The organism is Streptomyces polygonati, from assembly GCF_042650325.1.
In the GTDB taxonomy this organism is placed as follows: domain Bacteria; phylum Actinomycetota; class Actinomycetes; order Streptomycetales; family Streptomycetaceae; genus Actinacidiphila; species Actinacidiphila polygonati.
Genome location: NZ_JBHSBB010000034.1, coordinates 57,099 through 100,726 on the forward strand (window position 1 = coordinate 57,099; position 43,628 = coordinate 100,726).

Below are 43,628 nucleotides of genomic sequence, written 5' to 3' on the forward strand. Positions count from 1 at the left end.
GCACCGCAGAGCGTCACCGACGACGCGACCGTGCTCATGCGGGAGCTGACCTCGCGCGACACCGTGCACACCCGGACCAACCGGGGCGCCCGGGTATCGCTGTTCGCGCCATTGCGGCGGCTGCGCAGATCACTGTTCGGCAACCGCGGCTGACCCGACTCCCGGCCCGCGCGAGGTAGTCACCGGTTCTCTCCCTGGACCCGGCTCATCATCCGGACCGTCACGACGGCCACACCGTCCGGCTCGGCGCTGCTCAGTGCGGCGTCTCGGTGTGCGCCCGTCGAGGCCGCCTCTCCCCGGCGGCCGACCCGGTCCGCACTCTCCACGGCTCTCCCCGGCCGCGCTCACAGCAGGGCGAACTGCCCGTCCGGGCCCTCCTCGTGATGGGCCAGTACGGAAGCCGGCCGGCGCCGCGCCGCAGGCACCGGCAGAATTCCGGCTGCCCGCAGCTCGGCCGCCGCACCGGCCGAGCGGCCGCGATCGGCCGCCGCCTGTCCGGCCAACCGCACGGCGAAAGCCGCCAGTTCGGCGCGGAGGGCGGCCAGCAGCGTCAGCCGGCTGATCAGCTCCAGCAGTTCCGAGGTGGCGGCGCGAGTCCAGGCGGCAGGACGCAGTGCCTCCAGCGAACCCGGCTCGCCCGGCGACGTACGCCGCTCGAACCACTGCTCCAGCACCCGCACCCCGCCGCCGGTCAGCTCCCATGCCTCCGCGGCGACCGGCGAGATCCGGCCCTCGCCGATCCGCAGGACCCGCTCCTCCGGGTCGTACGACAGCTCCCCGGCGGCGGGCGCCGGCGGCAGCGGCGCCCGTACGTAGGGCCGCCGCCCGCCCGGCAGCCGCAGCCGCTCGGGGCTCCGGCCGGCCGCCGGATCGGCCCACCGAGCGCCCCCGGTGTGCAGCCACACCGACTCCCGGCCCAATGCCACGCCCGCCCGCCATGTGCCTGGATCGCGGGGGAGCGGCACCGCGCTGCCCCCGGGCCCCGGCCGCGCGGCCGCGGCGATCCAGGCCAGCACGTCTTCCGCCCCGACATCGACCCCCAGCCGGGTGGTGAGCCAATCGGTGAGCCCGGGCGCCACATTGGGCTCCAGACCGCCCGGACGCCGGAAGAGCGGCCGGATCCACGACGGCTTCCCGGCCGGCGAGCGCCCGTCCGGCAGCAGCGCGGAGAACACCACCGGTGGCTCCGGTGCCTCCGGCAGATACCCCTGCTCGATGGCGAACACCTGGTACTCGTCGGCGACCCGCCACAGCTCGGGTCGCGCCACATCGATCAGCCGGTGGTCGGGTATCAGCCACTGCTGGTCGAACGGCCCGTGCTGCACCCGCACCGGCTCCGGACAGGGGCCATCCTCGCGGGCCAGCGCGGTGGTCGGGGTGCGGTGGCCGGGCAGCTGCGGGACCGGCGTGCGCAGTCCTCGCGCCCGGCTCGGCCGCAGCAGGGCGGCCCTGACCGCCGTGTCCGCCGCGCCGGTGAGCAGGGCCCAACGCGCGTGCAGACAGGACCGCTCCGGGGCCAGCGGCCAGCCGCGGCCGATCCGCAGCGGTCGCACGGACCACGGCATCAGATCATGCAGCGCAGGCGCGTCATCGCTCACCGCATCCATGCTACTGAGCGTCCTCAGGGCGCCTCCATGGTCACGGTGAAGGAGAACCGGTCCCCCCGGTAGTGGATGCGCACCACATCCACTACCCGCCCCGTGTCGTCGTAGGTCACGCCGGTGTAGTGCAGGATCGGGCTGAGCAGCGGGACCCGCAGCAGCCGGGCGGTGTCGGGCTGGGCCAGCCGCGCCTCCACCGTGTCGGTGATCCGGCTGATCCGCACCCCCAGCACGTCCCGCAGCACCTTCGTCATCGGCCAGCGCTCCAGATCGGCGAGGTCGATCCGGTCGGCCAGCTCCGGACGCAGGTAGTTCTCCGCCCAGTTGGTGGGCTCGCCCGAGTCGTCGCAGCGCAGCCGCCGGAAGGCGACCGCCTCGCTCAGACCGGGGAAGTACTCGGCGACCCCCGGCGGCAACGGCTCCGGACCGTGCTGCAGCACCGCGGTGCGCCCGCCGGACTGCTGGGCCACGATCGCGTCCACCGAGCCGAGGAGCTTCACCGGCGCCCCGCGCAGCGCGGTGGGCTCGATGAAGGTGCCGCGCCTGCGGTGCCGGGATATCAGCCCTTCGTCCTCCAGCTCTTTGAGAGCCTGCCGCATGGTCAGCACACTCACCCCGTAGTGCTCGGCCAGACCGTCCTCCGTCGGCAACCGCAGCGGGGCCTGGGCCGGCCGGCCGAGTATCGAGGCGCGCAGCGACTGGGAGACCTGATACCAGAGCGGAAGCTTGCTGTTGAGGACCAGCGAATCAGGGGCGAAGGAGGTCACGGGCGGAAGTTTCTCTCAAGTCCCTCCCAGACCCGGTCGTACCCCACCTGACGATGGCCCGCGGTCAGCGCCGACCCGGTGGGCACCACCGGCCAGCGGGTCTCGAACATGAACGCCAGCCCGTCGTCCACCTTCCGCGGCACGAGTTCGGCGTCGCTCGCCCGCTCGAAGGTGGCCCGGTCCGGCCCGTGCGCGGACATCATGTTGTGCAGCGAGGCGCCGCCCGGCACGAAGCCCTCGGCCTTGGCGTCGTACGCGCCCTCGATCAGGCCCATGAACTCCGACATCACATTGCGGTGGAAATACGGCGGCCGGAAGGTGTCCTCGCCCACCAGCCAGCGCGGGGCGAACACCACGAAGTCGGCGCCGGCCAGGCCCGGGGTGTCGGACGGCGAGGTCAGCACCGTGAAGATCGACGGATCCGGGTGGTCGTAGCTGATCGAACCCAGCACATTGAAGCGCCGCAGATCGTAGACATACGGCACATGGTTGCCGTGCCAGGCCACCACATTGAGCGGGGAGTGGTCGTAGTCGGCAGCCCACAGATTGCCGCCGAACTTGTTGACGACCTCGGTGTCCTCGTCGCGGTCCTCGAAGAAGGCGACCGGGGCGAGGAAGTCCCGGGCGTTGGCAAGCCCGTTGGCACCGATCGGACCGAGGTCGGGGAGCTGGAAGGGCCGTCCGTAGTTCTCGCAGACATAGCCGCCTGCGGCGCCGTCCGGCAGCTCGACCCGGAAGCGGATGCCCCGGGGGATCAGCGCGACATGGCCCGGCTCGGCGCGCAGCAGGCCCAATTCGGTCCGCAGCAGCAGCGCGCCCTGCTGGGGGACGATCAGGAACTCGCCGTCGGATGAGGAGAACACCCGGGTGTCCATCGAGCGGTTGGCCGCGTACCAGTGGATGGCGATGCCCTCACGGCGCAGCACATCGCCGTTGCCACCGACGGTGACCAGGCCCTGCACGAAGTCGGTCGGCTCCGTCGGCGGCGGGAGCGGTCCCCAGCGCAGCCGGTTGGGATCGGGCTCCACGTCGTGGAACGGCGCGCTTCGCAACGCGCCGTTGGGGATCCGGCGGAAGGGCGGATGGGCGGCAGACGGGCGGATGCGGTAGAGCCAGCTGCGGCGGTTGTGAGCCCGCGGCTCGGTGAAGGCGGTGCCGCTCAGCTGCTCGGCGTACAGACCGAGCGGCGCGCGCTGCGGTGCGTTGCGCCCAACGGGGAGCGCGCCCGGCACGGCCTCGCTGCTGTGCTCGTTGCCGAAGCCCGGTGAGTACAGCAGGCCGGGCTCCTGCGTGCCGCGCACCTGCGCCCCCTCGATCGCCGTATTCCTTTTACCGGTGTCCTGCGTGACCTTCATGACGCGCTCCCCGTGATCGCTCTCCGTGTATTTCTGATTCCTATGCTGGAGCATAGGAATCAGTGCGGCAACCCTCGATTCCCGCCCTGTGGAAAACTCTTCGGGCGGGTCCCTGGCTAGGGTGGGAGCGGTGGCACTGCGGTCTTGTCCGACAGGAGGCTGAGCGGTGGCGGCACCGCGCACGGATACCGACGGCGGCGCCCGGGAGGACGGCGCCCGGGCAGCCGAGCGCGACGCGCCCCGCACCGAGGGCGGGGAAAGCCGCCTGCGGCGCGCTCCCGTGCAGCGCCGCAGCACCGAACGGCTGGAGCGGATTCTCGACGCCTGCGCCCGCGAGTTGGACGAGGGCGGTTACGAACGGCTCAGCACCCGGGCGGTCGCGGTTCGCGCGGGTGTGCCGATCGGCTCGGTCTACCGCTTCTTCTCCGACAAGCGGGCGATGACCGACGCCCTGGCCCACCGCAATCTCGACGATTTCCTGGACCGGGCCGGGGTCCGGTTGGCCGAGCCGGGTACCGGCCCGGACTGGCGCGGGGCGGTGGACGTGCTGGTGGACGAATACACCGCCATGAAACGCACCGCCCCCGGCTTCGCCTTGGTGGACTTCGGCCTGCCCGGCGAGTCCAACCACGACCTCGCCGACCGGCTGCCCGCCCTGCTCGGCGACCGGCTCACCGGCGATCCCGCCGAGCCCCGGCTCCGGCTGGCCCTGGTCGTCGCCGTCGAGGCGGCCGATGCCGCACTGCAACTCGCCTTCCGGGACGATCCGTCCGGCGACGCGGGAGTGATCGCGGAGACGAAACTGCTGCTCAGGGCCTATCTGGGAACAGTGCTCGATTAGGTCCAGCCTCGTCAGGCCGGAGCCTTGGCATGGCCCGGACCGGAGTTATCCACAGATCCGGATTCGGATCCGACGGGGCGTCGGCGGGCCCGGCTACCGTCATTCCCAGTACCGATCAGCACTGCCGAAGACGGGTGCGCGCCACCGCGGGCGCGTTCCGGGGGGAGCCACCGATGTCCAGTAATACCGCGCGTATCCGCCCGTTCCATGAGGTCCGCCGTGGCCTCGCACGGAGCGCCGCCGCCGGCGGAACCCGTGACCGAAGGCGCCGTGCGACCCCTGGCCACCAAAAACTAACGGCGCTAGTTTGGGCGTGGCGGACAGCGTTGAGATCCGGTCGAGATGCAGAGGAGCACAGCGAAGTGGACGGCACAGCGACAGGCAATCCCGCGCGCAACACGGCCGGACCGGCGAACGATGCGGTCGAGGGGCGGACAGCCGCTTCGCCGCGGGTCTTCCAGGCTCGCGACGGGCACTACATCGGCGGGCAGTGGCGCCCTGCGGCGGGCGGCGACCGGATCGACGTGATCGATCCGGTGACCGAGCAGGTGCTCGGACAAGTGGCGGCCGGTGACGCCCGGGATGTGGACAGCGCCGTCGGGGCCGCCCGTGCCGCGCTGCCGGGCTGGGCGGCGACCGACCCGGTCGAGCGGGCCGCCGTACTGGCCGCGGCCCGTGACCTGATGGTGGCCGGACGCGGGGGGATCGCCGCCACCGTCGGCGCGGAGCTCGGTGCGCCGCCGGCCTTCGCCGCCGCGGTCCATGCCGACCTTCCCATCGCCGTGATGGGTTCCTTCGCCGCGCTCGCCGCCGAGCACCCCTTCGAGGAGCGTGTGGGCAACTCCCGGGTCTTCCAGGAGCCCGTCGGGGTCGTCGGCGCCATCACGCCGTGGAACTACCCGCTGCACCAGATCGTCGCCAAGGTCGCTCCGGCGCTCGCCGCCGGCTGCACCGTGGTGCTGAAGCCGGCCGAGGACACCCCGTTGGTCGCCCAGCTGTTCGCCGCGATCCTGGACGAGGCGGGTTTGCCTGCCGGGGTGTTCAACCTGGTCACCGGGCTCGGTCCGGTCGCCGGGCAGGCGCTCGCCGGGCATCCGGACGTCGACCTGGTCTCGTTCACCGGTTCCACTGCGGTGGGACGGCGGATAGGCGCGGCAGCCGGGGGCGCCGTGAAGCGCGTCGCCCTGGAGCTGGGCGGCAAGTCCGCCAATGTGATCCTCCCCGGGGCCGATCTGGCCCGGGCGGTCAATGTCGGTGTGGCCAATGTCTTCGCCAACTCCGGGCAGACATGCAGCGCGTGGACGCGGATGCTCATCGACGCGGAGCGCTACGACGAGGCGGTGGAGATCGCTGCCGCTGCCGCCGCCAAGTACGTGCCCGGCGAGCGGCTGGGTCCGGTGGTCAACGCCCGTCAGCGCGAGCGGGTGCGCGGCTACATACGGCAAGGGGTGGCCGAGGGCGCCCGGATCGTGGCGGGCGGCCCGGAAGCCCCCGAGGGCATGGCCACCGGCTACTTCGTGCGGCCGACCGTCTTCGCCGATGTGCGGCCCGAGATGACCATCGCCCAGGAGGAGATCTTCGGCCCGGTCGTCGTCCTCATCCGCTACGAGGACGAGGAGGACGCGCTGCGGATCGCCAACGGCACGGTCTACGGGCTGGCCGGCGCGGTGTGGGGCGCCGACGAGGACGCCGCTGTCGCCTTCGCCCGGCGGATGGACACCGGCCAGGTCGACATCAACGGCGGCCGGTTCAACCCGAAGGCGCCGTTCGGCGGTTACAAGCAGTCCGGCGTCGGACGGGAGTTGGGGGCACACGGGCTGGCGGAGTATCTCCAGACCAAATCCCTCCAGTTCTGACCGCTGCTGAGCGACGGCCCCCGGCCGCACCCGCACCGGCCGCCACCTTCGCATCCCGCACGTCGAATACCTTGATCCATCAACCGACTTGTCAACAAACCGTCCAGGAGTTGCCGTGGTCCGCGCCGCTGTCCTGACCGCCGTGAACGCCCCGCTGACCGTGACCGAGATCGAGCTGCCGGAGCCCGGGCCCGGGCAGGTGCGGGTGCGGCTCGCCGCGGCCGGGGTCTGCCACTCGGACCTGTCGTTGTCCAACGGCACACTGCGGCAGCCGATACCCGCGGTGCTCGGCCATGAGGGCGCGGGCACGGTGGTCGCCGTCGGAGAGGACGTCGGTCATGTGGCGCCAGGTGACGCCGTGGTGCTCAACTGGGCGCCGGCCTGCGGCTCCTGCCACTTCTGCGGGCTCGGCGAGCCCTGGCTCTGCGCCAACTCCGCAGCGGCGGCGACCGTGCCGTACGCGACACTCGCGGCAGACGGCAGCGACCTGTATCCCGGCCTGGGGACGGCCGTCTTCGCCGAGGAGACGCTGGTCGCCGCGGGGGCAGTGCTGCCGCTGCCGGCGGGGGTGCCGTTGACCGACGCCGCCCTTCTGGGCTGCGCGGTGCTGACCGGATACGGCGCGGTGCACCATGCGGCGGCGATCCGCGGCGGGGAGACGGTGGCCGTGTTCGGGGTCGGCGGGGTGGGGCTCGCGGTACTGCAGTCGGCCGGGATCGCCGGAGCCGGGCGGATCATCGCGGTGGATGTCTCGCCGGGCAAGGAAGAACTGGCCCGGGCGGCCGGGGCCACCGACTTCGTGCTCGCCGGGCAGGACACCCCCCGGCAGATCCGCCGGCTCACCGGCGGTTACGGCACCGACGCCGCCATCGAGTGCGTGGGCCGCGCCGACACCATCCGCGCCGCCTGGTCCTCGACCCGCCGCGGCGGCCGTACGACGGTCGTCGGCATCGGCGGCCAGGAGCAGCAGGTCAGTTTCTCCGCGCTGGAGCTCTTCTACTTCGGCCGCACCCTGGCGGGATGCGTGTACGGCAACTGCGACCCGGTGAAGGATCTGCCGGTGATCGCCGAGCATGTGCGGGCCGGCCGGTTCGATCTGTCCGGCATGGTCACCGACCGCATCGACCTCGACGGCATACCGGCCGCCTTCGAGGCGATGACCGCCGGGCGGGGCGGCCGCGCCCTCGTCGTCTTCTGAGGTCGTTGCGGGCGCCGGCGACCCGCGGTCACCAGCGGAGGAAGGCGCAAGGGCGGTGTCCTGTCAGGCGTCGGCGGTGCGCAGGCCCTGGTATTGGAGGGCCAGTCCGTCGATCAGTGCGCGCAGCCCCGTCTCGAAGGCGCCCAGGTCGACCTGTTCGCGGTGATCGGCCAGGAGATGGGCCTGGCCGAGGTGGGGATAGTCGGCCGGGTCGTAGGCCGCCGCGTCCCCGACGAAGCCGCCGGCGAAGGAGCCCAGCGCCGAACCGGTGACGAAGTAGCGCATCAGGGCGCCGATCCTGGTCGCCTGGGCGGGCGGCCAGCCGGCGTCCACCATGCCGCCGAAGACGGCGTCGGCCATCCGCAGCCCGGCCGGCCGCAGTCCCGGCCCGGTGGCCAGGAAAGGCACGATGTGCGGATGGTCGGCGAGCGCGGCCCGGTAGGAGCGGCCCCACGCCAGCAGCGCGTCGGGCCAGTCCGGCCCCCGGTCACCGCGCCCGTCGGCGTTGTCTCCGCGGTCGCCCCCGTCGCCCTCGCCCTTTCCCTCGTCCCCGCCGCTGTCCGTACAGACGGCGCCCGCGCCCGCGTTCACCTCCACGCCGGCCGCCCCGGCGCCGCCGAACATCGACAGGTCGACCTGGGCGACGACCGTGTCGGCCGCCGCGTCGAGGATCGCCTCCTTGGTGGCGAAGTGGTTGTAGAGCGAGGGCCCGCTGACCCCGAGCTCCGCGGCGAGCCGACGGGTGGACAGGGCGGCGAGGCCCTCCGCGTCGATGAGGGCGAGCGCCGCCTGTGCGATGCGTTCGCGGCTCAACAGGGGCTTGCGGGGGCGGGCCATGCGGCACATAGTAGAGGCTGCCATCCGAAAACTAGCGGTGGTAGTTTCCAAGGGCGGTCCGCCGCCCGCCGATCCGGTGTGAAGGGGCGAGCAGCGGTGGATCTTGAGCTGTCCGAGGAGCAGGCGGCCGTCCGGGCGCTGGCCAGGGACTTCACCGACCGCGAGATCACCCCCCAGGTGATCGCCTGGGACCGTGCGGAGAGCGTCGACCGGGCGATCGTGAAGAAGCTCGGCGCGGTCGGCTTCCTCGGCCTGACCATCGACGAGCGGTACGGCGGCTCCGGCGGTGACCACCTCGCGTACTGCCTGGTCACCGAGGAGCTGGGGCGTGGCGACTCCTCGGTCCGCGGCATCGTGTCGGTCTCGCTCGGTCTGGTCGCCAAGTCGATAGCGCACTGGGGGAGCGAGGAGCAGAAGCAGGCGTGGCTGCCCCGGCTCACCTCCGGCGAGGCGGTCGGCTGCTTCGGCCTCACCGAACCGGGCACCGGCTCCGACGCCGCGAATCTCACCACCCGCGCGGTCCGCGACGGCGACGGGTATGCGATCACGGGCAGCAAGATGTTCATCACCAACGGCACCTGGGCCGATGTGGTGCTGCTCTTCGCCCGCACCGGCGGGCCGGGCCACAAGGGAGTGAGCGCCTTCCTCGTGCCCACCGACACTCCCGGCCTGACCCGCCGCGAGATCCACGGCAAGCTCGGCCTGCGCGGACAGGCGACGGCCGAACTCGTCTTCGACGGCGTGCGCGTCCCCGCATCCGCCCTGCTCGCGCCCGAGGGTAAGGGCTTCTCGGTGGCCATGTCCGCGCTGGCCAAGGGCCGGATGTCGGTCGCGGCCGGCTGTGTCGGCATCGCGCAGGCCTGTCTGGAGGCGGCGGTGGCGTACGCCGGGCAGCGCGAGCAGTTCGGCGCGCCGATCGCCGGACGCCAGCTCGTCCAGGAGCTGCTCGCGGACATCGCGGTGGACGTGGACGCGGCCAGGCTGCTCACCTGGCGCGTCGCCGACCACATCGACCGCGGCCTGCCCTTCGCCACCGAGTCCTCGACCGCCAAGCTCTACGCCAGCGAGGCGGCGGTGCGCTGCGCCAACAACGCCCTCCAGGTCTTCGGCGGCTACGGCTACATCGACGAGTACCCGGCGGGCAAACTGCTGCGCGACGCGCGGGTGATGACGTTGTACGAGGGCACCAGCCAGATCCAGAAGCTGCTGATCGGCCGGGCGCTCACCGGGGTCTCCGCCTTCTGACGGCGTCCTGACCGCACCCTGTGAGTGTCCGGCTCCGGTCCGGCCGATCCCGGGCGCTCCTCCGCGCGCGATAAGCGACCGCTCAGGATCTAAGCGCTTGCTCACCCGGCAGGTAGGGTGTGGCCCTGTCAATGAACCGGGGCCGACCGCCGGGCGGGAGGAGCGTGCGATGAGTACGGAAGCGGCAACGGGCGGCGAAGCGTCCGCTGGCGAGCCCGCCGGCCCCTGGGCCGGCATCGCTCCCGACGCCGCCCGGCGGCTGGTGATCGCCGCCGTCCAGGCCTTCGCCGAGCGCGGCTACCACGCCACCACCACCCGCGACATCGCCGGCCGGGCCGGGATGAGCCCCGCCGCGCTCTACATCCACTACAAGACCAAGGAAGAGCTGCTCTACCAGATCAGCAAGGTCGGCCACCAGCGCTCACTGACCCTGCTGGCCGAGGCCCGGGACGCCGGGGGCACCGCCGCGCAGCGGCTGGCCGGCGCCGTACGGGTCTTCGTCCGCTGGCACGCCGAGCACCACACCACCGGACGGGTCGTCCAGTACGAGCTTGGCGCGCTCGGCCCTGAGCACTACGCCGAGATCGTGGCGCTCCGCCGGCGCAGCGAGGACGCGATCCGGTCGATCATCAAGGACGGCGTCACCGACGGCGAGTTCGACGTGCCCGACGTCTCCGGGACGACCCTCGCGGTTCTGTCGCTGTGCATCGATGTCGCCCGCTGGTTCAATCCGGCCGGCCGGCGTTCGCCCGACGAGGTGGGCGAGCTGTACGCCGATCTCGTGCTGCGCATGGTCCGGCAGGCGCAGCCCCCGGTCCGGGCGGCCGAGTCCGGCGCGTAGCCGGGTCGGGGGGAGCGGAGGCGGCTCAGATGTAGAAGCGCGCCACCGTCTCCGCGACGCACACCGGCTTGTCGCCGCCTTCGCGCTCGATCGTGACCCGGGTGACCAGTTGGACCCCGCCGCCCGCCTCGGTCACCTCGGCGACCACCGCGGTGGCGCGCAGCCGCGAGCCCACCGGCACCGTGGCGGGGAAGCGCACCTTGTTGACGCCGTAGTTGATGCCCATTTTCACGCCCTCGACCCGGAAGAGCAGCGGGGTCAGCGCGGGGATCAGCGACAGGGTGAGGAAACCGTGCGCGATCGTCGTACCGAACGGGCCGGCCGCCGCGCGCTGCGGATCGATGTGGATCCACTGGTGGTCCCCGGTGGCCTCGGCGAACAGGTCGACCCGCTTCTGGTCGATCTCCAGCCAGTCGGTCCAGCCGAGCTGTTCGCCCACCGCGGCGCGCAGTTCGTCGAGCGAGGCGAAGACGCGGGGCTGCTCCGACATGGTGGGGGCCTCCTGAATTCCGGGTTACCAAGCGCTTGCTCAGCATGATTCCGGTGGCCCCGCCTGTCAACGCGCGCCGCCGCACCGGACCGCCCCGCCGCACCGGACCGCCCCGCTACGCCCGCGCCTCCGGCCGCCGACCCGCCCAGGGCCTCGCCCGCTCCAATCGCGCGGACGGCGAGATCAGTGTCGCCTCGTCGCCGTACCGTCCGCCGGGCATCACCCGATCGGCAGGCCCTGCTCCGTCCGGTGCGGCGGGACGTCCACCGCCGGCGCGATCCCCGCACCACCGACGGGTAACGGCCAGCCCCGAGGCCTCCGGGCTTCGCCATTGGCACCCGCCCCCCGCGATCAGGCAGCATGCCACCAACCGCACCCGGCCACGACGGAGTCCGGGCGGGTCCGCCCGGGCCTGCCCCGCCTCCGCACCCACCCCGTAGGGAACCGCATGAGTCTGCGCCACCACGAGATCGCCCAGTCCGACCACCGCATCCTCAATCCGTTCACCGAGGAGCAACTGATGCTTCTCGGCCGGATCTGCCGGCTGCGCGAGGGGCAGCGGCAGCTCGATCTCGCCTGCGGGAAGGGGGAGATGCTCACCCGGTGGGCGGAGCTCTACGGGATCGGCGGGGTCGGGGTCGACCTCAGCCGGGTGTTCCTGGCCGCCGCCCGCGACCGGGCGACGGAGCTGGGCGTCGCCGATCGGGTGAGTTTCGAGCACGGGAACGCCGCGGCCTACCAGGCGGAGCGGGGCGCCTTCGACGTGGTGTCCTGCGTCGGCGCCAGCTGGATCGGCCAGGGCCTGGCCGGGACGGTGGAACTGCTGCGGCCCGCGATGCGGCCGGAGGGTCTGATGCTGATCGGCGAGCCGTACTGGACCGAGCCGCCGCCCGAGGAAGCACTGGAGGAGATGGGCGCCGGGCCGGACGACTTCACGTCGCTGCCCGGGACGCTGGACCGGATCGAGGCGGCCGGGATGGAACTGGTCGAGATGGTGCTCGCGGACGGCGACAGCTGGGACCGGTACGCGGCCGGGCAGTGGTTCACCATCTCCGACTGGCTGCGGGCGGCGCCGGACGACCACCCGGACGCCGCCGACATGCGGGAGTTCCTGGAGCACGCGCGCCGGACCCATCTGACCTGGACCCGGCGGTACATGGGATGGGGTGTGTTCGTCCTGCGACAGGGCGCCGCCACCAGCCGCTGAAAAAAGATGACGTATGTTCATCTTCCGGGGTCGGCGTACCGGCGGTAACCTCCGGCGAACCGGCATCCGGAAGGAGCAGACATGCCGCTACGGACCCCACGACGGATCGGCACGCTGAGAACGGCGACCGCGGCCGCGTTACTGGCCCTCGCAGCCACCCTGGTGGCCCCGTTGCCACTGGCCCGGGCCGCGGACCCCGTTACCGACTACTGCGCGGGACAGTGCGCGGACATCCTGCCGCCCGGCGAGAACGGCAACGCCACCCTTGCCGACATCCTCGCCAACAAGGCGTTCGGAACGCGCCCGTCGCACACCATGGACCAGCTCGGCCCGTACTCCTCCCTCGCGGACGGGTACCAGAGCCTCACCGACTCGACCATCACCAGCTTCTTCAACGACTCCTCCTTCGGGGTGCCTTCGGGCCAGGTCGCCTCGGTGGCCAGTCCCCGCTCGGATGTGACCATCACCCGGGACAAGAAGACCGGGGTGCCGCACATCAAGGGCACCACCCGCTCCGGTACCGAGTTCGGCGCCGGATACGCCGCGGCGCAGGACCGGTTGTGGCTGATGGACCTCTTCCGGCACGTGGGACGCGGCGAGTTGTCGTCCTTCGCGGGCGGCGCCGCCGCCAACCGACGCCTGGAGCAGGAGTTCTGGCGCCAGGCCCCCTACACCGAGGCCGATCTCCAGTCCCAGGTGGACTGGCTGGCCAACAACAGCGGGCCGCGCGGACAGCAGGCGCTGGCCGACGCGCAGTCGTACGTCGACGGCATCAACGCCTACATCACCGCCTCCAAGAGCGGGCGTTACTTCCCCGGTGAGTACGTGCTGACCGGGCATGTGGACGCGATCACCAACGCCGGCACCATCGATCCCTTCCAGCTCACCGACCTGATCGCGCTCGCCTCGGTGGTCGGCGCGCTGTTCGGCACCGGCGGCGGCGGCGAGGTGCAGTCCGCGCTGTCGCTGCTGGCCGCGCAGCAGAAGTACGGCGTCGCCCAGGGCACCCAGGTCTGGGAGTCCTTCCGTGAGCGCGACGACCCCGAGGCGACCGCGACCGTGCACGACGGCAGCAGCTTCCCGTACGCGGGCAAGCCCGCCAGTCCGCAGGGCGAGGCGCTGCCCGACCCCGGCTCGGTGACCACCGAGCCGCTGGTCTACGACGCGACCGGCGGCGCCACCCTGGCCACCACCAAGAGTCCGGGCGTGCTGCCGGCCGACCTGCTGTCCAATCCGCAGAAGGGCATGTCCAACGCCCTGCTGGTCAGCGGCGCGCACACCGCCAGCGGCCATCCGGTGGCGGTCTTCGGCCCGCAGACCGGTTACTTCGCGCCGCAACTGCTCATGCTCCAGGAACTCCAGGGTCCCGGCATCAGCGCCCGCGGCGCCTCCTTCGCGGGCCTGGGCATGTACATCGAGCTCGGCAGGGGCCAGGACTACGCCTGGAGCGCCACCTCCGCCTCGCAGGACGTGACCGACACCTACGCGGTCGAACTCTGCCAGGACGCCACGCACTACCTCTACCACGGGAGTTGCGTCCCGATGGAGAAGCTGGAGCGCACCAACTCCTGGTCGCCCACGCTCGCCGACTCCACGGCGGCCGGCTCGTACCGGATGCAGGTGTGGCGGACCGCCTACGGACCGGTCGAGTACCGGGCCACCGTCGGCGGCAAACCGGTCGCCTACACCCAACTGCGTAGCTCCTACCGGCACGAGGCCGATTCCATCATCGGCTTCCAGGAGCTGAACGACCCCGGCTTCGTGCACGACGCCGCGTCCTTCAAGCTGGCGGCGCGGGACATCAACTACACCTTCAACTGGTTCTACGCCGACTCCCGGCAGACCGCCTACTACAACAGCGGCACCAACCCGGTGCGGGCGGCCGGGGTCGACCCGTCCTTCCCGGTGTGGGCGCGGGCACCCTACGACTGGCAGGGCTGGGACCCGACGTACAACACCGCCGCCTACACGCCGCCTTCGCAGCATCCCCAGTCCGTGAACCAGGACTACTACATCTCCTGGAACAACAAGCAGGCCCCCGGCTACACCTCGGCGACCTTCGGCAACGGCTCGGTGCACCGCGCCGATCTGCTGAACGACCGGGTGAAGACGCTGGTCCAGGCGGGCGGGGTGACCCGGGCGTCGCTGGCCGGGGCGATGGAGGACGCCGCGCTGACCGATCTGCGCGGCGAGGACGTCCTGCCCGACCTGCTCCAGGTGATCGGCTCCGCACCGGTGACCGATCCGCAGGAGGCCACCGCCGTCCAGCAGTTGACCGCCTGGCTGGCGGCGGGCGCCGAACGGCATCCGGCGTCGGCCGGTTCGCAGACCTACGCCAACGCGGACGCGGTCCGGGTGATGGACGCGTGGTGGCCGCTGCTGATCCAGGGCGAGTTCCAACCGGGGCTCGGCAGCGACCTGTTCGGCGCGCTGACGGCCGATCTGACCGTCGACGAGGCACCGTCGGCCGGGCACGGGCCCACCGGCTCGCACGCGGGCAGCTCGTTCCAGTACGGCTGGTGGTCGTACGCCGACAAGGACCTGCGGGCGGTGCTCGGGCAGAGCGTCCAGGGCCCGCTCGGCGCGCGTTACTGCGGCGCGGGAGTGCTGTCCGCGTGCCGGGACATGCTGCTGTCCACGCTGAAGCAGGCAGCCGCCACTCCGGCGGCCACCGTCTACCCGGGCGACGACACCGGCTGCGCGGCCGGCGACCAGTGGTGCGCCGACTCGATCCTCCAGCGTCCGCTGGGCGGTATCGGGGACGACCGGATCGGCTGGCAGAACCGGCCCACCTTCCAGCAGGTCGTGGAGTTCCCCACGCACCGCTGACAGCGGCCGGCGGGCCGCGGCAGGGCGTACCACCAGCGGGCCGGGCCCCGGAACACACGGGACCCGGCCCGCGGCGCGCCCGTCTCCCTCTTCCCGATCCAATGACCGACTGCTTAGTATGCGATCGGGCCGGATACGGAACCGGAGGCGAGCCGAAGCTGTCGAACAGCGGTCCCGTACCGTCGGGCAGCCGGACAGCCGTCGATTCCACCTGATCAATCCGATCAATCCGATCAATCGGATCGATCCGAGCAGTCCGAGCAGCCGTCGAGTCGAAGGAGACACGTCGTGGTCGTGGAAGCGCTGCGCGGCGCCCGGGTGGTCGTCACCGGGGCGGGCGGCGGCATCGGAGCCGCCCTCGCCCGCAGATTCGCCGCCGAGGGCGCCCGGGTGGCTGTCAACGACCTCGACGCCGACGCCGCCCGCGAGGTCGCCGCCGAGATCGGCGCCGCCGCCGTACCCGGCGACGCCTCCGGTGTGGTGCCCGCCGCCCGCACCGCGCTCGGCGGCGGCATCGACATCTTCTGCGCCAACGCCGGGGTCGGCACCGGCGGTGGTCCCGAGGCCGACGACGCCGCCTGGGAACTGGCCTGGGACGTCAATGTGATGAGCCATGTCCGCGCGGCCAGGGCGCTGCTGCCCGCGTGGCTGGAGCGCGGCGAGGGCCGTTTCGTGTCCACCGTCTCCGCCGCCGGACTGCTGACGATGATCGGCGCGGCGCCGTACTCGGTCACCAAGCACGGCGCACTCGCCTTCGCCGAGTGGCTCTCGCTCACCTACCGGCACCGCGGTGTCCATGTGCACGCCGTCTGCCCCCAGGGCGTACGGACCGCCATGATCCGCTCGGCCGGCGTCGCGGGCGAACTCGTACTGGCGCCCAACGCCATCGAGCCGGAAGAGGTGGCGCAGGCGGTGATCGAGGGGATCGCGGCCGACCGCTTCCTGATCCTGCCGCACCCGGAGGTCGCCGGATATTACGCGGCCCGTGCCGCCGAGCCCGAACGCTGGCTCCGCGGCATGAACAAGCTCCAGCGCACCTTCGAGGCACGCCAGGCGGAGGCACTGGCCGACGCCCGCGAGGCGCCGGCCCGGGGCATCCCGGCGCCGGAGCCGCACCCGGAATCCGAGAAAGAGGAAAGGGGAGGGGAATCGGCATGATGCGCTACGCCGACCGGCCCTGGCTCAAGCACTTCACCGCGGAGCAGCGGCAGGACGTCGAGCACCCGCCGTCGATCCTGCACAGCTTCCTCGCCACCGCCGAACGCGATCCCGCCCACCCGGCGCTGGCCTACTTCGACGGCACGGTGAGCTACGGCGAACTCGACGCCCTCTCCGACGGCCTGGCCGCATATCTCGCCGGCCGCGGCTTCGCCCCCGGCGACCGGCTCGCGATCATGCTGCAGAACGTGCCGCAGTTCGTGATCGCGCTGCTCGCCGCGTGGAAGGCCGGCGGCTCGGTCGTCCCGGTCAACCCGATGTACAAGGAACAGGAACTGGCGCACATCCTGACCGACTCGGGGGCCGTCGCGATCGTCTGCTCCCGGTCCGCCTGGCACGGCCGCGTCCGCGCCGCCGCGGCCGGCACGCCCGTCCGGATCGCCCTCACCGCGAACGAGTTCGACCTCCAGACCCGCAACGATCCCCGGGTGCTGATCGCCGAGCCGCCGCCCGCCGAGAAGGCCGAGAAGGCCGAGAAAGCCGAGAAGCCCGTCGAGCCCGGGGCCACCGGGGACGCCGGGAAGTCGCAGCAAGCCGGGGCCGAAGCCGCCCCCGAGGACATCCTGGCCGCCGCCCGCGCCGCCGCCGGGCCCCGCCCGGACGTCGCCCTGCCGCGCGCCGCGGACCCCGCCCTGATCAGCTACACCTCCGGCACCACCGGCCGGCCCAAGGGCGCGATCAACACGCACGGCAACATCTCGTACAACGCCCACCGCCAGCTCCGCTTCCAGGCCCTCCCGGCCGGCTCGGTGGTCTTCGCGCTGGCCCCGCTCTTCCACATCACCGGTATGGTCTGCGAACTCGCCACCGCCCTGTCGGCCGGCCACACCGTGGCGCTCGCCTACCGCTTCGAGCCCGGCGTCGTCCTCGACGCCTTCCGCGAGCACCGTCCGGTCTACACCGTCGGCCCCGCCACAGCGTTCATGGCGCTGCTGGCCCGGCCCGACGCCACCGCCGACGACTTCGCGTCCTTCCGGGTGATCTCCTCCGGCGGCGCACCCCTGCCACCGGCCGTCGTGGAGTCCTTCAGGATCCGCTCCGGCGGGCACTACCTCGCCAACGGCTATGGCCTCACCGAGTGCACCGCCCCCTGCGCGAGCGTGCCGATCGGCCGCGAGGCCCCGGTGGACCCGACGTCCGGCACCCTGGCGGTGGGCGTTCCCGGGCCCGCCACCATGATCCGCATCCTCGACGACAGCGGCGCCGAGGTGCCGTTCGGCGAATCCGGCGAGATAGCCGTCAGGGGACCGATGGTCGTACCGGGCTACTGGAACCGGCCGGAGGAGTCCGCGGCCGCGCTGCCCGGCGGGGAACTGCTGACGGGCGACATCGGTTTCATGGACGAGGACGGCTGGCTCTACGTCGTGGACCGCAAGAAGGACATGATCAACGCCTCCGGCTTCAAGGTCTGGCCGCGTGAGGTCGAGGACGTCCTCTACACCCACCCGGCGGTCCGCGAGGCCGCGGTCGTCGGCGTGCCGGACAGCTACCGCGGTGAGAGCGTCAAGGCGTATGTCAGCCTGCGGCCGGGTGCCAGCGCCGATCCGGCCGAACTCATCGCGTACTGCAAGGAACGGCTCGCGGCCTACAAGTATCCGCGGCAGGTCGAGATGCTCGGCGACCTGCCGAAGACGGCGACCGGCAAGATCCTGCGGCGCGAGCTCAAGACCCCGGCCGGATAGGGTCCATACCGGTCGGAACGCCGGTCGGACACCGGTCGGGAGGCAGGCCGCCGCGGACCGCCCCGGGCGGCCGGTCCGACGGGACCGGGCGGCACGGACAACCGGTGGGTACGAGAGAGGGCAGGTCATGGCACGCAACGCGACGAGCGGCACCAGCAACGGCGGCACCGGTACGGCGACCGGTGCCGCGGTCCCCGAGCGACTGCTCGCCGAGGCCACCCGGCTCTTCGCCGGCCGGGGCTACGACCGCACCTCCGTCCAGGAGATCGTCGAGGCGGCCGGCGTCACCAAGGGCGCCCTCTACCACTACTTCGGCTCCAAGGACGATCTGCTGCACGAGATCTACGGCCGGGTGCTGCGGCTGCAGACCGAACGCCTCGACGCGATCGCCGCCCGCCCCAACGACGTACGCGACCGGCTCGCCGAAGCGGCCGCGGACGTGGTGGTCACCAGCATCGAGAACCTGGACGACACCAAGATCTTCTTCCGTTCCATGCACCAGCTCAGCCCGGAGAAGCAGAAGGCGGTACGCGCCGAACGCCGCCGCTACCACGAGACATTCCGCTCGCTGATCGAGGAGGGCCAGCGCGACGGCCACTTCCGCCCGGACGTGCGCCCCGACCTGGTGGTCGACTTCTTCTTCGGCTCGGTGCACCACCTCGGCACCTGGTACCACGCGGACGGCCCGCTGTCCGCGAAAGCGGTCGCCGCCGAGTTCTCCGACCTGCTGCTGCACTCGGTACGGCAGCCCTGAATCCACCGGGAGTCCGACGTGAAGGCATGGCGTGTGCACCAGACCGGACAGCCGCGCGAGGCGATGCGTCTCGACGAGGTCGCCGTCCCCGAGCCCGGACCCGGTGAGGTGCTGCTGAGGGTCCTCGCGGCGAACGTCAACTTCCCCGACGCGCTGCTCTGCCGCGGCGAGTACCAGATCAAGCCGCCGCTGCCCTTCACCCCTGGCGTCGAGATGTGCGGCGAGGTCGTCGCCGCCGGCGAGGGCGTCACCGGTGTGGAATCCGGCGCCCGGGTGATCACCCCGGCGCTGCTGCCCGGCGGGGCCTTCGCCGAGTACGCCGTGGTGACCGCCCGCGGTGTGCTGCCAGCGCCCGAGGCGCTGGACGACGCGGAGGCGGCGGCCCTGCACATCGGCTACCAGACCGGCTGGTTCGGGCTGCACCGCAGGGCCGCGCTGCGCCCCGGCGAGACCCTGCTGGTGCACGCCGCGGCCGGCGGGGTGGGCAGCGCGGCCGTCCAGCTCGGCAAGGCCGCGGGCGCCACCGTGATCGGGGTGGTCGGCGGGGCCGACAAGGTGAAGGCGGCCCGTGAACTCGGCGCGGACATCGTGGTGGACCGCCACCGTGAGGACTTCGTGGCGGTGGTCAAGGAGGCCACCGCCGGCCGCGGCGCGAATGTCGTCTACGACCCGGTGGGCGGCGACGCCTACACCCGGTCCACCAAGTGCGTCGCCTTCGAGGGACGGATCGTGGTGGTCGGCTTCGCGAGCGGCACGATCCCGGCGCCCGCCCTCAACCACGCCCTGGTGAAGAACTACGCGATCCTCGGGCTGCACTGGGGCCTGTACAACGTCCAGGACCCGGTGGCCGTCCACCAGGCCCACGAGGAGCTGACCCGGCTCGCCGCCGAGGGCACGGTGAAGCCCCTGGTCAGCGAGCGGATCGGCTTCGAGGACGCGCCCGACGCGGTGCAGCGGGTCGCCGACGGTACGACGGTGGGCCGGCTGGTCGTGCTGCCCTGACCGGCCGGCGGGCAGGCACCGGCCGTCCGACAGCGGCCCGCGCACGGCAGCCCAAGCCCAGCCGTCAGACGTACTTCTTCAGCTCGCGCCTGGCCAGCGACCGCTTGTGCACCTCGTCCGGACCGTCGGCCAGCCGCAGCGAGCGCGCGGCAACCCACAGCTGGGCCAGCGGGAAGTCCTGGCTGACGCCGCCCGCGCCGTGGGCCTGGATGGCGCGGTCGATGATCCGCTGCACGGCCGCCGGGGTGGCGATCTTGATGGCCTGGATCTCGGTGTGCGCGCCCTGATTGCCCACGGTGTCCATCAGCCAGGCCGTCTTGAGCACCAGCAGCCGCAACTGCTCTATCTCCACCCGGGCTTCGGCGATCCACTCCTGGACCACGCCCTGGGCGGCGATCGGCTTGCCGAAGGCGGTACGGGAGGTCACCCGGCGGCACATCAGCTCAAGGGCCCGCTCGGCCATACCGATCAGCCGCATGCAGTGATGGATCCGGCCGGGCCCCAACCGGGCCTGGGCGATGGCGAAACCGCCGCCCTCCTCGCCGATGATGTTCGCGGCCGGCACCCGCACATCGTGGAAGACCACCTCGGCGTGGCCGCCGTGGTCGCCGTCGTCGAAGCCGAACACCCGCATCCCGCGCCGTACTTCGACGCCGGGGGTGTCGCGCGGCACCAGGATCTGGCTCTGCTGGCGGTGCCGGTCGGCGGCCGGGTCGGTCTTGCCCATCACGATGAAGATCCGGCAGTCGGGGTTCATCGCCCCGGAGATGTACCACTTGCGGCCGTTGATGACATAGCCGTCACCGTCGCGGACGATCCGGGTCTCGATGTTGGTGGCGTCCGAGGAGGCCACGTCCGGTTCCGTCATCGCGAACGCGGACCTGATCTCACCGGCCAGCAGCGGCTCCAGCCACTCCTTGCGCTGCTCGGGAGTGCCGAATTCGGCGAGCACCTCCATGTTGCCGGTGTCGGGGGCCGCGCAGTTGAGGGCCGGCGGGGCCAAATGGGGGCTGCGGCCGGTGAGTTCGGCCAGCGGCGCGTACTGGAGGTTGGTCAGTCCGGCGCCGTGCTCGCCGGGCAGGAACAGATTCCACAGGCCCTGCGCCCTGGCCTCGGCCTTGAGCAGGCGCACGACCGGCGGCGCCGACCAGCGGTCCTCGCCGGTCACCTGCTCGCGCTGCTCGGCGAAGACGGCCTCAGCGGGATACACGTGTTCGTCGAGGAAGGCCCCCAGCCGGGCGCGCAGCTCCTCGGTGCGGGTGTCGTAGCCGAAATCCATGGTGTCAGCCCTCGCTCGTGATGGATCGGACGTCCTGCTGCCGGAGCGTGTGCAGACCGCGCTCGATGAAGCCGGGGACGAGGCCGCCGATCCGGTCGAAGCCGGCGCCGAGGGTGTGGCCGAGCGTCCAGCGGTAATGGATGCCTTCGAGGATCACGGCGACCTTGAGGTAGGCGAAGGCGGTGTACCAGTCGATCGCGGACACGTCCCGGCCGGAGCGCAGCGCGTACCGCTCGATGACCTCGCCGGTGGACGGATGGCCGGGGGAGCCGCCGATGGTGGGCGCGGGCACCGCCTCGTCGGCGCGCAGCTCGCCGTACATCGCCAGCAGGCCGAGGTCGGTCAGCGGGTCGCCGAGGGTGGACATCTCCCAGTCCAGGACGGCCGTGAGGCGCCCGTCGTCGTCGATCAGCACGTTGTCCAGGCGGTAGTCGCCGTGCACGATCGTCGGTTCGGGGGAGGACGGCAGGGTCGCGCCGAGTCGCGCGTGCAGTTCGTCCACCCCGGGCAGGTCACGGCTGCGGGAGGCGTCGAGCTGCTTGCCCCAGCGGCGCAGCTGGCGGTCGAGGAAGCCCTCGGGGCGCCCGAAGCCGGCCAGGCCGACGGCGGCCGGGTCCACCGCGTGCAGATCCACCAGGGTGTCGGTCAGCGTGAGCACGGCCGCCCTGGTCCGCTCCGGCCCGATCGCGCGCAGCTGCCGCTCGTCGCGGTAGGGAGTGCCCCGCACGAACTCCATCACGTAGAAGGGGGCGCCCAGGACCTTCGGGTCCTCGCACAGCGAGATGGTGGCCGGGACGGGTACGGGTGTGCCGGCCAGCGCGCTGATCACCCGGTGCTCCCGGGTCATGTCGTGCGCGGTGGCCAGTACGTGGCCGAGCGGGGGGCGGCGGACCACCCAGGTGCCGGTGCCGTCGGTGACGCGGTAGGTGAGGTTGGACCGGCCGCCCTCGACGAGCCGGGCCCGCAGCTCACCCGCGACCAGCCCCGGGATCTCCCGGTCCAGGTATCCGCGCAGCCGGTCGAGGTCCAGGCCCGGGGGCTCGTCGGTTTCGCTCATGCGTCGTCTCTCCTCGTCAGCCGGTCAGTCGGCCGTTCGTCGGCCGGTCGCGGCCCTTCGTCGGCCGGGTCGATGGTGGCGGGCAGCCGCAGCAGAATCGTACCGACTGGTCGGTATGCCGTCCAGCTTTCGGGCGCCGCGTCCGCATTGACGGCCGGGTGCCATCCCGCCTAGGCTCCGGACTTATGGGTGAACGTGATTCACATACACGTACAGCAGATGATTCCCGGGCGCTGACGGTCGCCGAGGTGCGGCTGACCCCCATCCTCATCTCCGACCCACCGCTGCTCAACACCCAGGGCGTCCACCAGCCGTACACACCGCGACTCATCATCGAGGTCATCACCGCCGACGGTACGACCGGGGTGGGTGAGACGTACGGGGACACGCGCTATCTCGACCTCGCCGCACCGCTGGCCAAGGCGCTGCCGGGCCACTCGGTCAGCGATCTGAACGGCCTGTTCACCCTCGCGGAGCAGGTCTGCGGCGACCCGGCCGATGTCTCGGACTCGGTGGACGTCGGCGGCCTGCGCGGCGTCCAGACCGCCGACAAACTGCGGCTCTCGGTCATCTCCGGCTTCGAGGTGGCCTGCCTGGACGCCCTCGGCAAGAGCGTCGGGCTGCCGGTGCACACGCTGCTCGGCGGCAAGGTCCGCGACAGCGTCGACTACAGCGCCTACCTCTTCTACCGGCTGGCCGCCCATCCTCAGGGCAGCGGCGAGACCGACGACTGGGGCGCCGCGCTCGACCCGGCCGGTGTGGTGGCCCAGGCCCGCCGCTTCGCCGACACCTACGGCTTCGGCTCGTTCAAGCTCAAGGGCGGCGTCTTCCCGCCCGAGCAGGAGATCGCCGCCGTCCGCGCGCTGGCCGAGGCCTTCCCCGGGCAGCCCCTGCGGCTCGACCCCAACGGCGCCTGGTCGGTGGAGACCTCCCTCGCCGTCGCCCGCGAACTCGGCGACGTACTGGAGTACCTGGAGGACCCGGCCAGCACCACCGACCGGATGGCACGGGTCGCGGCCGGCACCGAGGTGCCGCTGGCCACCAACATGTGCGTGACGACCTTCCCCGAGATCGAGGAGGCCTTCACCCGCAAGGCCGTCCAGGTGGTGCTCTCCGACCACCACTACTGGGGCGGGCTGCGCAACACCCAGCAACTCGCCGCGATCTGCCGCACGTTCGGCGTCGGCCTGTCGATGCACTCCAACACCCACCTGGGCATCAGCCTGGCCGCCATGAACCATGTCGCCGCCACCGTGCCCAACCTCGACTACGCCTGCGACACCCACTACCCCTGGCAGACCGAGGACGTCATCACCCGGCGGCACGTCTTCACCGGCGGCCGGCTCGCCGTCAGCGACCTGCCCGGCCTCGGTGTGGAACTCGACCACGACGCCCTCGCCGTACTGCACCGCCGCTGGCTGGCCGACGACGGCGCCCTGCGCGACCGCGACGACGCCGCCGCGATGCGCAAGGCCGACCCCGGGTGGCGGACGCCCTCGGTCCCGCGCTGGTAGCACGGCCCGGGCGGACCCGGCGCCCCCGGCGGGCGTCAGAAGAGCAGCGCCGCGCCGAACACCGCGAAGGCGACCGTACAGCCCGCCACCGACACCGCCGCCCAGGACGGCAGTACGGGCGGCCCGCCGACCGCCTCCGCGCCGAGCCGCTGGATGCGCCGGTGGGCGAGCCACAGGAAGACCACGAAGGCGAGGACCACCAGGCACAGCGCCGAGGCGGTCAGCGGGCCGCCGTCGGTGCGCAGCGCCTGCCGGACCGCCAGCAGCGCGGTGACCGCGCACGACAGCGTCGTCCGCCGCCAGGCCAGCCGGGTGCGCTCCGGCTGCAGACCCGGATCGCGGTCCGTCTCGACCCCGGTCACCCGGGAAGCCCCGGACGGCCCGGGGCGCGGTCGGTCCGCGGCGTCACTCATCCGGCCCAGCCGAACACCACGACCGCCACCATCGCCACCGCCAGCACGGCGACCAGCATGGCCAGCAGGGCGGGGAAACGGGAGACGGGCAGGTCCGCGCCCGTACGGATGGCGCGTTCGCAGCGGACCCAGTGGTTCACCGCGCGCAGCGTGCAGGCGAAGCCGCCCGCCAGCAGGGCGAGGGCCAGCACGACCCGGACCCAGTGGGCTAGGTGGTCGGTGAGGAACTGGTCGACCGCGAAGCCGCCGCCGATCAGCGCGAGCGCGGTCCTTATCCAGGCGAGGAAGGTGCGCTCGTTGGCCAGCGAGAAGCGGTAGTCCGGCGTGGTGCCCTCCCGCCGCACCCGGGCCGGCGCGAACCACAGGCCCACCGACTCCCGCAACCCCCGCAGCCCGCCCGCATCGCTCACCCGGCCACCCTAACCAGGCCCCTCCGGCACCGGCCCACCCGCACCGCCGGGGCGCAGGGCGATCAGCCTGTGGTACGCCGCCAGGCCGTCCGGCACCCATTCCCACTCCGGCAGCCGCGCGGTCAGCTCCTCCTCGGTGAGGAAGGTGTGCCAGGCCACCTCCTCCGGCTGCGGCGCCACCGGCAGTTCGCACCGCACCTGGTAGACGGCCGACCACCAGCGGCGCGGGCCGTCCTCGTAGAGGAAGCGGAACAGCGGTTCGGGCTGCGGCAGCCCGCTGACACCGAGTTCCTCCTCGGCCTCGCGCAGCGCCGTCTCGTCATAGCTCTCGCCCGCGCCCACCACGCCGCCGACGAACATGTCGTACAGCGAGGGGAAGACCAGCTTCCGCGCGGTGCGGCGGTGCACGAAGATCCGGTCCTGGGCGTCGCGGGCCAGGATGAACGCGCAGCGGTGCCGCAGGCCGCGGGCGTAGGCCTCGCCGCGCGGCGACCGGCCGACGACGTTGTCGTGCTCGTCGACGATGTCGATGATCTCGTCGGCGGACAAAGGGGGTTCGGCGGCTGCCGGTCCGCCCGGCTCCGGTGGCTGCTGGCTGCTCATGCGGTCGATTGAATCATCCGCCGGCCACCACACGGCCGTCGTACGGCTGTCGATCCCTGTTGGCCGGGCGGGTCTTGCGCCGCGCCGGTCCCGGCAAGATGATCGGGCGGGACGATGACCCCGGAGCGAAGTGACGGGAGCGTACGGTGAGCGATCCGACGAGGGCGCGTCAGGAGCCGCTGCGTATCGCCAACTGCTCCGGCTACTACGGCGACCGGCTCTCCGCCGCCCGGGAGATGGTCGAGGGCGGGCCCATCGACGTCCTGACCGGGGACTATCTCGCCGAGCTGACCATGCTGCTGCTGTGGAAGGCCCGGCAGCGCGACCCCGACGGCGGCTACGCCGTGTCCTTCCTGGCCCAGATGCGGGACGTGCTCGGCGCCTGCCTGGAGCGCGGCACGAAGATCGTGGTCAACGCGGGCGGCCTCAATCCGGCCGGGCTGGCCCAGAAGCTGCGCGAACTCGCCGCGCTCGGCGGCCTGCACCCCTCGGTCGCCCATGTCGAGGGCGACGACCTGCTGGACCGGCTGCCCCAACTCCAGGCCCGGGGCCACGACTTCGCCCACCTGGCCAGCGGCCGCCCGCTGGCCGGCTCCGGGGTCGTCCCGCTCACCGCGAACGCCTACCTGGGCGGCTGGGGGATCGCCGAGGCGCTGCGGGCCGGCGCCGACGTGGTGATCTGCGGCCGGGTCACCGACGCCTCGCTGGTCGTCGGACCGGCGGCCTGGGCCTTCGACTGGGCGCCGGACGACTGGGACCGGCTGGCCGGCGCCGTGACGGCGGGCCACATCATCGAGTGCGGCACCCAGGCCACCGGCGGCAACTACGCCTTCTTCACCGAGATCCCCGACCCCGTGCACCCCGGCTTCCCGATCGCCGAGCTGCACCCCGACGGCTCCAGCGTCATCACCAAGCACCCCGGCACCGGCGGCGCGGTCACCGTCGGCACCGTCACCGCCCAACTGCTCTACGAGACAGGCCACCCCGCCTACCTCAACGCCGATGTGGTGGCCCGCTTCGACACGATACGGCTCAGCCAGCAGGGACCCGACCGGGTCGCGGTCGGCCCGGTCACCGGCGAGCCGGCGCCCGCCACCCTCAAGGTCTGCCTCAACCACCGCGGCGGCTACCGCAACTCGGCGACCTTCGTCCTCACCGGCCTCGACCTCGACGCCAAGGCCGACTTCGCCGAGGCCACCCTGCTCGACGCCACCGGCGGCCCCGGCCGCTTCGCGACCTACGACCTGCGGCGCGAGCACGGCGGCGAGGCCGACCGGCTCACCCTCACTGTCAAGGACCCCGACCCGGAGAAGGCCGGCCGCGGCTTCTTCTCCGCCGTCGCCGGCACCGCGCTGGCCGGCTATCCCGGGCTCCATCTGGAGCACGCCGCGCCGAAAGCCACCGAGTACGGCGTCTACTGGCCGGCCCTGATCGCGGCCGGGGAGGTCCCGGAGCATGTGGTGCTGGACGACGGCACCCGGCTGCCCGTGCCCCGGGCCGCGCCCGTCCCGCCGTCCCCGCCCGCGCCGCCGTCCCCGCCCGCGGACCGGCCGGCCACGGACGCCGTACCGCCCGCGCCCGTACCCCCCTCGACCGCCGCCCCCGAGGCCGGCCCGGCGCGCCCGGAGCGGCCCGGGACTCCGGCGGGGCGCGGCCGTACCGTACGGCTGCCGCTCGGCACCCTGATCGGCGCCCGCTCCGGCGACAAGGGCGGGGACGCCAATGTGGGGCTGTGGGCCGGCGACGACGAGACCTACGCGTGGCTGCGGGACTACCTGGATGTGACCCGGCTGCGCGACCTGCTCCCGGAGACCGCGAAATCGCCGGTGAGCCGCTATGAACTTCCCCTGCTGCGGGCGCTGAACTTCGTGGTGCACGGCCTGCTCGGGGACGGCGTGGCGGCGTCGACCGCCGCCGACCCGCAGGCCAAGGCGCTGGGGGAGCGGCTGCGCGCCTGCCGGGCCGACATCCCCGAGGAACTGCTGGCCCGTTCGGGCCGCTGAGCTTCGCGCCCGTCCGGAAGGTCTTCGCCCGGCCCTCGCGGGTGCCCTCGCGCCGCCTCGCGGGCGCTCTCGCCCGCCCGCCACGAGGCCCCGCCGGGGTGCAGCGAGTTGCGCCGCCTCCCGCGCGCCTGACACGCCAAGGATCGGGCTATTCGTAGTCTTTCAGTCTGTACGGCCATATAGGGGCGTTCTGTGGGACGAACCCGGACCGACACCGGCACAAGACGACTGGAGACCCGTTGAGTTCCCCGCAGCCCAAGACCTCCGACGAACCCGCGGCGGCGCCGCCCCCACCGGACCCCCAAGGCCGAGCCGGCAAGATCGGCGTGTCATGGCTGACCTCCACCGATCACAAGACGATCGGCTCCCTGTACCTGATCACCTCCTTCCTCTTCTTCCTGCTGGCCGGCCTCTTCGCGATGCTGATGCGGGCCGAACTGGCGAGACCTGGCAATCAGTTCCTGTCCAATGAGCAGTACAACCAGCTGTTCACCATGCACGGCACCGCGATGCTGCTGATGTTCGCGACCCCGCTGTTCGCCGGTTTCACCAACTGGATCATGCCGTTGCAGCTCGGCGCGCCCGATGTCGCGTTCCCGCGGCTGAACATGCTGGCCTACTGGCTGTATCTGTTCGGCTCGCTGATCGCGATGGGCGGTTTCCTGACCCCGAACGGGTCCGCGTCCTTCGGCTGGTTCGCCTACTCGCCGCTGACCGACTCGGTGCACTCGCCCGGGGTCGGCGGCGATCTGTGGATCATGGGCCTGGCGCTTTCCGGCTTCGGCACCATCATCGGCGCGGTCAACTTCATCACCACGATCATCTGCATGCGGGCCCCCGGGATGACGATGTTCCGGATGCCGATCTTCTGCTGGAACGTACTGCTGACCGCCGTGCTGGTCCTGATGGCGTTCCCGGTGCTGGCCGGCGCGCTGCTGATGCTGGAGGCGGACCGGAGATTCAGGGCGCACGTCTTCGAAGCGACCAACGGCGGGCCGCTGTTGTGGGAGCACCTCTTCTGGTTCTTCGGCCATCCGGAGGTGTACATCATCGCGCTGCCCTTCTTCGGCATCATCTCCGAGGTCATTCCGGTCTTCAGCCGCAAGCCGATGTTCGGTTACATCGGTCTGGTGGCCGCGACGATTTCCATCGCCGGTCTGTCCGTGACCGTGTGGGCGCACCACATGTTCGTCACCGGAGCGGTGCTGCTGCCGTTCTTCTCCTTCATGTCCTTCCTCATCGCGGTGCCGACCGGGGTGAAGTTCTTCAACTGGATCGGCACGATGTGGAAGGGGTCACTCAGTTTCGAGACCCCGATGCTGTGGGCGATCGGATTCCTGGTGACTTTCCTCTTCGGCGGTCTGACCGGGATCATCCTCGCGGCACCGCCCTTGGATTTCCATGTCTCCGACTCCTACTTCGTGGTGGCGCATTTCCATTACGTGGTGTTCGGCACGGTGGTGTTCGCGATGTTCTCCGGCTTCTACTTCTGGTGGCCGAAGATGACCGGCAAGATGCTGGACGAGCGGCTCGGCAAGATCAACTTCTGGACGCTCTTCCTCGGCTTCCACGGCACCTTCCTGGTCCAGCACTGGCTGGGCGTCGAGGGCATGCCGCGCCGCTACGCCGACTATCTGGCCGCGGACCACATCACCACCTTGAACACCTTCTCCTCGATCAGCTCCTTCGTGCTCGGACTGTCGGTGCTGCCGTTCTTCTACAACGTCTGGAAGACCGCCAAGTACGGCAAGAAGGTCGAGGTCGACGACCCCTGGGGCTACGGCCGTTCGCTGGAGTGGACCACCTCCTGCCCGCCGCCGCGGCACAACTTCGTCACCCTGCCGCGTATCCGCTCCGAATCCCCGGCGTTCGACCTGCACCACCCGGAGATCTCGGCAGCCGAACTGATCACCCACCCGCCGGACCGCGAGCTGGCCGGCTCCGAGGGCCCGCCCCGCGGTGAGGGCGAGGACAAGAAATAGTCCGGCGGACGAGAAGACCCGACAGGCGAGAAGGCCCGACAGGAGAGAACGAGGAGTCATCCGTGCCCCCAGGTCAGGACGCGGTCCGCGGGATGGCCCAGCTGGAGGGCTACCTCATGTGGAGCGCCGAGATCGAGGAAGCCGACCGCCGGGCCGCACTGTTCGCCGACCGGCTCCCCTGGCTGACCACCGGGCAGCGCGCCGATGTGGAACGCCTCTACAGCGCCGAACGCCTGGCCGTCACACAGCACGCGCTCGCCCGCATCGCCGAACGTACGTACGACCTCCAGGGCGAGTACGCCGAGCGCTACCGGCAGCTGAGAGCGCGCTGCGTGGCCGGCACCCTGGCGGGCGTCGGGTGCGCCAGCGCCGTCTGCGCGCTCCTCGGTGTCTTCAACCGGTGACGGCGGCCGGCTGAAGCGCGCCGGCTTTCTTACACGTCTCTTACGGGCCGGACCGGACCGGCCCGCGGAGGAACACGTGCCCCGGGCGTCACGTTGACCCCGCCGAGAGAGAGGTCACCGAGATGACGCACACGGACAAGACCCAGGACGCGGCAGAGGTGGCGCGGCGCGCCCGGTTCGGCGCACTGCCGGCGCGGATCCGGCTGGAGGACACCGTCGAGGAACTGCCGGCCACCGTGCCGGACCCGGCGAAGAACACCTACAGCGATGACGACTGGCTCATTCACAACGTGGTGTGACGCGGCGAGCCGGCCTGCCCGGTGTCGCCGCCGGACGCGGTTCAGCAAGGGCGGGCGCCCCGGCGCCCGCCCTTCCTATTCGACGGGCCACCGCGCAAAGAGACGCGCGCCCGCGCACCGGCGGGATACGCGGTGGAAAAGTGGTCGATCTTTTGCAGATCCAGAACACACCGTTGCCCTGACAGTGACATTCGCGGGGTCATCATGGGTTTTGTCCGAGGGCGTAGGGCCCGAGGGGGTAGCGAGGGGCGTGACCCATGGAAGCCGACGTGCTGCGCAAGGCGATATTCCTGCTGCGTGATTGCCGCGAGTCGGAGCAGCAGGTCGTCACCCGGCTCAAGGACTATTTTCCCGAGCTGACGGTGGGGGACCGCGAGATGTACACCAGCGAGGCCTGGGACCTGATGCACGGCACCCACCCGGCGATATGACTCCCGGCGCCGCCGCGCCACGGTGCATGATCGGCGCATGAGCAATCTCGATGTGCGACCGGCGGCCACCGCGTGCGGCGGACGCGAAGACGTCTCCGCCTCCCCGGTCCGCGAACTGCTGACCGCCCGCACCGTGCCGCTGGGCGAGAGCACCGAGGTACGGCGGCTGCTGCCCAATCTCGGCCGCCGGATGGTCGGAGCCTGGTGCTTCGTCGACCACTACGGGCCCGACGACATTGCCGGGGAACCCGGGATGCAGGTGCCGCCGCACCCGCACACCGGTCTGCAGACGGTCAGCTGGCTGCACGAGGGCGAGGTGCTGCACCGCGACAGCCTCGGCAGCGAGCAGACGGTCCGCCCGCGTGAGCTGGGCCTGATGACCTCGGGGCGCGCCATCGCGCACAGCGAGGAATCCCCCCGCGACCACCCCCGCCTCCTGCACGGCGCCCAGCTCTGGGTGGCCCTCCCCGACGCCCACCGCCACCGCGACCCCGCCTTCGAGCACCACACCGGACTGCCCGAGGTGACCGGCGGCAACGGCCTGCACGCCACCGTCATCCTGGGCGAACTGGACGGCGCCCGGTCCCCCGGCACCACCCACACCCCGCTGGTCGGCGCCGATCTCACCCTGGCCGCCGGCACCTCGGCCGCCCTCCCGGTGGACCCCGACTTCGAGTACGCCGTCCTCACCATGTCCGGCGAGGCCGAGGTCGACGGCGTCCGCCTGCCCCCCGACTCCATGCTCTACCTGGGCTGCGGCCGCACCACCCTCGCGCTGCGCGCCGAGGTCAACAGCTCCCTGATGCTCCTGGGCGGCGAGCCCTTCGAGGAGCACATCGTCATGTGGTGGAACTTCATCGGCAGATCCCACGAGGACATCGCACAGGCCCGCGAGGACTGGAAAACCGGTACTCGTTTCGGCGAAGTAAACGGCTACGACGGTGCCCGACTCTCGGCCCCGACCCTCCCACCAACCCCGCTGAAACCCCGTGGGCGCACCCGCTGACCTGGGCTTTAACGCTAGCGGGGCGGACGTCGCCCAATGATCCTCAAGGCCTGGACGAGTAGTTCCGATGTCTCGGGTTCTGCGGTTTCGGGTCTGGGCAGCAGGAAGGGTGTTCAGCATCGGGTTGTGACGACCGAAGAACTGAACACCCTCCTGACGGCACTCCGTGGTCGGCGGTGGGCCGATCACCGCCGAACCCTGGAGGCCATCGCGTGGAAGTGCCGCACCTGCTCGCCTTGGCGAGACCTGCCGGACGAGCTCGGCTCGTTCCAGACCGCCCACAAGCGGCTGATCAGGTGGGCCATGGATGGGACCTGGGAGCGCATTCTTGCCGCAGTGTTGGCAGCGGCCGACAGTGCTGACGACATTGGCTGGACCGTGTCGGTGGACTCCACCGTCTGCCGCGCCCACCAGCATTCCGCCGATGCCGGGAGAAAGGGGCGCCAGGGGCGGGCCGAACCCGAAGACCACGCGCTCGGCCGCTCCCGAGGCGGCCTGAGCACGAAGGTCCACCTCGTCAGCGACAGCCATGCACGGCCTCTGGCCCTTCGCGTCACCGCAGGCCAGGCGGGCGACGCCCCGGTCTTCGAGACCGTGATGGCCGCCATCGGTGTTCCGCGTAGCGGAACCGGAAGGCCGAGAAACCGCCCGGACGTCGTCCTGGCGGACCGTGCATACTCATCCCGCTCGATCCGGAATCACCTTCGCAGACGCGGGATCCGCACTGTCATCCCCCAGCCCGCCGACCAGGTTGGCCATCGGCTGAGCTTGTTTTTAAACGACCGTATTGGTTCGGCGAGTTGAATGCCTTCTGACCAGCACGGGGCGCGCCGATGCGGCTGTCCGATGTGCTGAGCCCTGTCAACGGTGCGCATGCGGGCGTTCCGATAGGCGGAATTGGACATTCCTGCGGGTCCGATGACGATTCCTCGTGAGGCAGTCCCGCTCACTGTTGTCATGTACGGGAGCCGTCTTCATAAGCGGTGTCGTCCGAGCCAGAAGGAGTAGCAATATGCTTAGGACGGTCAGATCACGGGTGGGGATCCTCGCTGGTGCCTTGGGACTCGCGTTTGCTGGCGCTTCCTCCGCGTCGGCGGCGGCACCTCAGCCCGCCTCGCACCACGACGCTACAGTGGTGGCCCAGACTGTGCCGGTTTCTGCCTCCGCGCTTCCCTGCTGGACCTCGTTCGACCCCCCTGCCCCGCACGGCGCCCCGATGTACCAGTATTACCTGAACTGCGGCAGCGCCACAGTGACGGTGTGCTCGGTCTACATCGCCCCGAACGGACAGCTCTTCCAGGCGGGCGGCCCCGTGACGGTGAAGCCGACTTACTACGCATGGTGGTACATCAATCCGACTGAAGTGACTGGCAGGTATACGACCGCCTTCTGCACCTGAGTCGGTTCGGCGAGTTGAGTGCCTGCTGACCAGCACAGGTTGGTGTGACAGTGGTGCGGCCTTGGTGTGATCATGTGCGTTGTCGAGACGCTGTTGATCATGCCAAGGCCGCGAGGGTGAGTCTGCTGCACGACGCTGTACGCGTCGAGTCCCTGACCGTGTTGTCCCGGTTCCGGACCGACTTCTACGAGTGCCTGACTGCCCGCGCGGACGCGTTGTTCGAGCTGACGGACGCCGTTTTGTGCACGGACGGACCGGTGCGGTCGCTCGTGGAACTCGCGCTGGCACCCGAACACCGCCGGGGTCACAGCGCCCTTTACGCCGGCCTGAACCGTGGCCGGGTGGATGTCGCCCGGCTGCGGCGGGCCCTGGCCGGGGTGCCGCTGCCGGGCGGCCGATGGTCGGCTGGTCCTGGCGGTTGATGTCTCGCCGTGGTTGCGGCCGGACGCCGGCACCGTGCCGGACCGCTCGTTCTGCCACACCTACGGCCGCGGCAGCGCCAAGCACCAGGTGATGCCCGGCTGGCCGTACTCGGTCGTCGTCGCGCTGAAGACTGGCCGCACCTCCTGGTCCGCCCTCCTGGACGCGGTCCGCCTCCCCCCGGCGCCGGCGTTCGGCGCCACCGACGTGCTGGCCGCACGGGGCGAGGAGGGTGTGGCCGCGGTGCGCGAACTGACCGGCGGGCGCGGCACTGGGCGGGTGCTGGAGTGCGTGGGCCTCGAAGACGCCCTGGTGCAGGCCGCGGGAGTGGTCCGGGACGGCGGCACCATCAGCCGTGTCGGCGCCCCGCAGTACCCGCGGGTTCCGCTCGGGTTTCCCGAGTTCATGCGCAACATCACCCTGACCGGCGGTGTCGCCCCCGCCCGCGCCTACATCAACGAACTCATGCCGCACATCCTGGACTGCAGCATCCGCCCCGGCCGCAACGCCGATCGAGGACACCGTCGGGGCGCTGGCCGAGCTGGTGGCCGAGGGCAAGATACGGCACATAGGCCTGTCCGAGGCCGGGCCCGACACCATCCGCCGCGCGCACGCCGTCCACCCGGTCACCGCGGTGCAGTCGGAGTACTCGCTGTTCACCCGCGACCCCGAGACCCGTGTCCTGCCGGTGCTGCGTGAGCTGAACATCGGCTTCGTGCCGTTCTCCCCGCTCGGCCGCGGCTTCCTGACCGGCGCGATCCGCTCCCCGGAGCAGTTCGCCGCCGGCGACTTCCGCGCCGACAACCCCCGCTTCGCCGACGAGAACTTCCAGCACAACCTGAGCCTGGCCGACCAGGTCGCCGCCATCGCCGCCGAGACCGGCGCCGCTCCCGGACAGGTCGCGCTGGCCTGGCTGCTCGCGCAGGGCGAGAACATCGCCCCGATCCCCGGCACCCGCCGTATCCAGCGCGTCGAGGAGAACACCGCCGCCGACGCCCTCCAGCTCACCGACGAGCAACTGTCCCGCCTCAGCGCCCTTCCCCCGGCCGCCGGACAGACCCACAACCCGGCGCAGATGGAGATGATGGAGCGCTGATGAGCGGCACCAGCCCCCGTGTGGCACCCGACCTGGTGCGCCAGCATGCCCCCAAGCTGGCCGACCTCACCGACGACGTACTGTTCGCCGACGTATGGCAGCGCCCGGGCCTTTCCCCGCGCGACCGCAGCCTGACCACCGTCGCAGCCCTGGTCGCCCTCGGCCGCGACGCCCAGCTGACCGGCCACCTGCACCGCGCCTTGGACAACGGCCTGAGCACCGACGAACTCGCCGAGGCCATCACCCACCTCGCCTTCTACGCCGGCTGGCCCGCCGCGATGAGCGCCACCACCGTCCTGGCCCAGGTCACCGCAACAGCCGCCGACGCCCGCGGTGTCGATGAGCCGGTAGCCGGTCTCCAGTGCGGAGGTGACGGCTGGTTCGGTGACGTCGGGGGGTGTCTGGAAGACGCCGAAGCCGAGGGCGGGCATGGTCACGCCGTTGTTCAGGGTCAGGTGCTGCACGGGATGCTCCTCAGCGCTGCTGGTGGTCCGCGGTGGACCGCCTCCTACGCCAACGAACGCGAAGTCGGCAACGCCATCCGAAACTCCGGCCTGCCCCGCGACGAGGTCTTCATCCAGACGAAGGTCTGGATCAACGACTACGGCTACGACCCGACCCTGCACGCCTTCGACAAGAGCGCCGGCAAGCTCGGCGTCGAGACCATCGACCTGCTCATCCTCCACCAGGCCCTCCCCGGCCGCTTCGACCTCACCACCGAGGCGTACCGCGCGCTGGAGACCCTCCTCGCCGACGGCAGGGTGCGCGCCATCGGCACCAGCACCTTCGACGACCCCGCCATCACCGCCATCGCCGCCGCCCACAGCAAGACCCCCGCCCAGATCATGCTCCGCTGGCACCTCCAGGAAGGCCGCTCCGCCATCCCCAAATCCGTCCGGCCCGAGCGGATCGCCGAGAACATCGACGTCTTCGACTTCCAGCTCACCCCCGCCGAACTCGAAACCCTCAACCAGCTCGACACCGGCGTACGCGGCGGCCCCGAACCCGCCGCCATCACCCTGGAAACCTTCGGCCGCGACATCCCCGAAGCCTGACCCCTCCTTTGCCCGCCAGCTTCAATGGCCCGAGGCGCCGCCCGCAGGACCAGGCGCCCCGTGCCGCGAAGACACGACGCGTTCGATTCTCAGGAGCAATCAACTGCCGCTGAATCCCGGGTTCTGGCTCACTTTCCGTGGATCGCCACGCTGAGTGATGGTCGTCGGGCGGGCGGACCTTTGGGAAGCTGCCTGAAAATGATCCGTCCCCAGGGCGGTGTAGCTGACAGTTCGGCCCGTGGAAGAAGTAGTGCTCCGGCTGGAGGAGTTGCCGTTTCCGTCGATCGCAGACGTGGCTGTGCTGTCGGTCGACGTGAACGAAGAGGCGGTACGCATCGAGGCCCAGAGCACGGTGGCCGGGTTCGATTGCCGTGGCTGTGGAGGCTGGTCTCGGCGGATTCACAGCTCCTACCTGCGGTTTCCTGCTGATGTGCCGAGCGGTGGCAGACGGGTCGTCCTCTGCCTGCGGGTCCGCAGGTTCCTCTGCCCGGCCATCTCGTGCGGGCGCCGAACCCTCGTCGAGCAGATGCCGGGGCTGACTCGTCGATACGGCCGGCGGACCGAGCGCCTGCGGTCGACGCTGGCCGCGGTCGGTCTTGCGCTCGCCGGTCGAGCCGGGGCCCGCATAGCGAGAGTCTTCGGCTTGTCCGTCAGCCGCAGCACGGTGCTGCGGCTGGTCGAGTCCTTGCCTGACCCGGAAGTTCCCGCCCCTCGCGTCGTCGGTGTCGATGAGTACGCGACCCGCAAAGGCCGCCACTACGGAACCGTCCTGGTCGACGTCGAAAGCAGACGCCCGGTGGACCTGCTGCCCGACCGGGAAGCCTCCAGCCTGGCCGCTTGGCTCGCGAAGCGGCCAGGGGTCGAAGTGGTCTGCCGCGATCGGGCACCGTTCTTCGCCGAAGGCGCCACCGCCGGGGCACCCCAGGCGGTGCAGGTGGCGGACAGGTGGCACCTTTGGCACAACCTCAGCGAAGCCGCCGAGCGATGCGTCGCTGACCACCGCGGATGCCTGCGGGTGCTGGCACCAGATCCAGCCCAGCCTGCCCCCGAGCCGGAGAAGTTCGAAGACCCGTCCGGATCGCCCTGGCCAAGGGGGCACCGCTTCGCCGACCGAACCCGAGCCAACCACGCGACTGTCCACGAACTACTGACCGCAGGACTCAGTCGGAGGGCGATCGGCCGCCAACTCCGCATGACCTCGCGCACCGTCAAACTCTTCGCCGACGCAGCCACCCCGGAGGACCTCTTCCGCGGGCAGTTGCAGGGCCGGCCGTCCAAGCTGGACGCGTTCAAGCCGTACCTGGATGACCGCTGGAACCAGGGCTGCACCAACGCCTGGACGGTATGGGAGGAGATCGTGCCACTCGGCTATCAGGGCAGCTACCAGCGCGTTCGCGCCTACTTCCGGGAGAAGAGGACCTCTCCTAACCCGATCACGGCTCGGCCGCCGTCACCCCGAGTCGTTGCTGGCTGGATCCTCCGGCGCCCCGAGACCCTACCGGAGATCGATCATCTTCGGCTCAAGGCCGTCCTGGTGCACTGCCCCGAACTCGACGCCCTCACCACTCACGTCCGGTCCTTCGCCGAGATGCTCACCGAGCGCCAGGGTGAGCGGCTGCCGCAGTGGCTCGACGGCGTCCGGCGCGATGATCTCCCCAGCCTTCACACTCTCGCCGCGGGCATCGAACGTGACCGCGATGCCGTCATGGCCGGGCTCACCCTGCCTTGGAACTCCGGCGTCGTCGAAGGACACGTCAACCGAATCAAGATGCTCAAACGCCAGATGTTCGGCCGCGCCGGCTTCGCTCTCCTGAGGAAGAGGGTTCTTCTGGCCAGCTGACCACAGCCACCCATAGGGTGACGGGGACGAGAGAAGAAGCACCATGGATCCCCGCATATCCCGCCTGCGTCGCAAGCTGGCTGCGATCCCGTTCCAACCACTGCGCAGCCACTCCTTCGGAGAAGAGCAACACAAGTTCCGCCTCGGTCCGAAGCTGGCAGAAGCACGCGTCGCTGCGTTCGAGGCCGAGCACAACATCGCCCTGCCCGACGCCTACCGGCAGTTCCTCACGCACATCGGCGGCTCAGGCGCGGCGCCGTTTTACGGCCTCATGCCGCTGGAGCGGTGTTCCCTGCTGGTCATGAACCCGCGTGAGGAACCGGGGGCACCCCGCGGATTCAACGACGCAGAACCCGGGAGACACGAACGCGACCTCTTCCTCCACGTCATCGAGATGGGCTGCACCGACGTATGCATCATCGCGGTGACTGGTCCCCTCACCGGCCGCGTCCTCATCGGCAACAGCGACGGGTTCTGGGGCCCCAACGTCTCCTCCGCCACCGACTTCCTCGACTGGTACGAACGCTGGCTCAACCACATGAGCGCCGGACGCGACAACCGGACCCTCGAACTCACCTCACCCCAGCTTCGCGCCCATCCAAACCGCCATCGCATGGCCCCGAAGATCTGACTTTCCGTAACCACTCCACGGAAAGTGAGCCAGAACCGGTTCCCGTGAACAAAGCCACACTGGGCATGCATGAGGCCGGCCGGTCGCTGAGCATGGCGGGCATCAGACGAGCAGGTGCGTTCCCGTCAAGGATCGGGTTGTGATGATTGCGCGCCGGTCGGGTCGGCAGTTCTGCGTCATAGAGCGGCTTCGCCGAGCGGATGGTTGGTTGCGGATGTGACGGGCGCGGGGCGTGCGACGCTCGGGTGGCGTCGCCGGACGGGCATGGATGCCGGCTGTCCTGGCGCTGGGTTTCGGGGTTCGGGGATGCTCTCGCGGATCCTGGGTGTGCCCTGGGTGCTGAGCACGGCAGTGGCGAGGAGGACGAGCAGGGGGCCGGCGTCGGGGTCGGTGGACTGTCCGCTGGTGAGTTGTCCCGCGCCCTGCCCGATGACCCAGAACAGCAGCGCGAGGGCGATGCCGCTCCATGCGGCTGCGGTGCGCCAGGGCCGTGGTGCCAGGGCGGTCAGGCCCACCGCTGCGGTCACCACGGCTGCGGTGATCGTCACCGCGGTGCTGTGCGCGCCCAGGGCGGAGGCGAGTGTGCGGTCCAGGGAGGCAAGAGGTCCGGGTGCGTCGTCGGCCGAGGAGGCGAGGGCCTGTACTGCGCCGTTGCCGGGCAGCGCTTGCAGGAGGGCGTGGCCGCTGGCCAGGCCGCCGAGGCCCTCGCCGAGCCACCACACCGCAAGGGCCCGGCCGATGGAGGCGGCCAGGGACCAGCGGGCGGTGCGCGCCCACAGCAGCCCTGCCCCGAGGAGGAGTTGGCCGAGGGCGAAGGCTGTGCTCGTCAGGACGGGTGCGGCGGCGATGAGGTGTGCGGCCCAGTGGACGGACGCGGCCACGGCGGCGGGCTGGCCTGTGGCGGCGGACGGATACGGCGGTGGGCCCTCAGCGTGTGACCGAGGTCAGGGCGGCGAACACCACGGTGTTGTCCAGATAGGAGTGGGTGCTGGGGTTCCAGTCACCGCAGGTGATCAGGCGCAGTTGTGGGGTGGTGCTGGGGGTGGTGTAGACGTCCAGGGTCGGGAAATGGTCCTTGGGGTATTCGCGCACCGCGGTGACGGTGAACGTCGCGGTGCTCCTGTCCGCCCGGGTCACGGTCACCTTCTCGCCCGCGACCATGGCGCCCAGGCGGTAGAAGACGGCGGGGCCGGTCTGTTCGGAGTCCACGTGCCCGAGCACGACGGAGGCCCCGATCTGTCCGGGAGTGGCGGAATTCCGGTACCAGCCGGCCTTCAGCGGCTGCCCGGGGACCTGCACGCTGCCGTCGGTGTTGCGGCCCAGCCGCAGGAGGCCGCTGCGCACTCCGATCGCCGGAATGCTCAGGGAGGTGGGTGCCGAGGCGGGGAGCACCAAGCTCGGCCCTGCGTCAGGCCGTGCGGAGGCGGTGGCGGTTCCGGTGGGCGCCTGATCCGCGCGGTCCGGGGGCGGGGCGGCCGGCGGGGGTGTGGGGTTGCGGGTGCCGGCAGCGGCGGGTGCCGGCTGCGGTGGCTGGTCGGGTTGGTCGGGTTGGTCGGTGAGGGCGATGGCGATGGTGGCGCCGCCGCCGGCGGCCAGCACGGCGGTGGCCGCCGCGGCGACAAGGCCGCGGCGGCCACCGCGCAGGATGCGCTGCATCAGTGACATGGCGTCAGGACCGGCTGATGCCTAGAAGCCCTGCGTGGTGCGGCGGCGCAGGAGCCAGGTACCGCCGGCCGCGGCGACCATGGCGCCGCCGGCGGCCAGCAGGTCGGTGTCGGTGGAGTTGTGGCCGGCCGGGCCGCTGCCGGTGGCCGCGCCGCCGGTGGGCATGGCGCTGAGCACTCCGCACAGGGCCGGGGCGGTGGCGACCTGCGGCAGCTTGGGGTCCAGTTCGCTGGCGCCGAGCACGTCGGTGAACTTGCCGCTGCCGTCGTAGTCGATGCCGTGCACGACGATGGCGGCTTTGCCGGCCTTCAGGTTGGCGACGACGTCGTTGGTGACGGTCACGGTGCGGTGGTAGTGGAACGAGGAGCCCATGGGGAAGCGGGTGACGGCCAGAGCGCTGGCGGGGGTGGTGTCGCCGGTGGTGGTCAGTGAGGTCCCGATCATTCCGTAGGACTTCATGCCGTCGGTGGTGTTGATCGCGGTGTGACCGTTGAGCTGCGTCGCTGTTGAGGCCGGGGGGCAGATGCCCTGGCCGTCGACGTGGATGTGCATCGCGTGCGGGACCCCGGCCAGCAGCCCCGAGACGGTGACGTCCACGGTGGCCCGGTCGCCGTTGAGGGTGACGCTGGCCATGCCGGAGCCGGTGACGTGGTTCGTCGGCACCGGGTTGAGCGTCGTCTGCAGGCTGCCGGAACCCGCGCTGTCGGCCGCGGCCAGGGCCGGGAAGGCCGCCGTGATACCGAGCGCGGCTATCGCTGCCGCGGAGAGAACTGCTTTGTTCATGATGACCACTCTCAGTCTGGCCCCGGGCCGCGGCGCTGGCCGCGGGCTCACCGGAACGGAAGTCCTGCCTGACTGTTCGCCATCCGACGTAGAGGTCTGTCGGATGTGGGCTGACACGCCCTCACGGCCGGGGTCATGGGCCGTATGTCGCTGCGTTGGGGAGGACCAGCGGCGATCGCCCGCTGCCCGGCCCTTCAGGAGTCATTCGGAGCCGGCAGGCCCGCGGATTGGTGCCGATTCGCACAGGCCGCGGATCACCGCGATTTCCTGCCCGCTCTGGGGCAGCGAATGGGAGTGATGCGCTGGGCCCGCCTCCCACGGTGATCGCGACGCTTCCGCAGCCGACGGGTACCCACGCTGATGGACTGCCGGTCTGCTTCGGGCGGGTCGGTCGCCCTTGGCAGGGTAGGCGGCGTTCGGGAGCCGCTGACGTTTCGGCATTCCAGGAACGACCGCACCCCGTGTTCCGGCGGGACGTGCCCGACAACGCGAAGGTAGGCCTGATGGACGCGATCGTGCTGCTCAAGGACGACCACAAGACGGTGGAGAAGCTGTTCAAGGAGTTCGAGCAAGCCGGCGACAGCGCCTACAAGACCAAGCGGGGTATCGCCGACAAGGTCATCGAGGAGCTGACCGTCCACACCTGGATCGAGGAGAAGATCTTCTACCCAGCCGCCCGCGCGGCCGTACCGGCCACCACCGACCACGTCCTGGAGAGCGTCGAGGAGCACCACGTCGTGCTGTGGATGCTCTCCGAACTGGCGGGCCTCGACCCCAAGGACGAGCGCTTCGACGCCAAGATGACCGTTCTCATGGAGAACGTGCGCCATCACGTCGAGGAGGAGGAGCAGGAGTGGTTCCCCCAGGTCCGCTCCGCCATGGGCCGCAACCAGCTGGTCGAGCTGGGCGAACAGCTCACGGCCGCCAAGCCCGGTGCCCCTCGCGATCCCCTCAAGGTCCCCAGCGCCCGCGAATGACGACCGCCGGAACCGCGTGGCGGGTCGAAGATCCCCGGCTTCGCCCCGCACCTTGAGGTGCGCATTCCGGGAGGTTTTTCGCCTACGGTTTTCCGAAGGAGCAGAGCATGGCAAGTGAGCAGTCGGGCAGAGCGGTCCAGCGGACCCGGTCGGTGACAGAGCCGGTGGCCGAGCGCGCCGGTTGGGACGTGGTGGATGTGCGGGCGGTGGACACCGCGCGGCTGCTGGCGGCCGACGCGGTGCAGAAGGTCGGCAACGGCCACCCCGGGACGGCGATGAGCCTGGCTCCGCTGGCACACCTGCTGTTCCAGAACGTCATGCGGCACGACCCGAATGACGACCAGTGGCTGGGCCGGGACCGGTTCGTGCTGTCCTGCGGGCACTCGAGCCTGACCCTCTACATCCAGCTCTTCCTGACCGGCTACGGCCTGGAGCTGCCGGACCTGGAGGCGTACCGGACCTGGGGTTCGGCCACTCCCGGACACCCCGAGCACCGGCACACCCGCGGTGTGGAGATCACCACCGGACCGCTCGGCCAGGGCCTGGCCAGCGCAGTGGGCATGGCGATGGCGGCGCGCCGCGAACGCGGACTGCTCGACCCCGAGGCCGAACCGGGCACCAGCCCCTTCGACCACCACGTCTACGCCATCGCCTCCGACGGCGACATGATGGAAGGCATCACCGGCGAAGCCGCCTCACTGGCCGGCCATCAGGAACTCGGCGATCTCACCGTCTTCTACGACTCCAACCACATCTCGATCGAGGACGACACCGACGTCTCCTTCAGCGAGGACGTCCCGGCCCGCTTCGCCGCCTACGGCTGGCACGTGCAGACCGTCGACTGGACGGGCACCGGCGCCTACGTCGAAGACGTCGACGCGCTGCTGGCCGCGACCCGCAGCGCCCGGGAAGAGACCGGCCGCCCCTCCCTGATCATGCTGCGCACCCTGATCGGCTGGCCGGCCCCCACCAAGCAGAACACCGGCAAGGCCCATGGTTCCGCGCTGGGCGGGGACGAAATCGCCGCCACCAAGACCCTGCTCGGCTTCGACCCCGACCAGCACTTCACCGTCGAGGACGAAGTGCTGGCCCGTACCCGCGAGGCCGCCGACCGCGGACACCAGGCCCACACCGAGTGGGACGAGGCCTTCACGGCCTGGCGCACGGCCAACCCCGAACGAGCCACGCTACTGGACCGCCTGCGGGCCCAGCGACTGCCCGACGACTGGGCCGACGCGCTGCCCGCCTTCCCCGCCGACGCCGAGGGCATGGCCACCCGCGCCGCCTCCGGCGCGATCCTGTCCGCGCTGGCACCGGTGCTGCCGGAACTGTGGGGCGGCTCGGCCGACCTCGCTTCGAGCAACAACACCACCATGACCGGCGAGCCGTCCTTCGTGCCGGCCGACCGCCAGACCAAGGACTGGAAGGGCGGCCCCTACGGCCGCACCCTGCACTTCGGCATCCGCGAGCACGCCATGGGCGCGATCCTCAACGGCATCGCCCTGCAGAGCCTGACCCGTCCCTACGGCGGTACGTTCCTGACCTTCTCCGACTACATGCGCCCCGCCGTACGCCTGGCCGCGCTGATGAAGCTGCCCGCCACCTATGTATGGACGCACGACTCCATCGGCCTCGGCGAGGACGGCCCCACCCACCAGCCGGTGGAACACCTGGCGGCACTGCGCGCCATCCCCGGCCTGGACGTGGTCCGCCCCGCCGACGCCAACGAAACCACCGCCTGCTGGCGCACCATCCTCGAACACACCGACCGCCCCGCCGCACTCATCCTCAGCCGGCAGAACCTGCCCGTCCTGGACCGGGACAGCGGCGAGTACGCCACCGCGTCGGAGGCCGCTCGCGGCGGATACATCCTGGCCGACACGGCGGACGGCGCCGCACCGGACGTCATCCTGGTCGCGACCGGCTCCGAGGTCCGGATCGCCCTGGACGCCCGCGCCCCGCTGGCGGCCGACGGCCTCACGGCGCGGGTGGTGTCGATGCCCTGCCGGGAGTGGTTCGCCGCTCAGCCCCCGGCCTACCAGGACCAGGTCCTGCCACCGGCCGTACGGGCACGGGTCAGCGTCGAGGCCGCCGTCGGGCAGGGCTGGCGCGAGGTCGTCGGCGATGCCGGACGGATCGTCAGCCTGGAGCACTACGGCGCCTCCGCCGACTACCAGCGGCTGTACTCCGAGTTCGGCATCACCGCGGAAGCGGTCGCCGCAGCCGCCCGCGACAGCATCCGCGACACCCAGCGGGCACCACGTCCCGGCGGCCACCAGCAGACCTCCGCCCCCATCAGCGGCGGCACCGGCGACCGCCCCTGACGACCCGGGCGGCCGGGCTTTCAGGCGCCGGCCGGTGTGCCGCTCGGCGGGACCGGCCGGCGAAATCCGGCCGGAGGGGCCGAAGTCCTCGGGGCTGCCGGAAGAACAACGAGCGGATATCTGCATGGGTGCTCCGCTCGGGGGCACACGGTTTTGTGGAGGCTGATAATCATGGGACCGTTGCTCATCGTTCTTCTGCTCGCACTGATTCTTTTCGGTGGGGGCTTCGCGCTCCACCTTCTGTGGTGGGTCGCCGTTATCGTGCTCGTCGTCTGGGTGCTGGGATTTGTCATGCGTGGCACCCACTCCAGCGG

General features: G+C 71.2%; 38 protein-coding genes and 6 pseudogenes (1 of these 44 only partly in view). 30 read left to right on the forward strand and 14 right to left on the reverse strand.

Annotation, left to right across the window (positions count from 1 at the left end; genetic code table 11):
- Nucleotides 1-153, forward strand: the 3' portion of a protein-coding gene (locus ACFO3J_RS32000; RefSeq protein ID WP_386437055.1) for a hypothetical protein. Its footprint begins 111 nt before the window's first position; 153 of the gene's 264 nt are visible here — the last part of the coding sequence; its start codon lies off the left edge, out of view; the stop codon is at nt 151-153.
- Nucleotides 154-344: 191 nt separating this feature from the next.
- Here the strand turns inward: ACFO3J_RS32000 and ACFO3J_RS32005 are convergent, their stop codons facing one another.
- From ACFO3J_RS32005 to hmgA, 3 genes are read right to left on the reverse strand one after another with little or no spacing between them, the layout of a single operon-like run.
- Complete coding sequence (locus ACFO3J_RS32005) at nt 345-1,607, reverse strand: type ISP restriction/modification enzyme (protein ID WP_386437058.1); 1,263 nt, start codon at nt 1,605-1,607, stop codon at nt 345-347.
- A gap of 14 nt (nt 1,608-1,621) precedes the next feature.
- Nucleotides 1,622-2,368, reverse strand: coding sequence for a GntR family transcriptional regulator (locus tag ACFO3J_RS32010; RefSeq protein ID WP_386437061.1), 747 nt, complete (start codon nt 2,366-2,368; stop codon nt 1,622-1,624).
- Nucleotides 2,365-3,723 carry a homogentisate 1,2-dioxygenase gene (gene hmgA / locus ACFO3J_RS32015; RefSeq protein ID WP_386437064.1) on the reverse strand — a complete coding sequence of 453 codons (1,359 nt, stop codon included), beginning with the start codon at nt 3,721-3,723 and terminating at the stop codon, nt 2,365-2,367. Before hmgA ends, ACFO3J_RS32010 begins: the two co-directional genes overlap by 4 nt.
- A 265-nt stretch (nt 3,724-3,988) precedes the next feature.
- Between hmgA and ACFO3J_RS32020 the strand changes: the two genes are divergently transcribed.
- From ACFO3J_RS32020 to ACFO3J_RS32030, 3 genes are all read left to right on the forward strand, one after another.
- On the forward strand, nt 3,989-4,564 hold the full coding sequence (locus tag ACFO3J_RS32020) for a TetR family transcriptional regulator (protein WP_386437167.1): 576 nt from the start codon (nt 3,989-3,991) through the stop codon (nt 4,562-4,564).
- 479 nt (nt 4,565-5,043) lie between these two features.
- A complete protein-coding gene (locus ACFO3J_RS32025) occupies nt 5,044-6,420 on the forward strand; it encodes an aldehyde dehydrogenase family protein (protein WP_386437170.1) in 1,377 nt (458 codons plus the stop codon).
- Between the two features lie 115 nt (nt 6,421-6,535).
- Complete coding sequence (locus ACFO3J_RS32030; RefSeq protein WP_386437067.1) at nt 6,536-7,618, forward strand: zinc-binding dehydrogenase; 1,083 nt, start codon at nt 6,536-6,538, stop codon at nt 7,616-7,618.
- 63 nt (nt 7,619-7,681) lie between these two features.
- Here the strand turns inward: ACFO3J_RS32030 and ACFO3J_RS32035 are convergent, their stop codons facing one another.
- Nucleotides 7,682-8,455 carry a TetR/AcrR family transcriptional regulator gene (locus tag ACFO3J_RS32035; protein WP_386437070.1) on the reverse strand — a complete coding sequence of 258 codons (774 nt, stop codon included), beginning with the start codon at nt 8,453-8,455 and terminating at the stop codon, nt 7,682-7,684.
- A 96-nt stretch (nt 8,456-8,551) separates the two neighbouring features.
- Here ACFO3J_RS32035 and ACFO3J_RS32040 point away from each other — a divergent pair, with 96 nt between their 5' ends.
- Complete coding sequence (locus ACFO3J_RS32040) at nt 8,552-9,700, forward strand: acyl-CoA dehydrogenase family protein (RefSeq protein ID WP_386437073.1); 1,149 nt, start codon at nt 8,552-8,554, stop codon at nt 9,698-9,700.
- Between the two features lie 169 nt (nt 9,701-9,869).
- Nucleotides 9,870-10,541, forward strand: a complete 672-nt coding sequence (locus ACFO3J_RS32045; RefSeq protein WP_386437076.1) for a TetR family transcriptional regulator — start codon at nt 9,870-9,872, stop codon at nt 10,539-10,541.
- A gap of 25 nt (nt 10,542-10,566) precedes the next feature.
- On the opposite strand, the gene ACFO3J_RS32050 is transcribed toward ACFO3J_RS32045, so the two are convergent.
- Nucleotides 10,567-11,031 carry a MaoC family dehydratase gene (locus ACFO3J_RS32050; RefSeq protein WP_386437079.1) on the reverse strand — a complete coding sequence of 155 codons (465 nt, stop codon included), beginning with the start codon at nt 11,029-11,031 and terminating at the stop codon, nt 10,567-10,569.
- Between the two features lie 448 nt (nt 11,032-11,479).
- Between ACFO3J_RS32050 and ACFO3J_RS32055 the strand changes: the two genes are divergently transcribed.
- From ACFO3J_RS32055 to ACFO3J_RS32080, 6 genes are all read left to right on the forward strand, one after another.
- On the forward strand, nt 11,480-12,238 hold the full coding sequence (locus ACFO3J_RS32055) for an SAM-dependent methyltransferase (protein WP_386437082.1): 759 nt from the start codon (nt 11,480-11,482) through the stop codon (nt 12,236-12,238).
- 81 nt (nt 12,239-12,319) lie between these two features.
- Complete coding sequence (locus tag ACFO3J_RS32060; RefSeq protein WP_386437084.1) at nt 12,320-15,067, forward strand: penicillin acylase family protein; 2,748 nt, start codon at nt 12,320-12,322, stop codon at nt 15,065-15,067.
- A 294-nt stretch (nt 15,068-15,361) separates the two neighbouring features.
- Nucleotides 15,362-16,225, forward strand: coding sequence for an SDR family oxidoreductase (locus ACFO3J_RS32065; protein WP_386437173.1), 864 nt, complete (start codon nt 15,362-15,364; stop codon nt 16,223-16,225).
- Nucleotides 16,222-17,967 carry an AMP-binding protein gene (locus ACFO3J_RS32070; protein ID WP_386437087.1) on the forward strand — a complete coding sequence of 582 codons (1,746 nt, stop codon included), beginning with the start codon at nt 16,222-16,224 and terminating at the stop codon, nt 17,965-17,967. The genes ACFO3J_RS32065 and ACFO3J_RS32070 overlap by 4 nt, the downstream gene beginning before the upstream one ends.
- 127 nt (nt 17,968-18,094) lie before the next feature.
- A complete protein-coding gene (locus tag ACFO3J_RS32075) occupies nt 18,095-18,721 on the forward strand; it encodes a TetR/AcrR family transcriptional regulator (RefSeq protein ID WP_386437090.1) in 627 nt (208 codons plus the stop codon).
- Nucleotides 18,722-18,739: 18 nt separating this feature from the next.
- On the forward strand, nt 18,740-19,723 hold the full coding sequence (locus ACFO3J_RS32080; RefSeq protein WP_386437093.1) for an NADPH:quinone oxidoreductase family protein: 984 nt from the start codon (nt 18,740-18,742) through the stop codon (nt 19,721-19,723).
- A 64-nt stretch (nt 19,724-19,787) separates the two neighbouring features.
- Here the strand turns inward: ACFO3J_RS32080 and ACFO3J_RS32085 are convergent, their stop codons facing one another.
- Both ACFO3J_RS32085 and ACFO3J_RS32090 read right to left on the reverse strand, forming a co-directional pair.
- On the reverse strand, nt 19,788-21,002 hold the full coding sequence (locus ACFO3J_RS32085; protein WP_386437096.1) for an acyl-CoA dehydrogenase family protein: 1,215 nt from the start codon (nt 21,000-21,002) through the stop codon (nt 19,788-19,790).
- Between the two features lie 4 nt (nt 21,003-21,006).
- Complete coding sequence (locus ACFO3J_RS32090; RefSeq protein ID WP_386437098.1) at nt 21,007-22,059, reverse strand: phosphotransferase family protein; 1,053 nt, start codon at nt 22,057-22,059, stop codon at nt 21,007-21,009.
- 185 nt (nt 22,060-22,244) lie between these two features.
- On the opposite strand from ACFO3J_RS32090, the gene ACFO3J_RS32095 reads away from it, so the two are divergent.
- Nucleotides 22,245-23,573: a glucarate dehydratase family protein gene (locus ACFO3J_RS32095; protein ID WP_386437101.1), complete on the forward strand. Its 1,329-nt coding sequence runs from the start codon at nt 22,245-22,247 to the stop codon at nt 23,571-23,573.
- Between the two features lie 35 nt (nt 23,574-23,608).
- Here the strand turns inward: ACFO3J_RS32095 and ACFO3J_RS32100 are convergent, their stop codons facing one another.
- The 3 genes from ACFO3J_RS32100 to ACFO3J_RS32110 are packed head-to-tail and all read right to left on the reverse strand — an operon-like array spanning nt 23,609 to nt 24,999.
- Nucleotides 23,609-23,986, reverse strand: a complete 378-nt coding sequence (locus ACFO3J_RS32100; RefSeq protein WP_386437104.1) for a DUF202 domain-containing protein — start codon at nt 23,984-23,986, stop codon at nt 23,609-23,611.
- Entirely contained in the window at nt 23,983-24,396 is a 414-nt protein-coding gene (locus ACFO3J_RS32105) for a YidH family protein (protein WP_386437106.1), read from the reverse strand. The genes ACFO3J_RS32100 and ACFO3J_RS32105 overlap by 4 nt, the downstream gene beginning before the upstream one ends.
- Before the next feature lie 9 nt (nt 24,397-24,405).
- Nucleotides 24,406-24,999 carry an NUDIX hydrolase gene (locus tag ACFO3J_RS32110; RefSeq protein WP_386437109.1) on the reverse strand — a complete coding sequence of 198 codons (594 nt, stop codon included), beginning with the start codon at nt 24,997-24,999 and terminating at the stop codon, nt 24,406-24,408.
- A 146-nt stretch (nt 25,000-25,145) separates the two neighbouring features.
- On the opposite strand from ACFO3J_RS32110, the gene ACFO3J_RS32115 reads away from it, so the two are divergent.
- From ACFO3J_RS32115 to ACFO3J_RS32165, 11 genes and pseudogenes are all read left to right on the forward strand, one after another.
- Nucleotides 25,146-27,002: an acyclic terpene utilization AtuA family protein gene (locus tag ACFO3J_RS32115; RefSeq protein WP_386437111.1), complete on the forward strand. Its 1,857-nt coding sequence runs from the start codon at nt 25,146-25,148 to the stop codon at nt 27,000-27,002.
- Nucleotides 27,003-27,241: 239 nt separating this feature from the next.
- A complete protein-coding gene (ctaD, locus tag ACFO3J_RS32120; RefSeq protein ID WP_386437114.1) occupies nt 27,242-28,984 on the forward strand; it encodes an aa3-type cytochrome oxidase subunit I in 1,743 nt (580 codons plus the stop codon).
- A 62-nt stretch (nt 28,985-29,046) separates the two neighbouring features.
- The gene (locus ACFO3J_RS32125; protein ID WP_386437117.1) at nt 29,047-29,388 is read left to right on the forward strand and encodes a hypothetical protein; all 342 of its coding nucleotides are present in this window, start codon (nt 29,047-29,049) and stop codon (nt 29,386-29,388) included.
- A 122-nt stretch (nt 29,389-29,510) separates the two neighbouring features.
- Nucleotides 29,511-29,687 (forward strand): hypothetical protein, encoded by a 177-nt coding sequence (locus ACFO3J_RS32130; RefSeq protein ID WP_386437120.1) that lies wholly within the window; start codon nt 29,511-29,513, stop codon nt 29,685-29,687.
- Between the two features lie 257 nt (nt 29,688-29,944).
- On the forward strand, nt 29,945-30,118 hold the full coding sequence (locus tag ACFO3J_RS32135) for a hypothetical protein (RefSeq protein WP_386437122.1): 174 nt from the start codon (nt 29,945-29,947) through the stop codon (nt 30,116-30,118).
- Nucleotides 30,119-30,155: 37 nt separating this feature from the next.
- A complete protein-coding gene (locus ACFO3J_RS32140; RefSeq protein WP_386437125.1) occupies nt 30,156-31,124 on the forward strand; it encodes a pirin family protein in 969 nt (322 codons plus the stop codon).
- Nucleotides 31,125-31,286: 162 nt separating this feature from the next.
- Nucleotides 31,287-31,889, forward strand: a pseudogene (locus tag ACFO3J_RS32145) (IS5 family transposase); the annotation flags it as partial.
- Nucleotides 31,890-32,259: 370 nt separating this feature from the next.
- Nucleotides 32,260-32,523 (forward strand): hypothetical protein, encoded by a 264-nt coding sequence (locus tag ACFO3J_RS32150; protein ID WP_386437128.1) that lies wholly within the window; start codon nt 32,260-32,262, stop codon nt 32,521-32,523.
- A 116-nt stretch (nt 32,524-32,639) separates the two neighbouring features.
- Nucleotides 32,640-33,354, forward strand: a pseudogene (locus ACFO3J_RS32155) (transposase); the annotation flags it as partial.
- Between the two features lie 94 nt (nt 33,355-33,448).
- Nucleotides 33,449-34,039, forward strand: a pseudogene (locus ACFO3J_RS32160) (aldo/keto reductase); the annotation flags it as partial.
- Nucleotides 34,039-34,278 (forward strand): annotated as a pseudogene (locus tag ACFO3J_RS32165) (carboxymuconolactone decarboxylase family protein); the annotation flags it as partial. The pseudogenes ACFO3J_RS32160 and ACFO3J_RS32165, both read left to right, overlap by 1 nt.
- Before the next feature lie 57 nt (nt 34,279-34,335).
- On the opposite strand, the pseudogene ACFO3J_RS32170 reads toward ACFO3J_RS32165, so the two are convergent.
- Nucleotides 34,336-34,470 (reverse strand): annotated as a pseudogene (locus ACFO3J_RS32170) (aldo/keto reductase); the annotation flags it as partial.
- Between the two features lie 90 nt (nt 34,471-34,560).
- Between ACFO3J_RS32170 and ACFO3J_RS32175 the strand changes: the two are divergent.
- The 3 genes and pseudogenes from ACFO3J_RS32175 to ACFO3J_RS32185 form a co-directional block, all read left to right on the forward strand.
- A pseudogene (locus ACFO3J_RS32175) lies at nt 34,561-35,094 on the forward strand (aldo/keto reductase); the annotation flags it as partial.
- 238 nt (nt 35,095-35,332) lie between these two features.
- Complete coding sequence (locus ACFO3J_RS32180) at nt 35,333-36,934, forward strand: ISL3 family transposase (RefSeq protein ID WP_386437131.1); 1,602 nt, start codon at nt 35,333-35,335, stop codon at nt 36,932-36,934.
- A gap of 43 nt (nt 36,935-36,977) precedes the next feature.
- Nucleotides 36,978-37,565, forward strand: coding sequence for an SMI1/KNR4 family protein (locus ACFO3J_RS32185; protein WP_386437133.1), 588 nt, complete (start codon nt 36,978-36,980; stop codon nt 37,563-37,565).
- Nucleotides 37,566-37,741: 176 nt separating this feature from the next.
- Here ACFO3J_RS32185 and ACFO3J_RS32190 read toward each other — a convergent pair whose 3' ends face one another.
- Genes ACFO3J_RS32190 through ACFO3J_RS32200 form a run of 3 tightly spaced genes read right to left on the reverse strand, consistent with a single transcriptional unit; the run spans nt 37,742 to nt 40,013 of the window.
- Nucleotides 37,742-38,446 carry a hypothetical protein gene (locus ACFO3J_RS32190; RefSeq protein ID WP_386437136.1) on the reverse strand — a complete coding sequence of 235 codons (705 nt, stop codon included), beginning with the start codon at nt 38,444-38,446 and terminating at the stop codon, nt 37,742-37,744.
- 46 nt (nt 38,447-38,492) lie between these two features.
- Complete coding sequence (locus ACFO3J_RS32195; protein ID WP_386437139.1) at nt 38,493-39,230, reverse strand: class F sortase; 738 nt, start codon at nt 39,228-39,230, stop codon at nt 38,493-38,495.
- 21 nt (nt 39,231-39,251) lie between these two features.
- A complete protein-coding gene (locus tag ACFO3J_RS32200) occupies nt 39,252-40,013 on the reverse strand; it encodes a hypothetical protein (RefSeq protein ID WP_386437142.1) in 762 nt (253 codons plus the stop codon).
- A gap of 503 nt (nt 40,014-40,516) precedes the next feature.
- Between ACFO3J_RS32200 and ACFO3J_RS32205 the strand changes: the two genes are divergently transcribed.
- The 3 genes from ACFO3J_RS32205 to ACFO3J_RS32215 all read left to right on the forward strand — a co-directional run.
- A complete protein-coding gene (locus tag ACFO3J_RS32205) occupies nt 40,517-40,990 on the forward strand; it encodes a hemerythrin domain-containing protein (protein WP_386437145.1) in 474 nt (157 codons plus the stop codon).
- Nucleotides 40,991-41,097: 107 nt separating this feature from the next.
- A complete protein-coding gene (gene tkt, locus ACFO3J_RS32210) occupies nt 41,098-43,314 on the forward strand; it encodes a transketolase (protein ID WP_386437148.1) in 2,217 nt (738 codons plus the stop codon).
- Between the two features lie 171 nt (nt 43,315-43,485).
- Nucleotides 43,486-43,628, forward strand: a 143-nt coding sequence (locus ACFO3J_RS32215; RefSeq protein WP_386437176.1) for a hydrophobic protein, incomplete at its 3' end; no start/stop codon positions are given.

Excerpts from the sequence above, each read along its gene's own strand:
- ACFO3J_RS32005 (WP_386437058.1), bottom strand. The coding sequence starts at position 1,607 with ATGGATGCGGTGAGCGATGACGCGCCTGCGCTGCATGATCTGATGCCG.
- hmgA (WP_386437064.1), bottom strand. The coding sequence starts at position 3,723 with ATGAAGGTCACGCAGGACACCGGTAAAAGGAATACGGCGATCGAGGGG.
- ACFO3J_RS32035 (WP_386437070.1), bottom strand. The coding sequence starts at position 8,455 with ATGGCCCGCCCCCGCAAGCCCCTGTTGAGCCGCGAACGCATCGCACAG.
- ACFO3J_RS32045 (WP_386437076.1), top strand. The coding sequence starts at position 9,870 with ATGAGTACGGAAGCGGCAACGGGCGGCGAAGCGTCCGCTGGCGAGCCC.
- ACFO3J_RS32050 (WP_386437079.1), bottom strand. The coding sequence starts at position 11,031 with ATGTCGGAGCAGCCCCGCGTCTTCGCCTCGCTCGACGAACTGCGCGCC.
- ACFO3J_RS32055 (WP_386437082.1), top strand. The coding sequence starts at position 11,480 with ATGAGTCTGCGCCACCACGAGATCGCCCAGTCCGACCACCGCATCCTC.
- ACFO3J_RS32060 (WP_386437084.1), top strand. The coding sequence starts at position 12,320 with ATGCCGCTACGGACCCCACGACGGATCGGCACGCTGAGAACGGCGACC.
- ACFO3J_RS32070 (WP_386437087.1), top strand. The coding sequence starts at position 16,222 with ATGATGCGCTACGCCGACCGGCCCTGGCTCAAGCACTTCACCGCGGAG.
- ACFO3J_RS32075 (WP_386437090.1), top strand. The coding sequence starts at position 18,095 with ATGGCACGCAACGCGACGAGCGGCACCAGCAACGGCGGCACCGGTACG.
- ACFO3J_RS32085 (WP_386437096.1), bottom strand. The coding sequence starts at position 21,002 with ATGGATTTCGGCTACGACACCCGCACCGAGGAGCTGCGCGCCCGGCTG.
- ACFO3J_RS32090 (WP_386437098.1), bottom strand. The coding sequence starts at position 22,059 with ATGAGCGAAACCGACGAGCCCCCGGGCCTGGACCTCGACCGGCTGCGC.
- ACFO3J_RS32095 (WP_386437101.1), top strand. The coding sequence starts at position 22,245 with ATGGGTGAACGTGATTCACATACACGTACAGCAGATGATTCCCGGGCG.
- ACFO3J_RS32100 (WP_386437104.1), bottom strand. The coding sequence starts at position 23,986 with ATGAGTGACGCCGCGGACCGACCGCGCCCCGGGCCGTCCGGGGCTTCC.
- ACFO3J_RS32110 (WP_386437109.1), bottom strand. The coding sequence starts at position 24,999 with ATGAGCAGCCAGCAGCCACCGGAGCCGGGCGGACCGGCAGCCGCCGAA.
- ACFO3J_RS32130 (WP_386437120.1), top strand. The coding sequence starts at position 29,511 with ATGACGCACACGGACAAGACCCAGGACGCGGCAGAGGTGGCGCGGCGC.
- ACFO3J_RS32135 (WP_386437122.1), top strand. The coding sequence starts at position 29,945 with ATGGAAGCCGACGTGCTGCGCAAGGCGATATTCCTGCTGCGTGATTGC.
- ACFO3J_RS32140 (WP_386437125.1), top strand. The coding sequence starts at position 30,156 with ATGAGCAATCTCGATGTGCGACCGGCGGCCACCGCGTGCGGCGGACGC.
- ACFO3J_RS32185 (WP_386437133.1), top strand. The coding sequence starts at position 36,978 with ATGGATCCCCGCATATCCCGCCTGCGTCGCAAGCTGGCTGCGATCCCG.
- ACFO3J_RS32195 (WP_386437139.1), bottom strand. The coding sequence starts at position 39,230 with ATGTCACTGATGCAGCGCATCCTGCGCGGTGGCCGCCGCGGCCTTGTC.
- ACFO3J_RS32200 (WP_386437142.1), bottom strand. The coding sequence starts at position 40,013 with ATGAACAAAGCAGTTCTCTCCGCGGCAGCGATAGCCGCGCTCGGTATC.
- ACFO3J_RS32205 (WP_386437145.1), top strand. The coding sequence starts at position 40,517 with ATGGACGCGATCGTGCTGCTCAAGGACGACCACAAGACGGTGGAGAAG.
- tkt (WP_386437148.1), top strand. The coding sequence starts at position 41,098 with ATGGCAAGTGAGCAGTCGGGCAGAGCGGTCCAGCGGACCCGGTCGGTG.